This window comes from Bacillus sp. OTU530 (assembly GCF_038440375.1).
Genome location: NZ_JASATP010000048.1, coordinates 1 through 42,264, shown reverse-complemented (window position 1 = coordinate 42,264; position 42,264 = coordinate 1). Strand labels below are relative to the sequence as shown.

General features: G+C 38.1%; 40 protein-coding genes, 3 tRNA genes and 1 pseudogene. 23 read left to right on the top strand and 21 right to left on the bottom strand.

The window, feature by feature from the left end; translation table 11 throughout:
• Window positions 1-44: 44 nt before the first annotated feature.
• From AAHB12_RS24915 to AAHB12_RS24905, 3 genes are all read left to right on the top strand, one after another.
• Window positions 45-120: transfer RNA gene (locus tag AAHB12_RS24915), tRNA-His, on the top strand.
• Window positions 121-148: 28 nt separating this feature from the next.
• Window positions 149-220, top strand: a tRNA-Cys gene (locus tag AAHB12_RS24910).
• Window positions 221-238: 18 nt separating this feature from the next.
• Window positions 239-319, top strand: a tRNA-Leu gene (locus AAHB12_RS24905).
• A gap of 177 nt (window positions 320-496) precedes the next feature.
• On the opposite strand, the gene AAHB12_RS24900 is transcribed toward AAHB12_RS24905, so the two are convergent.
• Both AAHB12_RS24900 and AAHB12_RS24895 read right to left on the bottom strand, forming a co-directional pair.
• The gene (locus tag AAHB12_RS24900; protein WP_129730793.1) at window positions 497-643 is read right to left on the bottom strand and encodes a BH0509 family protein; all 147 of its coding nucleotides are present in this window, start codon (window positions 641-643) and stop codon (window positions 497-499) included.
• 231 nt (window positions 644-874) lie between these two features.
• Window positions 875-1,291: a pyridoxamine 5'-phosphate oxidase family protein gene (locus tag AAHB12_RS24895; protein WP_342047783.1), complete on the bottom strand. Its 417-nt coding sequence runs from the start codon at window positions 1,289-1,291 to the stop codon at window positions 875-877.
• Window positions 1,292-1,438: 147 nt separating this feature from the next.
• Between AAHB12_RS24895 and cax the strand changes: the two genes are divergently transcribed.
• From cax to AAHB12_RS24880, 3 genes are all read left to right on the top strand, one after another.
• Window positions 1,439-2,494, top strand: a complete 1,056-nt coding sequence (gene cax / locus AAHB12_RS24890; protein WP_342047789.1) for a calcium/proton exchanger — start codon at window positions 1,439-1,441, stop codon at window positions 2,492-2,494.
• Window positions 2,495-2,571: 77 nt separating this feature from the next.
• A complete protein-coding gene (locus AAHB12_RS24885) occupies window positions 2,572-3,186 on the top strand; it encodes a YczE/YyaS/YitT family protein (protein WP_129730797.1) in 615 nt (204 codons plus the stop codon).
• Between the two features lie 225 nt (window positions 3,187-3,411).
• Window positions 3,412-4,206 (top strand): YfkD famly protein, encoded by a 795-nt coding sequence (locus tag AAHB12_RS24880; protein WP_129730799.1) that lies wholly within the window; start codon window positions 3,412-3,414, stop codon window positions 4,204-4,206.
• A 63-nt stretch (window positions 4,207-4,269) separates the two neighbouring features.
• Here AAHB12_RS24880 and yfkAB read toward each other — a convergent pair whose 3' ends face one another.
• The gene (yfkAB, locus tag AAHB12_RS24875) at window positions 4,270-5,394 is read right to left on the bottom strand and encodes a radical SAM/CxCxxxxC motif protein YfkAB (protein ID WP_129730801.1); all 1,125 of its coding nucleotides are present in this window, start codon (window positions 5,392-5,394) and stop codon (window positions 4,270-4,272) included.
• Window positions 5,395-5,625: 231 nt separating this feature from the next.
• On the opposite strand from yfkAB, the gene AAHB12_RS24870 reads away from it, so the two are divergent.
• Both AAHB12_RS24870 and AAHB12_RS24865 read left to right on the top strand, forming a co-directional pair.
• Window positions 5,626-5,802, top strand: a complete 177-nt coding sequence (locus AAHB12_RS24870; protein WP_165350883.1) for an SE1561 family protein — start codon at window positions 5,626-5,628, stop codon at window positions 5,800-5,802.
• A 271-nt stretch (window positions 5,803-6,073) separates the two neighbouring features.
• Window positions 6,074-7,603 carry a fumarate hydratase gene (locus AAHB12_RS24865; RefSeq protein WP_342047782.1) on the top strand — a complete coding sequence of 510 codons (1,530 nt, stop codon included), beginning with the start codon at window positions 6,074-6,076 and terminating at the stop codon, window positions 7,601-7,603.
• Between the two features lie 184 nt (window positions 7,604-7,787).
• Here AAHB12_RS24865 and AAHB12_RS24860 read toward each other — a convergent pair whose 3' ends face one another.
• Window positions 7,788-8,225 (bottom strand): Hsp20/alpha crystallin family protein, encoded by a 438-nt coding sequence (locus tag AAHB12_RS24860; protein ID WP_342047780.1) that lies wholly within the window; start codon window positions 8,223-8,225, stop codon window positions 7,788-7,790.
• 195 nt (window positions 8,226-8,420) lie between these two features.
• Here AAHB12_RS24860 and pdaA point away from each other — a divergent pair, with 195 nt between their 5' ends.
• Complete coding sequence (gene pdaA / locus AAHB12_RS24855; RefSeq protein WP_129730807.1) at window positions 8,421-9,215, top strand: delta-lactam-biosynthetic de-N-acetylase; 795 nt, start codon at window positions 8,421-8,423, stop codon at window positions 9,213-9,215.
• On the opposite strand, the gene AAHB12_RS24850 is transcribed toward pdaA, so the two are convergent.
• Together AAHB12_RS24850 and AAHB12_RS24845 are read right to left on the bottom strand one after the other, a co-directional pair.
• Window positions 9,160-9,390 (bottom strand): VanZ family protein, encoded by a 231-nt coding sequence (locus AAHB12_RS24850; RefSeq protein WP_342047787.1) that lies wholly within the window; start codon window positions 9,388-9,390, stop codon window positions 9,160-9,162. The genes pdaA and AAHB12_RS24850 overlap by 56 nt on opposite strands.
• A 44-nt stretch (window positions 9,391-9,434) precedes the next feature.
• Window positions 9,435-9,776, bottom strand: coding sequence for a PadR family transcriptional regulator (locus AAHB12_RS24845; protein WP_342047779.1), 342 nt, complete (start codon window positions 9,774-9,776; stop codon window positions 9,435-9,437).
• Window positions 9,777-9,997: 221 nt separating this feature from the next.
• Here AAHB12_RS24845 and rlmD point away from each other — a divergent pair, with 221 nt between their 5' ends.
• Window positions 9,998-11,386, top strand: coding sequence for a 23S rRNA (uracil(1939)-C(5))-methyltransferase RlmD (gene rlmD / locus AAHB12_RS24840; protein ID WP_342047777.1), 1,389 nt, complete (start codon window positions 9,998-10,000; stop codon window positions 11,384-11,386).
• Window positions 11,387-11,405: 19 nt separating this feature from the next.
• On the opposite strand, the gene AAHB12_RS24835 is transcribed toward rlmD, so the two are convergent.
• The gene (locus tag AAHB12_RS24835) at window positions 11,406-12,056 is read right to left on the bottom strand and encodes a zinc ribbon domain-containing protein (protein ID WP_342047776.1); all 651 of its coding nucleotides are present in this window, start codon (window positions 12,054-12,056) and stop codon (window positions 11,406-11,408) included.
• 466 nt (window positions 12,057-12,522) lie between these two features.
• On the opposite strand from AAHB12_RS24835, the gene AAHB12_RS24830 reads away from it, so the two are divergent.
• Both AAHB12_RS24830 and AAHB12_RS24825 read left to right on the top strand, forming a co-directional pair.
• A complete protein-coding gene (locus AAHB12_RS24830; protein WP_342047775.1) occupies window positions 12,523-12,861 on the top strand; it encodes a DUF5655 domain-containing protein in 339 nt (112 codons plus the stop codon).
• A 370-nt stretch (window positions 12,862-13,231) separates the two neighbouring features.
• Complete coding sequence (locus AAHB12_RS24825) at window positions 13,232-14,329, top strand: L-dopachrome tautomerase-related protein (RefSeq protein ID WP_342047773.1); 1,098 nt, start codon at window positions 13,232-13,234, stop codon at window positions 14,327-14,329.
• Between the two features lie 153 nt (window positions 14,330-14,482).
• Here AAHB12_RS24825 and AAHB12_RS24820 read toward each other — a convergent pair whose 3' ends face one another.
• From AAHB12_RS24820 to AAHB12_RS31935, 6 genes are all read right to left on the bottom strand, one after another.
• The gene (locus AAHB12_RS24820; RefSeq protein ID WP_066400456.1) at window positions 14,483-14,782 is read right to left on the bottom strand and encodes a spore coat protein; all 300 of its coding nucleotides are present in this window, start codon (window positions 14,780-14,782) and stop codon (window positions 14,483-14,485) included.
• Window positions 14,783-14,800: 18 nt separating this feature from the next.
• On the bottom strand, window positions 14,801-14,995 hold the full coding sequence (locus tag AAHB12_RS24815) for a hypothetical protein (RefSeq protein ID WP_342047772.1): 195 nt from the start codon (window positions 14,993-14,995) through the stop codon (window positions 14,801-14,803).
• A gap of 17 nt (window positions 14,996-15,012) precedes the next feature.
• Window positions 15,013-16,149 carry a zinc-dependent alcohol dehydrogenase gene (locus tag AAHB12_RS24810; protein ID WP_342047771.1) on the bottom strand — a complete coding sequence of 379 codons (1,137 nt, stop codon included), beginning with the start codon at window positions 16,147-16,149 and terminating at the stop codon, window positions 15,013-15,015.
• 18 nt (window positions 16,150-16,167) lie between these two features.
• A complete protein-coding gene (locus AAHB12_RS24805; protein ID WP_342047769.1) occupies window positions 16,168-16,536 on the bottom strand; it encodes a spore coat protein in 369 nt (122 codons plus the stop codon).
• A 16-nt stretch (window positions 16,537-16,552) separates the two neighbouring features.
• Window positions 16,553-16,798, bottom strand: a complete 246-nt coding sequence (locus AAHB12_RS24800) for a hypothetical protein (protein WP_024030851.1) — start codon at window positions 16,796-16,798, stop codon at window positions 16,553-16,555.
• 256 nt (window positions 16,799-17,054) lie between these two features.
• Window positions 17,055-17,261 carry a DUF3231 family protein gene (locus AAHB12_RS31935; protein ID WP_446715611.1) on the bottom strand — a complete coding sequence of 69 codons (207 nt, stop codon included), beginning with the start codon at window positions 17,259-17,261 and terminating at the stop codon, window positions 17,055-17,057.
• Between the two features lie 756 nt (window positions 17,262-18,017).
• Here AAHB12_RS31935 and AAHB12_RS24795 point away from each other — a divergent pair.
• On the top strand, window positions 18,018-19,001 hold the full coding sequence (locus AAHB12_RS24795) for a tRNA dihydrouridine synthase (RefSeq protein WP_129730879.1): 984 nt from the start codon (window positions 18,018-18,020) through the stop codon (window positions 18,999-19,001).
• 1,098 nt (window positions 19,002-20,099) lie between these two features.
• On the opposite strand, the gene AAHB12_RS24790 is transcribed toward AAHB12_RS24795, so the two are convergent.
• From AAHB12_RS24790 to garR, 3 genes are all read right to left on the bottom strand, one after another.
• The gene (locus AAHB12_RS24790; RefSeq protein WP_342047765.1) at window positions 20,100-21,419 is read right to left on the bottom strand and encodes a gluconate:H+ symporter; all 1,320 of its coding nucleotides are present in this window, start codon (window positions 21,417-21,419) and stop codon (window positions 20,100-20,102) included.
• Between the two features lie 167 nt (window positions 21,420-21,586).
• Complete coding sequence (locus AAHB12_RS24785; RefSeq protein WP_342047764.1) at window positions 21,587-23,023, bottom strand: four-carbon acid sugar kinase family protein; 1,437 nt, start codon at window positions 23,021-23,023, stop codon at window positions 21,587-21,589.
• Window positions 23,020-24,027, bottom strand: a complete 1,008-nt coding sequence (garR, locus tag AAHB12_RS24780) for a 2-hydroxy-3-oxopropionate reductase (RefSeq protein ID WP_446715609.1) — start codon at window positions 24,025-24,027, stop codon at window positions 23,020-23,022. The genes AAHB12_RS24785 and garR overlap by 4 nt, the downstream gene beginning before the upstream one ends.
• A 295-nt stretch (window positions 24,028-24,322) precedes the next feature.
• Between garR and AAHB12_RS24775 the strand changes: the two genes are divergently transcribed.
• Both AAHB12_RS24775 and AAHB12_RS24770 read left to right on the top strand, forming a co-directional pair.
• Window positions 24,323-24,943, top strand: a complete 621-nt coding sequence (locus AAHB12_RS24775) for a GntR family transcriptional regulator (RefSeq protein WP_446715610.1) — start codon at window positions 24,323-24,325, stop codon at window positions 24,941-24,943.
• A 218-nt stretch (window positions 24,944-25,161) separates the two neighbouring features.
• Window positions 25,162-25,998: a class II fructose-bisphosphate aldolase gene (locus AAHB12_RS24770; RefSeq protein ID WP_342047761.1), complete on the top strand. Its 837-nt coding sequence runs from the start codon at window positions 25,162-25,164 to the stop codon at window positions 25,996-25,998.
• A gap of 189 nt (window positions 25,999-26,187) precedes the next feature.
• Here the strand turns inward: AAHB12_RS24770 and AAHB12_RS24765 are convergent, their stop codons facing one another.
• The 4 genes from AAHB12_RS24765 to AAHB12_RS24750 all read right to left on the bottom strand — a co-directional run bounded on the left by AAHB12_RS24765 (window position 26,188) and on the right by AAHB12_RS24750 (window position 31,220).
• The gene (locus tag AAHB12_RS24765) at window positions 26,188-27,255 is read right to left on the bottom strand and encodes a Ger(x)C family spore germination protein (RefSeq protein WP_342047759.1); all 1,068 of its coding nucleotides are present in this window, start codon (window positions 27,253-27,255) and stop codon (window positions 26,188-26,190) included.
• Entirely contained in the window at window positions 27,252-28,343 is a 1,092-nt protein-coding gene (locus AAHB12_RS24760; protein ID WP_342047758.1) for a GerAB/ArcD/ProY family transporter, read from the bottom strand. Before AAHB12_RS24760 ends, AAHB12_RS24765 begins: the two co-directional genes overlap by 4 nt.
• Before the next feature lie 22 nt (window positions 28,344-28,365).
• Entirely contained in the window at window positions 28,366-29,925 is a 1,560-nt protein-coding gene (locus tag AAHB12_RS24755; RefSeq protein ID WP_342047757.1) for a spore germination protein, read from the bottom strand.
• Window positions 29,926-30,350: 425 nt separating this feature from the next.
• On the bottom strand, window positions 30,351-31,220 hold the full coding sequence (locus tag AAHB12_RS24750; protein ID WP_342047755.1) for a helix-turn-helix transcriptional regulator: 870 nt from the start codon (window positions 31,218-31,220) through the stop codon (window positions 30,351-30,353).
• A 90-nt stretch (window positions 31,221-31,310) separates the two neighbouring features.
• On the opposite strand from AAHB12_RS24750, the gene AAHB12_RS24745 reads away from it, so the two are divergent.
• From AAHB12_RS24745 to AAHB12_RS24730, 4 genes are all read left to right on the top strand, one after another.
• The gene (locus AAHB12_RS24745; RefSeq protein ID WP_342047754.1) at window positions 31,311-32,009 is read left to right on the top strand and encodes a DUF4386 domain-containing protein; all 699 of its coding nucleotides are present in this window, start codon (window positions 31,311-31,313) and stop codon (window positions 32,007-32,009) included.
• Window positions 32,010-32,414: 405 nt separating this feature from the next.
• Window positions 32,415-33,545, top strand: coding sequence for an ATP-binding protein (locus AAHB12_RS24740; protein WP_342047753.1), 1,131 nt, complete (start codon window positions 32,415-32,417; stop codon window positions 33,543-33,545).
• Window positions 33,546-33,786: 241 nt separating this feature from the next.
• The gene (locus tag AAHB12_RS24735) at window positions 33,787-34,479 is read left to right on the top strand and encodes a Na-translocating system protein MpsC family protein (RefSeq protein WP_342047752.1); all 693 of its coding nucleotides are present in this window, start codon (window positions 33,787-33,789) and stop codon (window positions 34,477-34,479) included.
• A gap of 82 nt (window positions 34,480-34,561) precedes the next feature.
• Window positions 34,562-35,254, top strand: coding sequence for a Na-translocating system protein MpsC family protein (locus AAHB12_RS24730; protein ID WP_342047750.1), 693 nt, complete (start codon window positions 34,562-34,564; stop codon window positions 35,252-35,254).
• A gap of 378 nt (window positions 35,255-35,632) precedes the next feature.
• Here the strand turns inward: AAHB12_RS24730 and AAHB12_RS24725 are convergent.
• Window positions 35,633-36,341 (bottom strand): annotated as a pseudogene (locus AAHB12_RS24725) (IS6 family transposase).
• 179 nt (window positions 36,342-36,520) lie between these two features.
• On the opposite strand from AAHB12_RS24725, the gene AAHB12_RS24720 reads away from it, so the two are divergent.
• The 4 genes from AAHB12_RS24720 (at window position 36,521) to AAHB12_RS24705 (ending at window position 42,153) form a co-directional block, all read left to right on the top strand.
• Window positions 36,521-36,892 (top strand): hypothetical protein, encoded by a 372-nt coding sequence (locus AAHB12_RS24720; protein ID WP_342047749.1) that lies wholly within the window; start codon window positions 36,521-36,523, stop codon window positions 36,890-36,892.
• 271 nt (window positions 36,893-37,163) lie between these two features.
• Window positions 37,164-38,891, top strand: a complete 1,728-nt coding sequence (locus AAHB12_RS24715; protein WP_342047747.1) for a sensor histidine kinase — start codon at window positions 37,164-37,166, stop codon at window positions 38,889-38,891.
• A gap of 21 nt (window positions 38,892-38,912) precedes the next feature.
• Window positions 38,913-40,529 (top strand): response regulator transcription factor, encoded by a 1,617-nt coding sequence (locus AAHB12_RS24710; RefSeq protein WP_342047746.1) that lies wholly within the window; start codon window positions 38,913-38,915, stop codon window positions 40,527-40,529.
• Between the two features lie 130 nt (window positions 40,530-40,659).
• Complete coding sequence (locus AAHB12_RS24705; protein WP_342047744.1) at window positions 40,660-42,153, top strand: ABC transporter substrate-binding protein; 1,494 nt, start codon at window positions 40,660-40,662, stop codon at window positions 42,151-42,153.
• The last annotated feature ends 111 nt before the right edge of the window (window positions 42,154-42,264 follow it).

Genomic DNA, 42,264 nt, shown 5'->3' with positions numbered 1-42,264 from the left:
TTACTTTTCATTCATTAAAAAATTTGTTATAAATATGTATTATGGCGGTTGTGGCGAAGTGGTTAACGCATCGGATTGTGGCTCCGACATTCGTGGGTTCGATTCCCATCAATCGCCCCATTTTATGTTCTTTTTATGTTCTTTTTATGGCGGCATAGCCAAGTGGTAAGGCCAAGGTCTGCAAAACCTTTATCCACCGGTTCGAATCCGGTTGCCGCCTTTTTGTATTATGTATCATGCCGATGTGGCGGAATTGGCAGACGCGCACGACTCAAAATCGTGTTCCTCTGGAGTGTCGGTTCGACCCCGACCATCGGTATCTAATAGCTCAGTAATATTAAGACTTCAGCAATTATGTTGAGGTCTTTTTGTATTTCAAGAAAGTATAAATTTCCAGCTGGAAGTTCATTCGACGAGTTTTCTTTATCTAAAGAAATTAAACTTTTTTAGAAGCTAGGGAATCACGAAATAAAAGCAGCTGCGCCGGCAGCTGCTTTTATTCTGCGATTTCCTCTAGATGATAATACGTTACATTATAAATATGCTCCACTTCTTCATCTGTCATATACATTAATTGACTGTATTGAAGCCCTTTTATTTTTTGGATAAACTCAATCATATTTTTGCGTTCTTCTCTTCTCATCCCACATCTTCCTCTCTTTTCTGTTTTAATACAGTATACTTAACTTGATACTATTATATAACACAAAATAAAAAAAGTGCACTCTTTTTTTTGAAAAATTGTCCATTTTTTTAAAAGATAGGTATAAATTTGGGGAGATTGTGTATGCAAATCTATACTTTCCTACAGTGAAACAAAAATGGATCATCCTTACGTCGGATGATCCATTGGATGAACTGATTTTCTGTTATATTACAGCGTTAATACTTCTGGATGAGCAGTACCTGCTTTATCGATGTAGTAAATATGTTTCGGCTCAAGACGCAGCAGGATATAGTTTGGATCTTCTGGTCCATCCAACCATTTGTTTAAGCTATCGTTCCAAAATTCCTGCTTTAATTGTGCACTGTCCTCTAGATAAGCATCTGCTTCTATTTCAATAAATTCTTCACCCCAGTTTTTTCCTTCATTTCCGATGAGAACATGAACATTATTATTCTCCTTAATGTCATCCACCTTACGTGATAGATGGTCTGTTGCGACATATAGTGTTAAGTCTTGGTGAAAAAACATCATAAAGCAGATGTGCGGTTTATGATCGCGTACAGTGGCTAGTACCCCTGTTTGTTGATTTTGGAGAATGTTTAAGATTTTTCCTTTTAGTTCCATGACTTCTGGCCCCCCTTTTTTTACTCTAGTTCTTACTGTTTTCTAGAACAGGCATTTTTAAACGAAAATTAAGATGGATTTTATGAAAACATGCAAATAATAATGGTACAATTAGTTCGTTATATTATTTGGAAGGGTTGGATTATTGTGGTAAATAAACTCTTTTTTCTGCTGGCGCTCGTTGGCGTACCGGTTTCAATAGCAGGAAATATCATGCATTGGTCTCAGACGCTCATGTTTGGTGTATACTGTCTCACAATCATTTCACTGGCGAGCTTTATGGGACGTGCGACGGAAAGTCTAGCTATCATTTCTGGTCCAAGCATCGGTGGTCTTTTAAATGCTACGTTTGGAAATGCGGTTGAGCTGATCATTTCTATCTTTGCTTTACAGGCAGGGTTAACAGAGGTTGTGCTTGCTTCGCTGACGGGTTCTGTACTTGGTAATCTGCTGCTTGTTGGCGGACTCTCTTTCTTTGTCGGCGGTTTAAAATATAAGCGTCAAACCTTTAATGTGTACGATGCTCGTCACAATTCGGCTCTTCTTATTTTTGCTGTTGTTGTCGCGTTTGTTATACCAGAAGTGTTTGCAATGGATATGGATGAGGGGAGAACATTCACTTTAAGCATTGGCACATCCATTATTTTAATTGTGTTGTATCTGGCAGCTCTATTCTTTAAGCTTGTTACGCATCGTGGCGTTTATCAGCATAAAGGAGAGCAAGTAGAGGAGCATGAGGAGCCAGAATGGAGTAAAGGAAGAGCAATAACTGTATTGGCAGTGGCGACTGCTGCAGTAGCATATGTGTCAGAAGCGCTCGTACATACATTTGAGACAGTGGCAGAATCCTTTGGATGGTCAGAGCTGTTCATAGGGGTCATTATTGTTGCGATTGTTGGGAATGCAGCAGAGCATGCTTCTGCTATTATTATGGCTTATAAGAATAAGGTTAGTGTCGCAGTAGAAATTGCGGTAGGCTCTACACTGCAGATTGCCATGTTTGTAGCTCCGTTGCTGGTACTTGTTTCTTTGTTTCTAACGGAGCAACTGCCGCTCATATTCACGATGCCAGAGTTAATTGCTATGATTACGGCAGTATTTTTGACTATCTTTATTTCAAACGATGGCGATACGAATTGGTTTGAAGGTCTTACCCTTTTAGGAGCGTATGCAATTATGGGGATTGGTTTTTATCTGCTTTAAAATTCCTGGCCAAGGCTAGGAATTTTTTTTTATGTACGTAATATGTTCTATTATTAAGAAGAAAAAAGGAGACAGTCATGAAACTGACACGCTTGCTGTTTTTCATCATGGGAATTGCCATTTTAACATTTGGCGCCAGTCTCACCCTAAAGGCGAATTTAGGGGCAGGTCCTTGGGATGCTTTAACGGCAGGGCAAGCAACAGTAACGGGCTTTACTGTCGGATCATGGGTCATTATTGATGGTGTAGTTCTCTTATTTGTAAATGCGTATTTGCTGAGGCAAAAACCACAATTTTTAGCTGCTGTTACATTTGTGTTTATTGGTACGATGATCGACTTTTGGCTGTTAAAGGTGATGAAGGATTGGCATCCTATCGGACTTGCCTATCAGGCAGGGACACTGCTAGTCGGCATTATCATGCTTTCGGTAGGTGTGGCGATGTACCTGCAATCAAGCTACCCGGCCAACCCAATCGACAATTTGATGATTGCACTGCATAAACGATTCGGTGTTAGTTTAATGGTTGCAAAAACACTTGGAGAGATGACTGCTCTTGTATTTGCGATTTTACTAAAAGGACCCATTGGGATTGGAACGCTTGTAATTGCATTTACGATTGGGCCTACCGTCCAATGGTGTTATCATCCAACAGAACGATTTATGCTGAAGGTCAGTTCTATCTTAAGATAGAGTTGATTTTTTTGCACTGTAGGAAAGTATAAATTTCTAACAGGAAGCCAATTCGACGAAGTTAGAAATTTTAGGAATACAGTATAAGTAGGGCTATGCCTCTGTCTTCGCCCAAGGGCAGGGCTCGCCAATCGGCGAGTTTTCTTTATGGAAGAATGTTGGATAACAATAGAACGTACAGAAAACAATAACAATGATGAATCTTCCTTGAAAGGGGCACCAGGAATGAAAGGTGTAAAGCATGTCTTTATGATTTCTATTTTCTTGCTCGTTCTCGCTCATCCAGCGTTTGCTGATGCGAAGCCGATCCATTTCAAAATACCTGCGTCTGTAATAGACATTTCCAAGGAGAATACGTATCCGAACCCAACGCAGGATTTACCGCGTTTACAGCCGAGCGAGTTTGCAAAAAGCTTAGTAAAAACATCTGAAATCCCAATTGAAAATCCAAATTTAATCCGTATGTTCAATGAAACATCGATATCGAATGCACCGCTTGCTGTTGGATATCGAGCAAAAATTTATCTGGGGCAATGGCCTTTGAATTATGAATCAACGGAAACAACGGTGAATTGGGAATATCAGCAGATTAACCGGAATTTTCATGATAACCGCGGCGGCAGAACCTTTTTTCAGCTTCGTTATAATCAAGAAACACAGCGAATTGTGCACGGCGGCTTAACTGCTAATATACGCGGAGCAGAAGATGTGAAAAAAATGATGCTATTAAAGGCGATGGAAAAAACGCAGATGCCGCTCTCTTTCCAAACTGTAATTGGGTATGGAACGAAGCATAGCCGTGTGTATAATGTTGGACCAAAACATCTTGGCTATCTGTATACGTATGCTCCAGCTGTAAATGAAAAGGGAAAGGTAACATTTGGGGAAGTATACTTAGTGTTAAAAGGAAATCAACGTAAATTAATGATTAAAAATGTAACGTCACAGGGAATTGGTGCTTGGATTCCAGTACAGGATCGTGTCTCCTTTGGCTTTATGACATCGCCACATCCACGATAGAAAAAGCGGGCTCAGTGGAGTCCGCTTTTTACAATTACAAGTAAGTATAAATTTTCATTTTCTTCAAAAGCTGAGCTTTGCTTTTTTTACAGTAAAGTCTTCATCCGGATAATAGCTGTTTTTTACAAGCGCATTCGGACCGAGACATTTGATAGCTGGGCAATGACAATTTAATTGCTTTGCCGTCTTTGAGCCCATCCATACATCATAAGCTTCCTGCAAGGTATTTGTCTGAATATTGCCGAGCGGAGGAACGTCACCAAAGTCAGTCACGATAATGCTGCCGTCGAAAATATTTACGTTGAGACGGGAGCGGCCATCTGGATCATTGCGAACTGTTACATTTTTACTGCGATACAATTTTTGCAGCACCTCTAGGTCGCGTTCATCAGAGCTGCATGCATAGAATGGCAATGTACCGAAAAGCATCCAAACATCCTCATTTCGAACATCGAGCAGGTGGGATACTGCTTCACGAATTTCATCCTTCGTAAGAATCTCTAAATTGCTCGCAAAGTCACTTGGATACATTGGATGTACCTCATGCCGCTTACAGCCCATCTCCTCTATAATTTGCTTATGGATATGTTCAATATGCGGAAGTGTACGCCTATTCAGCATTGTTTCTGCTGATACGAGCACACCTGCTTTTGACAGAGCCTTGCTATTTTCAATCATACGCTCAAAGAGCTTGGCGCGCTGCTCTACTGTTGGTTTTCGCTCCATCATGGCAAAGCCGCCCTCTGTAAAGTCCTCCAGCGTACCCCAATTATGAGAAATATGCAGTACATCCAAATACGGTATAATTTGTTCGTAGCGGGATAAATCTAATGTTAGATTTGAATTGATTTGTGTGCGGACACCGCGTTCATGCGCATACTTCAACAGAGGAATGACGTAGGATTGAACGGATGTTTTTGAAAGCATTGGCTCACCGCCGGTAATACTTAAGGAACGAAGTGAAGGAATTTCTTCCAATCGCTTGAGCAGCAATGCAAGCGGCAAGGCATTTGGATCCTTTGGCTGCAGGGTGTAACCAACCGCACAATGCTCGCATCTCATATTACATATCGTTGTGGTTGTAAACTCAACGTTTGTAAGTGTCAGATTGCCGTACTCCTCTATGTCCATATAAGCTTCCCACGGATCATAAGCGGGAGTAATCGGCTTGAGTTGTGATATATTCATACTAGAAACTCCTTTGTGTGTAAAGTAAAGCTTCGTACGTGAGCAATTTTCTCACGTATGATAAGGGAACAAGCCTAGCTTGTATCAGCCAGTGATGACCGATTGTAAGAATAAGCGAAAATGCCCATACTTATCATAGAAGAATAGTGCCAGTTTATAAACAGTTTTGCACAAAAAGTTTTTATCTTCTTGTATAATAGAAACAATGTAAATAAAAAGGAGCGAATACGCATGGGAAATGCTGTACACGATAAAGATTCACAGCTAGTATATTTAAAGGAACGCTTGAATATGTTCGTGGAGGTCATTGATACGATGGATCCAGAGGATATTGAGCTTGAAGATATCGACCGTTTAATTGGCATGCTGGATGATTTAGAGGACAAGTGTGAGCAATTTAAGAAGTGATAAGACAAAGGAAAGGGGATGCGCTCGCATTCTCCTTTTTATTTGTACCAGAAAGTATACATTTCTAGCTAGAAAATGATTCGATGCAGCTGGAAATTTTAGGGGTAAAGTATAAGTACAACTGCGCCTCTGTCTTCGTCTAGGGGACAGGGCTTGCCAATCGTCATGTATATCTTATAAAGGAAAAACTTCTTCTGCTTTCTATGCAAAAAGGAGTATAATCAAATTGTGAAAACTTTTAGATAGCGTTCTCATTCAGGGGGGAAATGAAATGGAAAAGCTTCAAGAAAGTATGTACAAGTTAATCGTTGAGACTTCTACGAACCTGCCAAAGGATGTCCGCCGTGCCATTCAGCGTGCAAGGGAGAAGGAAAGCGCGGGTACTCGTTCGGCAATGGCGCTTCATACCATTACAAATAATATTAAGATGGCGGATGATAATATTTCGCCTATTTGTCAGGATACAGGAATGCCAACATTCAAAATAAAAACACCGGTTGGCGTAAATCAGCTTGTGATTAAAGAAGCAATTTATGCGGCGATTGAGCAAGCGACAAAGGATGGCAAGCTTCGTCCAAATTCTGTTGATTCCCTATTTGGCAATAACAGCGGCAACAACCTTGGTGCTGGTACTCCAGTTGTAAAATTCGAGCAGTGGGAGAAGGATTATATTGATGCCCGTTTAATCCTAAAGGGAGGCGGCTGTGAGAATAAAAACATCCAGTACAGTCTTCCCTGTGAGCTAGAGGGTCTTGGCAAAGCTGGCCGTGACCTAGACGGCATTCGGAAATGCTTACTGCACGCGGTATACCAAGCACAAGGACAAGGCTGCAGTGCGGGGGTAATTGGTGTTGGGATCGGCGGCGACCGTACATCCGGCTATGAGCTTGCTAAAGAGCAGCTATTCCGTTCATTAGACGATGAAAATCAAATTCCAGAGCTGCGCCAATTAGAAGAATACGTGATGGAAAATGCGAATAAGCTAGGCATCGGAACAATGGGCTTTGGCGGCGAAACAACATTGCTTGGCTGTAAAATTGGCGTTTACAACCGTCTTCCTGCCAGCTTCTACGTATCTGTTGCGTATAACTGCTGGGCATACCGCCGCCTAGGTGTTACCCTTAGCCCAGCAACAGGCGAAATCGCCCAGTGGTTATATCAGGAAGGTGATGACACACTTCAGCCAGCGGAGGCAGAAGCAGCAGACGTACAGGAGCAACGTGAAATCGTACTGCAGGCACCAATCACAGAAGAACAAATTCGGGAGCTTCGCGTTGGTGATGTTGTTACGATTAACGGCATGATGTACACAGGACGTGATGCAATTCATAAGCATTTAACAGATAATGATTGTCCGGTTGACCTGAATGGACAAGTGATTTACCATTGCGGTCCGGTTGTGATGAAGGATAGCGAGGGCAAATATCACATTAAAGCCGCTGGTCCGACGACAAGTATTCGCGAGGAGCCATATCAAGGCGACATTATGAAGAAATTTGGCATCCGCGCTGTTATCGGAAAAGGCGGTATGGGAGCGAAAACCCTTGCTGCACTTCAGGAGCATGGCGGCGTATATTTAAATGCAATCGGCGGTGCAGCGCAATATTATGCAGAATGTATCAAGGAAGTAGAAGGGGTAGACTTCCTTCAGTTTGGTATTCCTGAGGCAATGTGGCATTTGCGTGTAGAAGGCTTTAAAGCAGTTGTAACAATGGATTCTCACGGTAACAGCCTTCATGCAGATGTCGACAAAACATCGTTAGAAAGATTGGCACAATTTAAAGAGCCGGTATTTAAATAAAGAAAACTCGCCGACTGGTGAGCCCTGCTTTTGGGCGAAGATAGAGGCGTAGTGGCACTTATACTGTATTCCTAAAATTTCCGACTAGGTCGAATTGGCTTCTAGCTGGAAATTTATACTTTCCTACAGTGTAAAAAGGGAAAAATGACTGGGCGGGTGTTGCTCAGTCATTTTTCGTGGGATTTTAATGGAATTCTACGTGAACTCTTCTTCTTTGATTTTTCATAGACTTCGGCATGCGAATTTCTAGCACACCATTCTTATAAGAAGCTCTCACACCTACATTTGATACAGGACATGGAAGCGAAACTACGCGTTGGAAACGGCCGACATACCGTTCTCTCCGATGTGTATTCTCTTCCTTCATCTCTTGGGATTTATGAATTGAGCCGCTAATCATCAGCATGTCATTTTCAACCTCAATGTCAACATCCTCTTTCTTTTGGAGCCCGGGAATATCACATGTGGCAATAATCTCATTTTCTGTTTCATGTACATCAACCCGGATACCGCCTATATTATGCTGATTCCCAAAATGAGAAGGGAAGTCCGTAAAGAAATGATCAAATTCCTTTTGCATATTAGCTAATTGTCTAAATGGATCGTATGGTATCAATCCCATTTGTAACAGCTCCTTTTTTAATAAGATGAAGTGCGCTCTTATTATTTGCGATGTTGAAAAAAGTACTGTAGAAATGTACTAGCAATTTTCCCTATAAATGGAGCTCAGGAGCGATATGGAAGAAACTGTGCAGAATGAAGCGAAAGCAGGTAACAAAACCTACGAGTACGAACCATTTCGGAAAGGAGACTCGGCATGAAAAAAAGCCTTTGCATCATGACCGTACTCGCATTGTTTTTAGCCTTACTGCCGTCTTTTACTTACGCTTACTCGAACGAGGCGAAGCATTGGGGCATTCCGCGCAACCAGGATGAAACGCCGCCTGATGCAGGAAAAGAGTTTACTTCAATTATTGAAAAATACGATGGCTTTTATCTTGGTGATACGAAGAAAAAGGACATTTACTTAACGTTTGATAATGGATATGAAAATGGCTATACAGCAAAGATTTTGGATGTGTTAAAGGAGAAAAAGGTACCGGCGACCTTTTTTATTACCGGTCATTATATTAAAGACCAGCCTGAGCTTGTCAAACGAATGGCGAAGGAAGGGCATATTATTGGAAATCATTCATGGCACCATCCGGATTTAACGACTACCGGTGACGAGAAATTCCGCGAAGAGCTTATTATGATTGAAAAGGCTGTAAAGGACCTAACTGGTCAAAAGGAAATGAAATATCTTCGTCCGCCGCGCGGAATATTTAGTGAACGTACATTGGCAATTTCACGTGAAATGGGCTATCATAACGTTTTCTGGTCGCTTGCGTTCATCGATTGGAAAACCGAACAACAACGAGGCTGGCGATATGCATATGATAACGTAATGAACCTGATTCATCCAGGATCAATTCTTCTTTTACATTCTGTGTCCAGTGACAATGCGGAAGCACTCAGTAAAATTATCGATGATTTACGGAAGCGGGGCTATCAATTTAAGAGCCTGGATGATTTAGTGAGAGAGAAATTTGGTCCAGAGGTGAACTACTAAAAAACCGCAGGCAAGATGCCTGCGGTTTTTTAGTATGAATCGGACTTTTTGTTTGCTTTGCAATTCGAAATTTCCGAAATACCTTCCAAATACTATAGCCAAGCAATGCGCCAGCGACATTCAGAATAATATCATCAATATCAAACACACCTGCAAGCGTAATGAGTTGAAGCAGCTCTATATATGTGATTAACCGTATGAACAGCAGAGCGGCTGCTTTTAGGCTCCGTGTGCTGCAGATGCTCCTTTCCTACAGATTTGAATCAGCTCTGTAATTTGATCCCAAGCGGTTAATTTCTCCTGCAGCTCTAATCGTCCCGCTGCTGTAATACGATAAAATTTCCTTTTCATCCCCGTGTCTGATTCACCCCAATAGGACTCAATTAATGCCCGTTGCTCTATGCATTTTAGAGCGGGATATAAGGTCCCTTGGCTCATGCTGTAGGATTGATTGCTATGCAGCTTCAGCTTCTGCACAATTTCATAGCCATATGTATCATGCTGCGCGATGATTGAAAGTAATAAAATGTCAATACTTCCTTTTAGAATCTCTTTATCCATATTTTATCACCCGATAAAATTGTAACACGACATATATGGGCTGGTTTTACGAAATCCAGCTTGTAACGTATAATAAGAGCTGCATGTTTAAAAGGATGAAAATTATTTAGCTTAGAGCTAAAACAAGATAATTCATTTTTGGAAATAATAAAGGAAGAATATACGCCGTATGGCAGCTATGCTTCACTAAATGTGTAGAGGAGCATTGAGTAGGAGGAACCATGGAAACAACGCAAGAAAGTAAATTACAAATGGGACAAACCTTCCCAGTAACCATTAAACGTCTCGGTATTAACGGAGAAGGAGTCGGCTATTTCAAACGACAGGTTGTCTTCATTCCGGGCGCACTGCCAGGGGAGGAGGTTGTCGCTGAGGTTACTGCAATCAAAAAAGGATTTGCCGAAGCGAAAGTCAAGCGAATCCGCAAGCAATCTCCGCAGCGCGTGGCACCGCCTTGTCCGGTGCATGAGCAGTGCGGCGGTTGTCAGCTGCAGCATATCTCATATGAAGGACAGCTCGAACAAAAGCGTGACATTGTTGTTCAGGCTTTTGAACGATATACAAAACAAATTGCTCATAAGCTCGACATCCGCCCGACAATCGGAATGGAGGACCCATGGCATTATCGAAATAAAAGCCAGCTTCAGGTTGGTATTGATAACCGCAGAGTCATTGCCGGCTTGTATGGCTTAAATTCGCATGAGCTTGTAGATATTTCTGATTGTATGATTCAGCACAAGGCAACAAACGAAGTAACGCAAAAGGTAAAACAAATTTTAGAGAACCTTGGTATCTCTATTTACAATGAGAAAAAGCATAAGGGCGCAGTTCGCACGATTGTGACGCGCATTGCTGTTCGAACAGGAGAAATTCAGCTTGTGCTCGTAACAGCAAGAGAGGATTTCCCGCGCAAGGACCAATTTGTAAAGCAGGTACAAACTGCTCTGCCGCAGGTCAAATCGATTATGCAAAACATCAACGGTGAGCGTACCTCTATCATTTTTGGAGACGAAACATTCCGCCTTGCTGGAAAGGAATTTATTCAGGAGGCTTTAGGAGATTTAAAATTTGAGCTATCAGCTCGTGCCTTTTTCCAGCTCAACCCCACGCAAACAGTGAAGCTATATGATGAAGTAAAGCAGGCAGCAAAGCTAACAGGTAAGGAAAAGGTAGTTGATGCATACTGTGGCGTCGGAACGATTGGATTATGGCTGGCGAACGAAGCGGCTGAGGTTCGCGGCATGGATATCATTGAAGAAGCAATTGAGGATGCAAAAAAGAACGCCAAGCAGCATGGCTTCCTCAATACGATGTATGTGACAGGAAAAGCAGAACAGGTTCTTCCGAAATGGGTGAAGGAAGGATGGAAGCCAGATATCATTGTGGTAGACCCACCGAGAACAGGCTGTGATGATATGTTGCTAAATACAATTTTGAAGGTGAAGCCGAAGCAGGTTGTGTATGTATCCTGTAATCCATCTACCCTTGCGAAGGATGTGGCGAAGCTGCTAGGGGATTATGAGGTTTCGTATGTGCAGCCGGTGGATATGTTTCCGCATACGGCGCATGTGGAATGTGTCTTGCAACTCATTTTAAAGAAAGGCAACTAACCCTTTGGGCGTTGCCTTCTTACGTTTCTTGTAGCGGATTAACAAAGCTGTATTGAATATGGACAGTTCCGTCGTTCTTACAGGTGATCTTCTCAACCAGGGAATGAAAAACCTGCGGTGTCAATTCCTTTAGGTTGAGGACATCTTTTAGCTTTTTGCCGATATTAATGGCGTAATCCTCGTTGTCGCATTCCTGTAGTTTCTCATTAAGTTCGGCCTTTTTGGTTTGAAGGTCCTTAATCTTGCTGTCCGTTAATTCTCGATACTCAACCAAATCTTCTTTTGAAATGACATTTTCAGTATAGAGGTCTACATATTCCAGCTTTTTGTTTCTTAAATTTTCTATTTCGGATTGGACCTTTTCAAGCTCTTTTAAAATGTTCCGCTTTTTTACATTAAGCTTATTTAATAGGGAGTTTAAGAAGGTCTCTTCCTTTAGAGAGTTAAACAGTGCTTTTAAGTCCTCCATAATCACATGCATAAGCTCTTTTTCCCGAAAGGCCACCTTGTTAAGACAAAAAGTATCACCATGTCTAATGTTTCCTCCACAGCGGTAGCCCTTTTGATTGGCTTTAAACCACATGCCTTTTTGACATTCTTCGCAATAAAGAATGTTGGGAAAAAGGTGTTTCTTCGGGGCGGTAGCTGTTCTTGTACGGTTTTCTATCATTACCTGTACGGGGTATTAAAGGTTTCCTTTGGAATGATCGCCTCGTGGGTATTTTCGATAATCACGACACTTTCATCGCTTAACTCTCTCCGTTTTGAAGAGGTCAATGAGGAATTTGTGAATATATCCATAAAATGGATATAATAAAATAACATAAAGTGCAGTGGCTTATATAAGCTACCAAGTAAGAAACCCTTCAAACTGGTTGGTGTGAAGGGCTTCTTTTTTGTTTGAGATAATTAGCTATGGTTGCTTTGAGGTTGAGGATAAATCCGATTCGGCCGCAATTGTTAAAAAATAACAACTCATATTATTCATATGTATGCATAGATATTGGCCGTTATTGTGGGCCACTTATTAAAGTACTGGCAGGTTAGTGAATAAAGAAATGGTAAAATGATGTAAAAAGAGGAAAAATAAAGGTAATAAAGTTTAATATGTTAAAGTGAAAGTAGGAGATGGTGATATGTCAGAAGATGAATTATTCTCAAATAAGGCATCTAATGTTTATGAAATATATTCAAAAATACTCGATTTATTGAAAGAAATTGGACCTTTTGAAATTGAGTTTAAAAAGACTTCTATACATCTTTTGAATAAATCTTCCTTCGGAGGAGTTCATCCAAAAAAGAAATGGTTAGATTTTAATTTAGTAACAAACCATCAAATTGAACACGAGAAGATTACTAAAATTGAACAAGTTTCAAAAAACAGATTTCACAATAACTTTAGATTTCATAGTGAAGACGAACTAAATCAAGAGTTTTTAGTTCTTTTAAAAGAATCATATCAATTAATGAGTTAGTTAGAGAAAGGATATTTATTACCAATGAACAGCATTTTCTTGGGAATTATATCTGGTATAACATTTGGTTTATCCTCTGTACTACTAATGCTCCCGATGAAATTTGAAGATAAACGTATTGCTATTATTGGTTCATTTATTAATCGTTTTACGATTGGTTTCTTAATATCAGTAACTGTTCTTCCTATGTATGGTTGGACAGAAGACCTTTAAATTAAAATGTTTTCTTTCTTCTGACAGACTTGTTAAATTTCGAAAACAATCAATTCAATCATCTTTTCGTATAGAAAAACTTATTAAGAAACATGCACTAGAAAAAATATAAATCATATATAGGAGATATCCCGTTTGAATGCTTGAGGAGGATATTATGAAACCTATGTTACCTAGTGAAAAATATTTCGGTAATTTAGAACTAGTTTATGCATTTTATGGGGCTATGCCTACAGGTGTTACTGTTTCAGAAACCGGTCGTATTTTCATTTGCTTTCCGAAATGGGGAGACGATGTTAAATTTACGGTGGCGGAAATTGTTGAGGATAAATTGCAGCCTTATCCTAATTTACACACCAATTTGGTTAACCCCGAGAATATCACAATGACTTTCATCAGTGTCCAAAGTGTAGTTGCTGATGGAAGGGGAACGCTTTGGATATTAGATACAGCGGCACCCAATTTTTCTGAACCTATTAAAGGGGGGGCAAAATTAGTCGCTGTTGATTTAGAAACCAATACAATAAGAAAAGTATATACCTTTACAGAAGATGTTGTCCTGCCTACAACTTATCTGAATGATGTCCGTTTTGATTTTCGTGTTGGAAAAGCAGGTTATGCCTATATAACGGATTCTTCTTCAAGAGGACCAGGAGCTATTATCGTAGTAGATTTATCAAATGGAAACGCGTTTAGACGGTTAAATGGGGCAAATTCAACTTCACCCGATTCCTATTTTTTACCGAAAGTAGAAGGTCAAATTTTAATGAATCGAAACAAAGACGGTTCAACTTCTCCATTTAGATTGGCGTCTGATAGTCTTGCGATTTCTCCCGATGGAAAGATATTATTTTTTGCTCCACTAACCAGTCGTCATTTGTTCTCGATCTCAACAGAAGCCCTGAGAGACAGAACGATACCGGACATGGATTTACCTTATCATGTGGAGTATTGGGGAGAAAAAGGTGCGTCTGATGGAATGATCACCGATGCAAACGGAACTGTTTATGCTGGAGATTATGAAAACAACAGTATCCGTAAGACATTGCCAAATGGCATAATGGAAACTATCGCACATGATCCGAGAATTTTGTGGCCGGATACTTTTTCAATTGGTCCGGATCAATATTTGTATGTCATTGTGAACCAATTACATCGACAGCCTAGATTTCATTATGGAAAAGACTTACGACAGAAACCTTATAGTTTACTTCGTATCAAAATTGATGAATTTCCTGCTCCGACCTTTTCATAATAAAAATAGTCAATTAATTGTTTTCATTATATAGTGTAAAACAAACACGAGTAAGCAAGAAGTATTAACTTTATTTACTTCTGCCAAATAAACTCAAAATGGTTTAATAGGAACAGTTTATTTGGTGAGTGTTAAACTGTTCCAGGAAATTTTTTATAATGTCGGTAAGTTCAATGCTGTATTGATATTATTTAAATCCAAACTGATCTGTTCGTTTGTATCCCAAGCATGGTACCAGCCTTTTTCTACCATATATGCGGATATTTGTTCATGCATATCAAGAGCTTCCACTAAATGGCGAGTGAGCATTTCTTTAATTTCCGGTGTTCCTGCCTCCGTAACTGCCATGGCATAATTTCTAATTCCACTTTTAGCTGAAATGAGTAGATCCATTGCAACGACTTGATCCGATAGTGCGTCCATGCCAGTTAAAGTTTCAATGATTGGATTCACGTTCATTCATCTCCTAATTTACTGCTTAGCGTTGGAAAGGATAGTAGCATATTCTTGTAATTGTCTCGTAGATACATCAATGTCTTGCTGCATAATATCTTTTAATAGCTGATCTGTAACTAACGCTTTCATCGTTTTGGATTTAGTTAAACAAGTGGTCTTAAATGCAGCCATCTCATGGACCTCAAGAACTTCATGTAAGGCATAGTTCATTTTTTATACCTCCTTCCTCAAGGTTTCAACACGACTTTTATACAATCATCCAATTTTGTGTCAAAAATCTCATAGCCACGCTTTGCTTCACTAAGTGGAAGTACATGACTTACGACATCTCCTGGATCAATTTTTCCGGTCGAAACTAATTCAAACATATATGGCATATAATGAATCACAGGTGCTTGTCCAGTGCGTATATTGACGTTTCGGTTCATAATATCACCCATTGGGAATCCATTATATCTTCCACCATAAACGCCTGTGACCTGGATGTTTCCACCTTTTCGAACTGCCTGTGAAGCGATGATAAACGCGCTAAACGCTCCCCCTTGAAGTTTCATTCCGCTAGCAAGGAACTCTATATCAGTCATTTTACCGTCCATACCAACTGCATCAATGACAACATCAGCGCCGCCATTCGTCATTTCTTTTAAATGCATTCCCACATTTTCAAAGTGTTCGAAATTTACAATTTCAACTTTGTTGGTACGTTTGGCGTGTTGCAAACGATAGTCTACATAATCTACAGCAATGACACGGTTTGCTCCTTTTAGCCAACAGAATTTTTGAGCAAAAAGACCAACCGGACCACAGCCAAGAACAATAACGGTATCTCCATCCTTTACGCCTGCATTGTCAACACTCCAAAAACCAGTAGTCATCGCATCGGCAATAACTGCTAACTTTTCATCTGGTTCTTCACAAGTCTCTGGAATTTTAAAATGAGTAAAGTTGGCAAATGGCACTCTTAAATATTCAGCTTGCCCACCTGGATAGCCCCCCGTCGTACCGGAATATCCGAAATAGGCACCCATATCACCATTATCATTAGAATTATCACATTGGCTTTCCAAATGGTTTTTACAGTAATAGCATTCACCGCATGCTATATTAAAGGGAATAATTACTCGATCTCCCTTTTTTAGTTTAATCACACCTGGACCAACTTCTTCGACGATTCCCATTGGTTCATGGCCAATAACATAGTTTTCTTGCAGGTTAGGAATCATGCCATGAATTAAATGTAAATCAGAACCACATATAGCTGTACTCGTTACTTTAATAATCATGTCATCTGGTTTTTCAATCTTTGGATCTGGAACTTCTTTGACTACAACATTTTTAATACCTTGATACGTTACCGCCTTCATTGGTTACAGCCTCCAGTGTTAGTGTTCATCAGGTGTCCGGTCAAACATACCTTTTCTATTGGTCTCAACAGGAAATAGATTCATTTTGCCAATCATCAAAGTATTGTTGGCAGAGAGTTGGTCTAATTGATATTGTTCACTTAATTCGTATGGATGGAACCATTTTTTACTAATCATTAATTCTGTAATTTCTTGGTGCATGGCAATCCCTTGCATTAAGTGGTTTCGTAAGAGGGTTCTAACATCAGGTGATGCGGACTCCGTTAATGCAACCGCAATATTGCGCACACCTTCTTTGGCACGAAGAAGTAAATCCATCGCAAATGTGGTATCTGCTAACTCTGGTACGTGTAGCGAGTTTATAGGGTCTAAATAGTCATTGTTCAATGAATTTGCCTTCCTTTCAATTTATTATTGGTGTTGGCCGGTTTTGAGGAACAGGTGCTTCAAAAGGTGCACGTTGATAAATTGCCTGTAATTCTCCAAGTGCTTGCATGGATTGTTCAACATCTTTTTGCATTAATGCTCTCAAATCATGATCAAATACCAGTCCTTGCATTAGTTTTGATTTCGCTAAGCAAAGGGTTTTAAAATTAATAACTTCATGTAGATCCAATGACTCATGATCGGCTAATTTTTGAATATCCATTTCTAATTACCCTCCTTTTTACTACAATGGTATTGTTCCAAGTATAGGAGGAAACATTCTAAAGTTTTTTTAAAGGATAGGCAAAGTATTTTGAATGTTTGGAATATTTGTGAGGTGGAGAAAATTCATTCAGCACTAAAACACTAATTCAGCAATATGTACTTGCTTGGATAGTTGATAAGAACGCGAGTTAAAACCCCTTGGTGCTCAAGGGGTTTTGTCTACTTCGTAAAATCACAGTTATGGTGAAGTTTCACTAAGATAATTCTCGTCGATCAACGGAACTTGGCGGTTCTTCAAACCATCCATTGGAAATCATGATGTTTGCGCAGTCTTCCGCAAGCTTCACATCCCTTGCGATGGCAGATGAATATTTGAGCCCGAGGTCGCGCCTCATTGAGCCGGACAAGGCGGTTCCATAATATGCCATGGCTGCTTGAATCAAAAATGCGCAATGGAATATCTATCAATTTATCCGAAAATGGCGCAATCTGAGAATCTGTAACAATGTTAGGCTTCTATTTTTTATTGGTTTTTATGTATTTTAGTCACAAAATTTGTCATCCAACCAAAGTCAGTCGGCATGGTGTTTCTCCGCTGGCACATCAATTTTATCCGGACGCAACATCTTAGGTAACAGAACTAAATCAAGGAAATAAATTTGTAAGAAGGTAATTCAACTTTTTTCAAATGAAAAAAAGATAGTGAAGAAATGTACTTAAGCCATTTTACTTTGGTAAGCACTACAGAAACTATCAGGGCTATAGTGCAAAATACATCAATCATAAATAAGCAGATTATATACAATAGTTTTATTATTAATTAAACCCACCAACATCTCATGTGTTGCCACATACACTCCGCATATGTGGAGTGTGTCTTGCAACTCATTTTAAAGAAAGGCAACTAATCCTTTGTAAAATGTACCCTTTGTAAAGGACACTTTAAAAAAGGTCATGCAGCTCGAAGCAGATGATCTCTGTATTGCACAGGGGTCATCTTTTTTAGCAAAACTTTATTTTAACTCGAACAGAGGAATGCTAGTTGATAGGGTGGATTTTAGCAAACCCTGATTTCATGAAAATGAACATGTCCGATCAGTTTGATAAAAAGTGATGAAGCATGGTATAAGTGTATAGGAAGTAGGGAACATCTTGCTTTTAAATTTTGGGTAAGGGGTTGGCCTGGTATCCCATAATGAGAGGGTTTGAGTTTGAATATGATAGATAATTTTTGGCGTGATTTACCACGGCCTTTTTTTATACTGGCACCAATGGAAGATGTTACGGATGTTGTTTTTCGCCATGTAGTGAGTGAAGCAGCCAGACCTGATGTGTTTTTTACAGAGTTTACAAACACGGAGAGCTATTGTCACCCAGAGGGGATCCATAGTGTGCGTGGGCGTTTGACTTTTACAGAGGATGAACAACCAATTGTAGCCCATATCTGGGGGGATAAGCCTGAATACTTTCGGCAAATGAGTTTTGGTATGGCAAAACTAGGGTTTAAGGGTATAGATATCAATATGGGCTGTCCTGTACCTAATGTGGCACAGTACGGGAAGGGGAGCGGTCTTATCCGTCGTCCAGAAGTTGCAGCAGATTTAATACAAGCAGCAAAAGCAGGAGGATTGCCTGTAAGTGTAAAGACAAGGCTTGGTTACACTGAGATAGACGAATGGCACGACTGGCTGACACACATATTGAAACAAGACATTGTCAACCTTTCCATTCATCTGCGTACAAGGGAGGAAATGAGCAAAGTAGATGCTCATTGGGAACTAATCCCGGAGATTAAGAAACTTCGTGATCAGGTGGCACCAGATACACTCTTGACGATCAATGGGGATATCCCTGACCGTCAAACTGGCTTAAAGCTCGCTCATCAATACGGTATTGATGGGATTATGATTGGGCGTGGTATTTTCAATAATCCATTTGCCTTTGAAAAGCAGCCGAAAGATCACAGTAGTGAGGAATTGCTTAGTCTCTTAAGATTGCATCTGGATCTCCATGATAAATATTCAAAATTGGAGCTGCGTCCGTTCAAGGCTTTTCAGCGATTCTTTAAGATATATGTCCGTGGGTTCCGAGGCGCAAGTGAATTAAGAAATCAATTAATGAGTACAGCGTCAACAGATGAAGTGCGTGCATTGCTCGATAACTTTGGGTCAAAGAATCTTGATGGAATGGGGGAACAGTAGAAGGGCCCAATTCAAGGTGAAAGCGAAGTAGGACGTTAAACTGGTGTGTCTCCAAAAAGTTAGTGTTTATACTTAGCAGTTAATTGGCTGGTGTGAAGGTGGTCCTGAACCGGACCCATTCCCGCCAATTTTTACTTTATATGTGTTACTACAAGTGAAAAACACAGCTAAATGGCGCCTTAAATGAAATATTGCTAAAGGAATCAGGTGTTACTGGTTCCTTTATTTTTTTGTAAAATCACCAGCATTTCTTGTGTTGTCAATTACAGTCCACGCATGTGGAGGCAGTGACAGTGTTAACCTTAAAATAAAAGGATTTTTAAGGCAATGGATAAAATGTGGTTAACCCCATTTTATCCATTGCCTTTTCAAATTGCTTCCCCGAATTTTTATGCTGTTTCTTGTTGCCTCCCGGGGTTATATATGAATAGATATCACGAGCTGTTCTTATACTTGAGTCACCAAGCCTAATTGCAACAATCCTTGAGTTTTCTGCAAAAATATGCCTTATTAGCTATCCTGAATATTCCTTGTAATTTTGTTACATGTAAGTGGCTAAAGAAGGTATATATTCAGCATCAAGTACAGACTTTGGTGTAGAGCCTTTAAAGGAATAATATCGTTTGTCCAAGCTTTAAAGACTAATAGTAATTATTTTGAGACTTTTATACCATAACTGAACAGGATTGGTGGAAAAGAGCAATTTTCTTAAAGAAAACGGAAAAGTGGCAATATTCTTAATTTTGACAGCAATATTCTTAAAAAACATAGCAATGCTTTTTAGTGACTCCTTTTTTAATAGTTTAATCAAATGAAATTATGATAGCAATAATTTTATAAAGGTGCTATATATTCCAAGGATTTGGCTGGTATGGCTTTATTATTTGGTTACTGCATTCGTTTGTCTTCAACTAGGGGAGCTTGGTTAGGAGTTTTGGCCTTAGCGAGAATACCGTAATAGGAGTTTCCTAAAAGACTTATCCTAACATAGAAGTAGGAGTATGTGGGAAGAGGTAATGTCAAATCAGCTTATTCAATCAAAAGCTCGGGGATAAATAAAAAAGGCATTGTTCCGAAAAACAATGCCTTTTTTATAGGTTATATAAACATATCCAAGATTAGGACACCAGCAAGTCCGACTAAAGAAATAATCGTTACCATGACAGACCATGTTTTAATGGTTTTTCCGATGGATAGGTTAAAGTATTCTTTGTAAATCCAGAAGCCTGCGTCATTCACGTGTGAGAAGGTAACACTTCCTGCACCAGCAGCTAATACCATCAATTCTGGACTTGCACCAGCTGAAGCGACAAGTGGTGCAGCAATACCTGCTGCTGTCATACCTGCTACAGTTGCAGATCCTACTGCTATCCTTAGGATTGCTGCAATCAGCCAAGTTAAAAGCAGCGGTGAAAGGGTAGAGCCAGCCATAAGACCAGAAATATATTTATCAATATGGCTGTCAACCAGTACTTGTTTGAATGCGCCGCCAGCAGCAATGATTAATAGAATCATCCCGATACCGCTTACAGCTTCACTAAGAGATTGCATAATTTCTGGCATTTTTTTACCAAGATTTAAACCAAATGTAAAGATGGCAACAATGATTGAAATTAACAGGGCTATATTCGCATTACCGATAAAATCAGTGAACGGTGCAATGGCTGATTTAGGTGCAAAAATTTCTACAATCGCTTGTAACGCAATTAGAATAACTGGTAAAAGAGCAGTGAGAAGACTGATTCCGAATTTAGGAAGTTCCTCTTCTTTAAATTGCTTAGGATTAAATAGGCCTTTTGGAATTTCAATTTCTAACGATTCTTTTTTAAATAATTTTGTATAAACTGGACCTGCAAGAAGAAATGCAGGAATGGCAATGATGATTCCATAAATCATAGTTAAACCGATATTTGCCCCAAAAACATTTGCAACCGCAGTTGGACCAGGGTGCGGAGGCACAAATCCATGCATGGTAATCAGGGCAGCAATTACTGGCATACCAAGATATAGTACCGGTACTCTAGCAGCTGTAGCAATGGTAAATACTAATGGAATTAAAACAACAACCCCAGTTTCAAAGAATAAAGCGATTCCAACAATAGCAGCTGTAACAACAGCAGCCAATTGAACTCTTTTTTCTCCGAAAGCATTAATCAATGTCGTCGCAATCCGCTGCGCACCGCCTGAATCAGTCATTAACTTACCAAGTACGGCACCAAAGATAATAATCATCGTAAGATGCCCAAGTGTTCCGCCTAGCCCTGCTTCAATGGACCCGATTGCCTCAATCGGTGTCATTCCTTCTAGGATTCCTACCACTAGCGAAACAATAATTAATGATACGAAAGCGTTTAACTTTGTGCCCATCATTAATACTAATAATAGGGCAACCCCAATAGTAACTGAAATAATTGGCATTTTTTCTTCCTCTTCTCTTATTTAGCTTCATAAAAAGAGGCCCTCTTCCGTAAGGAGTTTACTCAAATTCCATAATCTAATTCTTGATGATTACAATTTCTTGCTGAAAGACTATATGATGAGTATTTACTCCTTACTTCAGGGCCAAACTTAAAAGGACATTTAGATTATTTTTGGCTTAGCATTTCAACAACTTCTCTTAAATCCGTCTTTGTCCCAACGTTTCCTGGGAAGATAACATAGGAAATTCCCGGGAATTTGCTTTCGCTGCCTGTTGTCCAGACTGGAATTCCAGGTCGAATTTGACCTGCTACTGTTGCTCTTTTAACTTCAAGACCGTTTGTCCCAACATCACTAGATGTAATACCGCCCTTAGCAATAATATAGGAAGGTCTTACTTCTAACCGTTTTACAATACTGGTAACTGCATCGGAAATCTTTACTGATAGCTTTAATTCTTCTTCTTTTTTGCCTTCTCCGAGATCCAATCTTTCTCTTCTTGTATAAACGGCAACATTTTTTCCTTCAATAATAAGCTTATTTGTCGTCGCTATTACTCGAGCAAGCTCTTCTTCGAATTTTTCAGGCTCTAGTACAAGATGAACATTGAACTCAATAAATTCAACAGTATCTGACTTTTTCAGCTCTTCAAACTGTTCTGTAGTCTTTTTAACATGTGAACCGATAATGACCAATCCGCCATTGTTTGTGTCTTCACTCATGATTTCCTCACGAGTGAGCAGGTTTTTATCGCTTACGCCCCCGATAACCTTCGTAAGTGCAGCTGCACTTCTGAACATAAAGTTCTTTCCTTTATTCATCGCTCTAATCAAAGCAATGGTAAAGATTTTAACATCCGCATAGTCAACGGCATTCACAATGACTTTATTAAAGTTCTCAACCTTCAGTAATTGCTGTTCAATTGTTTCAACATCTAGTGCACGCAGGCTATCAAGTGAAATATACGTCATATTGTCCGCTTTATATTCACCGTTAGATTTTTCTTCAGCCCACTCGCCTAAATGCGATTTGGTATAGCCGAAGGTACGATCTTTCGCAAATTCTGTTTCTCCTGCAGGGACGAGATACTCGTCATATTGAACATAATGGATATTGTCAATTGTGAAGCGTCCGCCTTCCTTAAAGAATGGAAGGATTACCTCACCATCAAATTTCATATCAGAGTTGGTTTCAACTGTTTCTTTTAATACTTGAGTTTCCAGCGGGTAATGGCCTCTTAATGTTGAATCACCACGGCTGATAATGGTAAATTCGCGATTGCTTCTCTTCGCTGCTTCCACGATATTTGCGGCAATTTCTTGATGCGCTTTTGTTGTTTCAGCAGCTGTAAATCCACGTGAATTTGTTAAGATAAAGAACATGGAGTTCTCTTCTTGGAAGCCTTTTTCGATACTGTCCAAAGACCAATCTGTATAAACAGAAATTCCATGAACTGTTTGAACACCAGTTGGGTCATCATCCAGTACGATGATTTTTTTATTTAAATTTTTAAGTTCTTTCTCAATCATTTCATTCACAAGGCTTGTATCGACAGAAGGTATTTTGCTAAAAACTTCTTCCACTAATCTTTTATTTGAACTCATTGATTAGAACCCCTTACTTCAACATTTGCTAGTTTTTCGTAATACTGTACGATGCCGCCATGATCATCCATTAATTTTCCATCTACTTTTAGCGCATGGAAGATTTCTAATAGGTGGCTTGATAATGGAAGCGGTACGCCAATTTCATGAGCTGTATCCATTACGTTAGTAATATCTTTCATATTGATAGCAATGGTTCCGCCTGGAGCAAAGTTTCTTTCAAGAATTAATGGAACCTTTGCATCCAGTACCGCACTTCCTGCTAATCCGCCTCTGATTGCCTGATACATTTTTTCGATATCGATTCCAGCTTTAGCTGCTAAGATAAGTGCTTCTGACATTGCAGCAATGTTAAGGTTTACAATGATCTGATTCGCTAATTTTGCTGTAACCCCGCAGCCGCTATTTCCAACTAATGTAACCGCACTTCCCATATCGAATAAAACTGATTTTGCCGCTTCGAACACATCTTCTTTACCGCCTACCATGATGGCTAATGTACCGTCGATTGCTTTAGGTTCTCCGCCGCTGACAGGTGCATCTAGGAAGCCGACGCCTTTTTTGGCAGCTTCTTCTGCAAGTTCAATTGAAATAGCAGGAGTAATGGAGCTCATGTCGATAATAATGGAGCCTTCTTTTGCTCCTGCTAAAACTCCATTGTCGCCTAAAACAACAGCTTGTACATGTTTCGATGCCGGAAGCATTGTGATAATGATTTCGCTGTTTTCTGCTACTTCTCTTGGCGAACGAGCTGCTGTTGCACCCGCTTCCAATAATGTTTGTACCGCCTCTTGATTTAGATCAGTAACTGTTAATGTATGTCCTGCTTTAATAAGGTTTAAAGCCATAGGTTTTCCCATTATGCCCAATCCGATAAAGCCAACCTTTTTTGTCATGCTATTTTCCTCCCAATACATTTTTTTGAAAGGCTCAGTTAATTTGTCTTTTGATTTCCGCCTCAAGCGCTCGCTTTCATGTTGCAAATCAACAATGAGTCTTAACATCGTCCTATGAAAAGCAGATAACCCCTTGAAAAAATAGGTTTTCCCATTTTCATTATCTTTAATTAGGTTTTCCGCCTTGGAATTGAAAGCTTGTAAGCAATCGCTTACATCGTTGTTTACGTTTTCATTGTATACTAAAAAATAATTTTTGTATACATTTTTTGTCGTATTAGTGTACATTTTTTGTTTTCCGTATACTGAATGTTGTTTTTACTTTTTTCTCCAGCATGATTTTATTAAAATAATTTGGTACTATGGATATAATTAGAAATGAAAAACTGGGGTGAAATTTGTGATTGAAAGTAACAGCTCACGGCTGGCGTATCACCATTGTTATGAAATTCTTCGCGATAAAATTTTAAATGGTGAGCTTCCTGGCGGTACTAAGATTGTCGAAGAAAAAATCGCTGCTGAGCTTGGCGTCAGCAGAACACCGATAAGGGATTCGATACGAAAATTAGAATATGAAGGACTAATTGTTAAAAAGAGAGTGGTAAATCCAACGGAGAAGGACTTACGGAATATGTTTAATGTCCGGATCCTGCTAGAAGGGTACTCAGCTCGATGTGCGGCAAACTTTTTAAGAGAAAATGAAATTGAAAAACTGCACGAGTATGTTGAGATTGGCAGAAAGGGCACTAAAGAGGAAATCATGTCTGCCAATGAAAGCTTTCATAATGATATTGTGAAAGCAAGTAATAATCCTGTCATGATTGATATTATTGATCGAATGCAGGCGATTATTTATTTGTTTAGAAAAACTGTTGTTATCTATAATCGTCCACATCTTATTGATGAGCATGAAGAAATTTATGAGGCAATCAAGGCAAGAGATGCTGAAAAGGCTGAAATTTTGATGAAAAAACACTTAGAAACTGACTTGAATTTTTATCTGCACATAATGAGTAATGGATAGTATCTTCTGCAAATAGTCGATTAATAAGCAAAAGTGCCCTCATTGAATTCTGAGGGCACTTTTGTTGTGTTCCCCAAATAATACAAGTGTCTTACTTATGGCACGCTTCACCTTAATTCATTCAAATAGTATCTAGAAATGAAATAAATTGTATACAAAAAATATAAAAACGTATACAATGTTCTCAACTTAATCTATCAAGTAAGGAGTAAACGATCATGTTAATGAATACAAAAGAAATTTTAACACAGGCACAACAAGGCAAATATGCTGTGGCGGCTTTTAACGTGTATAACTTAGAAACAGCCCAAGCTGCTATCCAAGTGAGCGAGCGGGAAGGTACATCTGTGATTATCGCTCTAGGAGAACGTTATTTTCCTACAGTGGATGTTGAAGGTTTTTCAGCCATGGTCAAAGCAATGGCTGAAAAAGTAAAGGTTCCGGTTGCACTGCATCTTGATCATGCCTATGAAAAAGAATCAATTATTCGAGCAATTCGAGCTGGTTTCACCTCTGTTATGTACGACGGATCTAAATATGATCTTGAACAAAATATCCGTTTTACCAAAGAGATTGTGGAAATTGCCCATATGGCAGGAGTCTCTGTTGAAGCAGAAATCGGCTCTGTGGCAAGGGGGGCATTCTCAGACGAAGAAGAAGGGGATGGAACTTTAACAGATCCGCAATCAGCCAAGGCATTCGTTGTTGAAACAAACGTTGACTTTTTAGCCGCTGCAATTGGCACTGTTCATGGAATGTACAAGGGCGAACCGAAAATTGACTTAGCTCTTCTAGAGAGGATTCGTGAAGCAGTGGGTATCCCGCTCGTTCTGCATGGCGGTTCTGGAACACCTGAAAATGTTCTAAAGAAAGCAATCGAATTAGGCATTTGTAAAGTAAACGTCAATACAGAAGTTTCCATGGCGGCTGTCTCTTATCTTGAAAAATATGCTAAAGAGAAACAAACGGCTCATCTATCTACCATCATGGCAGAAATGCAGCAAGCAATGGAGCCAGTAATGACGAAATTTGTGCGCTTGTTATCAAAAAAATAAAAGAGCAGCAGATCCTTAATTTTGTTAAGGGTTAATTACGGTAACCATACCATAAGTAAATGAGATTTTTGGGACTAAAAGGAAGGAACCTGACCTTAAATAGAGGCGGTTTTTTAGCTATAGTCATTGGGAGATGGTTGTCAAAGGGTCACTAAATAAAGTTTGGTGACCCTTTTTTAATAGCGTTCTTTACTCAACAACTCCAACCTCAATTATACTTACGTCTGCGGTAACCTTAAATCGAGCATTTTTATAGTGCTCATTCCATTTGTTAAAATCAAAATCTCGTGTTTTGCTTTTAGCAACATGACCAAAGCCGGCCGGGTCAATTTCTTTTTTTTGAAAGCTCTCAATTATTTTCTTACATTCTACAACAACTTGTTTTTCTAAATGTTTCTCAATTTTATGTATCTCGCCCTTTTTAAGGGTCTTTTCTTTATGTTCCGTAAGAAGCCCTTTTATTTTCATATGAACCGAAAATTCATAGGGATTCCTGCTTGTTAGTCTGATTTTATTCTTTGAAGTGATACTTTGGACAGTGGATTCTTCATTCTTGTCTTTTACCTTTACTGAACCCCTGGTATGTTTGTCGACAAGGAGCTTGAAATAAAACATTTTATTTTCTGGAAGAATAGCGACAACTTTGTCATTCCTGAAGAGGGCTATTCCAATTATATTTACCAAATTAGATTGACTCTTTTTAAGCAGAGGCAAATAAGCATCCTTCCCTTTTTGGGATAAAGCAGCCAAAAATTGATGAAGATTGGTCAGCGGCAAGTTTTCTCCTTCTATATTATGTTCAAGTAACTGTGTAAGGTATGCGGCGTTCCCGCGGTCTCCATATCTACCTTTAAAAATATCAATTGCTTTTCCATCTACTACAGCTAAATGGATCCTTGCGCCAACGCTTGGATCCCGAAGGAAGACTTCAACTATTTGATTGATGCCCTCACGCGCGACATCTTCTCCAAAAAAAGCAAGATCTAGGCTTCCGCTGACAATTGGCTGGGAAGCTTTTTTCTGTATTTCGGTCATCAAATCCCTCATGATAGTTCCTTTGGCGGAAAAGGTAAAATTCCCAAATGACTTGTCAGGCTTAAAAACGGGAATCATGACACTTCCAAGCAATTGATTACCACTTTTATCGATACCGATACCTGTCGCAATATTTACATCATCAATAACATTTGTCTGGACACACCCGGTTAAAAGCATAGTGCAAAAAAGTAGGGACATGGCGAAGTGAATATTCTTCACTTTGTTTTCACCTTCTTTTTAATGAGTAGTAATAAATAGAGAATGGGAATATAAATATAAACTAAAGAGAAGCCAACTTTTGAGTCTATGTCTAAGAAAAGATCCATCCTTTCGCGTGTAGGTATTAATACTGCGATAATCAGACATAACAAGGCAATGAGAATGACTGCTTTTTTTTGTTGGATGCGATAAACCCGTTTGGCGCACCGACTGGCGGCCCATAATGTAATCGCAACATTTGGGATAAGGATTAAGGCCCAATTCGCAATTCCTAAATACTCGAACCTTTCAATAAAAGGGAGGCTGACGATTTTCCACATTTCCAATGTTGCCCAAATTGATCGTTCGAGCAAGCTAGGCGGAAAATAGGAAAAGCTGATAACTGCCAAACCAGTATAAAAAAGGGTGGTTGCCAAAAGTCCGATATGAACCCATTTTTTTGATTGCTCAGGCTTCTTAATAAAAGGATAAAAAACTAATAAAGTTTCAAAGCCAAGATAACTAAGTGACATATTGTACCCGCTTTTTATCATTTCGCTAAAGGAGTGATCGAAAACAGGAAGCAAATTGGTAAAGTCCCCATACTTTAATGCAAACCCGAAGGTAAACACTAAATAAGAGGGAATGACTACTCCGAGAAAGGAAATTCCCACCACAGTCCTGAACCCGCCATAGACAATATAAATCCCTAAAAGTAAATAAACGATTGCAAACGAAAAAGGGTTTAAATCAAGAAACATCCATGTACGGATGATTTCAATTAGACCGCCGAGTACTCCAGCACAAGTAATGATAAAATAGACAATAAAAAAGGTATTTATGCTGTTACCAATGATTTTTCCAAACACATAAACATTGGCATACATCACGTCCCCTTCAACAGCTTCGCATACTTTATAGATCAGCCATATGGAGAGGTTAGTAATTAATCCTGCCACTAAAACAGAGATCCAAGCATCATATCCGGCATCTTTGGCAATGCTTCGCTGAAAACCGAGGACACCAATTCCGATCTGCATTGAAACGACGACATACGCGGCCATAAATGGTGAAATTTGTAGTCTCTCCGGGACGGATCCCTGCATCATGTTTCCTTACCTGCCTTTTTCGTTATTCATCAATGTCCTTCTTTTTAGAAGCCTTTTCCTTACTAAAACGAACCGGATTGCTGGTTCTTAAAAACTGCGGGCGAAGTGCTTGGCTTTTAAATGGGAACCGAAATAAGGCATCTTTGAAATCCTTCATTCTGAGCGGGAAAATAGGTTCCATAAATGGAAAGCCAAGCGATGTAAGCCGAAGCAAATGAACAAGTAGAAAACAAAATGCGATTGTTATCCCGAGTAAACCCCATATTTCGGCCATGAAAAGAAACGGAAAACGCATAATCCTAATCGTATTGCTCATTTGGTACACAGGTGTTGTGAAGGAGGCAAGAGCAGACAGGGCAATAAAAATCAAAAGAACATTGCTCGTAAGACCAGCTTCAACAGATGCTGTCCCGATAACAATACCTCCCACGATGCCGATTGTCTGGCCGACCTTAGTCGGAAGCCTGGCTCCTGCTTCTCTTAATAGTTCAATCGTTACTTCCAGAAACAATACTTCAAGAACTGGCGGGAAAGGAACAACCCGCCTGGAGGTAACTAACGTAATTAATAAGTCCTTTGGAATTAATTCATAGTGGTACGTAACCACCGCAACATAAAGAGGTGTAATCAAAATCGAAAAAGTAACTGCAAATAAACGTATTAATCTGATAAAAGAAGCAAGAATCCAGTTAAGAAAGTAATCTTCAAATGAGTTAAAAAACTCTGTCAAAGAGGTTGGCCCGATTAGTGCATGTGGTGAGCCGTCCACTAAAATAACAACTTTCCCTTCTGCCAGGCTGGATGCAACCCGATCTGGTCTTTCTGTATCGAGCAGCTGCGGAAAAGGAGAATGCCCGTTATCTGAGATCATCTGCGTAAAATACGAACTGTCAGCGATTTCGTCCTTTTCAATATCACCAATCCGCTGCTTAACCGTATTGACGATTTCTTTATTTATGATTCCGTCGATATAGAGAACAACAACTTTCGTTTTTGATAATTTTCCGACGCAGAATTCTTCCGCTATTAGCTCCTGAATAGGTAAACGTTTTCGAATCAAGTTCAAGTTTTGCCCAATGGCCTCGACAAATGCTTCTTTAGGGCCAACGACGCTGAATTCAATTTCTGGAGCCGTAACCGACCGAACAACTTGTTTGGACGCGGAGATAAAGGCAAATTCACTTGTATCTCCTTCAATTGTTAGCATTACATACCCATTAAGCAGTCTTTGGGGGATATCAGCTGTGTTGCTTGATAGCTCTACATCCGCAATCGGAAGCAGCTTTTTAACATCGGCTATTTTCCAAAACTCTCCATTAAGTAAAGAGGGGAGGACATTATTGTCCAGCACTTCTTCTTCAACAAGTGAGGATAGAAAGGTAAAGTGAAATTTTTTTCCTGACTCTTGATTAAGATAGAAAGTTTTTGTGTAATCTCTTGATTTAGTGAGATCTTTTTCCCAGTCTTCGATATAATCGCTTTTTTGTATATTTTGTTCTGGTTCACTTTGTTCATCTTTTAGGTCATCTGCTAGGTATTTTTGGTTAGGTCTGCGTTTTTTAAGTCTGAATAAATTAAGCATTAGCCACACCATTTCGAATGTTTGCCTTTATTTTTACCATAATTGGTAAGATTATCCCGTATAAATGGGATAGTAATCTTTATTTTTCATTTCAGTTAATGAAAAAGATTATGTGAAAAATATGTGATTTATCGGGAATTTCCATAAACAGGTAATAAGAGGTGAATAAGATAACAATGAGTAAAGGAGCTTTTCTATAAAGAAAGGCTCCTTTGCTTTTGGAGATATATGTATATAAAGCGCAGGACTTGCCAATCGGCGAGTTTTCTTTAGGTACAAAACCATTCCCATAATCAGCTTCTAACTAATTACAGCAAGATTTGGAAAGTCTAACCTAACCCCATTTTGCTATCCTATTATTATTCAAAATAACTTTACGAACGAGAAAGGGGCATAAACGAGAGTATGATCACTTTAAAGTGAAATTAAAAATCTGAATCAATCGGTAGTTTTTTGATAGGTGTATATATGTGGTAGGCGGAATCAAGATTGTGAATGTTATCAAAGGCTTGAATGAGTTCGATATGTGAATTCTCAGTTTCCTGCTTTGAGATTTTTAAAAATCTTGCAAAATCAGTGATGAGGACATTTCCTATATCAAGCAAATCACCAAAATATTTAAATTTAGCACAAAAGAGCTGTGGTATATCAACGGTAAAGTAATAGGGCTTGCCTATTTGTATATCATATGGAATCCCGAAAAGAACCTTGAAGCGGGTTGAATTTGGCTGGCAGTCTGAATAAATAACATAACATGGACCATTTATTGTCTCATCAATGTTATCTAATAGCATTTTTGAATGAGAGCGGATCTTTGTCCTGTAATCATCAGTTGCAAGATCAACTTCAAAGGCTATGCCACTGACCCTGATTGTTTTGAACTCCGTTAGGGTGAAATCGGTGACAATATCACCATTGATGTTTTTAATGGGTCTTTTAACTACTGAAGGTATGGGCATTTGAGATATGGTCGTATCCTTAACTCTAAGAGAGCTTGGTGCTATACCATATTGGCGTTTGAAGGCACGGGTGAAGGATGCTTGGGTTCCAAAGTTTAGCTGATAAGCAATATCCGTTAGAGATAAGGTGTCGTTTTGAATGAATTGTAGTGATGCATTCAATCTTCTGGACAGTATGTAATTGTTTAATGAACAACCCATCATGGCAGAAAAAAGCCTATGAAAATAGTATTTTGACATGTTGAAGGTATTCGCAACAGAATCTAATGATAAAGGTTGTTGAATATTGTTTTCAATATATAGCAAGGTATCCTCAATTACATCATAATGGTCCATAATAGCTCCTTATATCAATGTTTTATGATACTCATAACCAGTATAACATAGGAAATTCAATTGGTAGTTATTTCAAGGGGGGTAAAGATCATGACAAGAGACAGAATGAATGGAATTATCATCGGTGTTTTATATATAGCAGCTGCAGTTACTTCAGTCATAGCTGTTGTCTTTTATCAGCCGATATTGTCAGAGCAATGGTATATGTCTGTAGCAAATGGATTTCAAACGAAGATTTTGCTCGGTGTAATGAATGATTTTTTACTTGTAGTGACAGCTATTGGGACAGCAGTCATGCTGTTTCCTTATCTTCGCCGCTGGAATGAGCATATTGCATTAGGGTATCTTTGTTTTCGATTTATGGAAGCTGTTTTTATTTCAATAGGCTTAGTAAGTATATTAGGTTTATTACATCTTAGTACACATTATGAAGCAGACAGTTTAACAAGGGAAGAAAATCTTCTTACCATAGGTTTAATGTTGCAGGCCTTTTATCGATGGACTTCTATGTTAGGTCCAAATCTCATGTTAGGTTTAAATACGCTTATGTATAGTTATTTACTTTTTAGAACAGGCTTAGTGCCCAAACCGTTAGCGCTATTTGGGATGATTACAGCTACCCTTGTATTTATAGCCGGTTTATTAGAAATGTTTGGTGCAGTAGAGCCTTTCTCTACGATAAAGGGACTCATTGCTCTGCCTGTGGGCGTTTATGAGATGAGCTTGGCAGTCTGGTTGATTGTGAAGGGATTTCATAAACAACAGCTTGAAAAACTAAAAGTGAATTAGTGTTTTCAAACCTATTAATGATGATGTAAATTTTTACACTGTAAAAAAGTATAAATTTCTAGCCGGAAGCCAATTCGACGTAGCGAGAAATTTTAGGAATACAGTATAAGTGCAACTACGCCTCTGTCTTCGCCCAAGGGCAGGGCTTGCCAATCGACGAGTTTTCTTTAACAAGAGAAATTATTTACAGATTATTGCCAAAAATCGAAAAATATAATATATTTATTATGGATATAGAGTTGATGCTCTGTTCTAATTGGAAAATTGAAGTAAGTAGTGAAATCTAAAATGGTAACGAATTCTAGAAATGTACGCTAGATTTTAAAGCCACAGTAAGAAGCAGGGAATCACCTGATCTTATTGTGGCTTTTTTATGTCATTAAATTAGGAAAGGAGATCTGCCTTATGGTTATGCATGGAACTAATCAGAAAAGTGCCCTTTTAAAAGTATATAGAGATACGAACATGGATCAGGACTTCTCAATTCTATCCCAAAATCATGATGCGTTTCTATTAATTGACTTGCAAGGGAAGGTTGAATATGCCAGCCATGCTTGTGAACCACTATTAGGTTATTCAGGAGATCCCCTACAGCAATTAACATTACATAAACTATTTATCTCGGACTTTTTAAATCAAGCGCATACCTTCTTTAAAGGCAGAGAACAGGAGAAACTTGATAATTTTGATGCTCAGGTACAAGTGAACGACGAAGGTATCTTAGATGTTAATGTTACCTCCATTCCCATTTTCTTTGAAAAAGCTTTTCTTGGCTCGTATCTAGTCTTAAAGGATATTACATCCATCAAACAAAATAGGCTTACGATGGAACATGAAAAAGAGTATCATACTTTAATTAGTAGTTTGTTCCGCGTATCGGAGAAACAAGCTACTGCTGCGCAGCTGGCAGCCGGGATTGCCCATGAGATCCGCAATCCAATTACAGCCATCAAAGGCTTTCTACAATTATTAACGGGAGAAAACGTTGGTAATAAAATTTATTTCGAAATTATGCATTCTGAGATTGACCGAATTGAAGCAATTCTAAAGGAGTTAATGGTGCTCGCCAAACCATCCAAGCAAAAATATGAAAGAATAAATCTTCAAGTTTTATTAGAGCAGGTTGTTACCTTAATGACATCGCAGGCCCTTTTAAATACTATTCAAATAGAAAAACAATTCGATTTTACTAATCGATGGATTTTAGGTGATAGTGACCGATTGAAGCAAGTTTTTATTAATTATATAAAAAATGCAATTGAAGCTATGCCTAATGGAGGAGTGCTACGAATACATGGGAGTTCCCTTGCTGATGGGCAGATTCGAATCAGCGTCATCGATCAGGGGTCCGGGATCCCGTCCGAGATTCTTAAGCAAATTGGCAAGCCTTTTTTTACAACAAAAGAAAATGGAACAGGGCTTGGCATGCTAGTCAGCCAGCAAATTATCAAGGAGCATAGAGGAGATATATACATAGAGAGTGATTCAAAAGGAACCTCCATTCAGGTGAAATTACCTTTATTATCACAAGAGTGAAGCTTCATTTACTAATTTTTATCTGAATGTATTGTCATCCTTTGGAAATGATGTTAGAATTAATTTTGTCTAATGTCTTGCAGTCATTAGTTATATTATTCTGTTCAAAAGTATCATTTTAAATAAATACTATCTTATTGTGATGGTAAATGGTAGAAGCTATTTTTATAGTCGTCTTAACCGTGGCCTAACTTCCTATTTGTGAAGTTAGGCCTTTTTATTTTTTATAAGGGGGATTTGAATGGTTGCAACTCAAGAAGATTTGCTGTCTGTTAGTAGTTCTTTCAGTAGAATAATCAAGCGGGGAATCGGAAAAGGACCTGAAGCCTGTTATACAGTGCTAAAAGCAAACCGATTATACGTTTATATCCGTAACTTTATGACACCTGCTGAAGAAATCTTAACTAACAAAAAGGAATATAATTTAGTGATGAGATATCGGTCCTCTGTTATAGCAGCTTTGTCCGATGAGTTATTACAAGAAGCATCGCAACTTTTAGGAATTCCCTTCGAATCCTTTTACCAAGATTGGAACTATAATACTAACTCTGGTATTTTACTGCTAGTGAATAATGACTTCAATCCTGATGTGAAGATAGATGAAAGTTTTGAGAGAAAGTTATTTCCATTAGTTCGAATGGTAGGTTCACAGTTGCATAAGATCCCGAGTGAGCTCAAGGTTGTCAAGTATACCCAAAATATCTGTGTAATTGAATCTAAAGGGATTATGCTTCCACTGGAACACTTGCTTTTGGAACAAGGGAATATAGATTTACTATTAACCCATGCTGCGGAAATTAAAAAGGGATACGTTCGGCAGAGAGAATTATTTGAAGAAGCATTTAATGGATTGATTGAGGACTTATTCATGATGTGGGATTATAAACAAAATAAAAGCTATTTGATTTTTAGCTTTAACAAGGTTTATACCTGAATAGTAAAAATTTTACTGTCTGGACATAATAATGTAAGGCAGTATTTTTTTTGCCTTTGTCGAAAGAGAGGTTGAACCACTTATGTCATCGCCACTGCAGCAAAAGTTAATGGATATAAGCAGCCTAACCAGCAAATTGTTAAGAAAAAATTTTGGCCGTGGTCCGGAAGCTTGCTATGCTTATGCAAATGAGCAATTTTTAGTTTTTTACATACGGGGATTCATGTCTCCATTGGAGTCTATTTTGCTGGAGAACGGTAATCCCGATAACATCGATATTTCTCGGAATATAGTTATGAAAACGGTCCTTAATCAATTGAAGGGTATTATTGAACTGGAATTTGAACAGGATGTCGAATGTTTTTACCATGATTGGAACTATCCGCAAAATACAGGGATGATAACAGTTCAATTTGAAGGTGATATCACTAAACAAGTCCATCAGGATAATGGTTCTATTGATTTGAAACCATTAATTGCTGAGGTTGAAAGAATTAGTATTTTGGTGCAAAAAAAACCTGAGAAAACCGAGGCATTCTTTATCTCTCCAAAGATGTATTTGGTAAAACGGGATGGAATTTTAGTTCAAATTGAAAAGCAGTTAATCATAAAGGGATATGAACAGACACTCATGGTTACCAAGGATGAGCTAGAAAAGTCATATTTACATCGTGATAGCCGCTTTGAAGAAATCTTTAAGAATCCTGTCGCAGATATTTTTGTGGATTGGGACTTTAGTGAAGATAGGAGCATTATGTGTTTTGTCCTCAAGTAAGCACTGAGAGGAGTAGAAGGATGAGCGGTTTGGGAGAACATTGGAAAAGATATTCCTGCACAATAGCAGCTCGATGGAGTCTTACCTGAAAATGAGAATTATTGATATTTTTGTTGACTGGGATCTCGAGCTTGATAAAAGCTTGATTGTTTTGATCACCAATCCGAAAGAATTGATGGATAAAGACAATTTAGATAAAGTGAATTTTGTATAGTAAGCCATTTGAGTGGATGAGTAAAGAAGACCCTCTCAAAGGTCATTTAAATACATTGGAGAGGATCTTCTTTACTTTTGAAAATCTATCTATTGATAATTTGGTTCTGGTGCAAATATGATTTTTTAGAAACATAGAGACTCAATATCCTTTCCATCTGTGAATTATGATACTACTCCAAATAATTTATATATGAATTCAATCTCACTTTGGACAGACTTCACCCCTTGTTGAAGTTGTCTTTTTTTTCAGCATATGCATCACTTCCATTCCACAGATAATCTGTTTCGCTGTTCGAAACGTTTTCAATCCTAGCATAGAACGGACTCGCTTCTTGATAAAACGATGATCTTGCTCCACTATATTATTCAAGTATTTTTGTTGTCTAAGTTGCATACCTTCAGGTATGCTCTTGTCTTTTTTCAACTCTTCGATTGCTATAGGATAAGCCGGATTCTTATCGACTGTCATGACACGAGGCTCAGAAACATGAACAGACCGCAAAGCTTTCTTGAAGAAGTGCTTTGCAGCCTGTTTATCTCTTGTTTTACTGAGATAAAAATCAATCGTGCTTCCTTTGGAATCCACTGCACGATACAGATACATCCATTGACCTTTTACTTTGATATATGTTTCATCGACTCTCCACGAGTCATTTGTTGGTTTAAGATGAGACCTTACTCTTTCATCTAATTCAGGGCCATATTGATGTACCCAACGCATAATCGTTGTGTGAACTATCGATAGGCCACGTTCTTCCATCATTTCCACCAGATTACGAAAACTAAGATTGTACCGTAGGTACCATCTCACCGTTAACAAAATAATGTCAGGCTGATAATGTTTCCACTTAAACAAATCTTGCTTTTCCATACTAATCACGTCCTTTTAGAGTACTAGTATCAGTATGTCCAAGCTTTAGAGATTAATTGCAATTGTTTTGAGATTGTTGCACCAGAACCGTTCTTATGAAGGGCGAGCTATCCGATAAATGGTCAATGTCGTTAGAATTCCTTGTCGGGGTGATGCTCGTATCTCTTGGAATGAGGAGCATGCTTTTTCATAAAAATAAAAATGCAAAGCAGGTTGGTCATTCACCAGAGAGGGCATCTTTAATCAAGGTAACCTTTATCGGATTTATTCACAGTCTTGCAGGAAGTGCAGCAATGGTTGTCTTAACGATGTCAACTGTATCTACAGTTTGGGAATGTATTCTTTATATTATGATATTTGGCGTTGGAACAATTTTAGGAATGTTAACATTTACAACAATTATTGGAATTCCCTTTGTGTATAGTAAGAAAAATCTAAATCTTAATCGTTCTTTAACACAGCTTGCTGGAACCGTTAGCTTTATATTTGGCATTTACTATATGTACAATCTTGGGATTACAGAGGGGTTATTTCAAATGTGGGCTCGATGAAGGGTACTTTTACAGATCTTATTTTTGACATTATGTATTACCTCAAACTAAGACTTAGTTATTTTATGAAGTAATTTAGTCTATGCGTAAAATTTATTTGGACTTTAAAATTAGATAGTAAATGGGCTTTGAGTGATAAAAGGTAGCTTAAGGCTCTTTGTTTAGGGAAAAGTGAAGCAGTTATATAAGTAGTCTAAATTCTAAAACTATTTTTAATTATTGTTGTATAATAAAAGTATACTTAGGTAAAAGTTCATCAGGAGGATCACGAATGCGACCAACTAGGCCAATTTTTAATTCGTTGATGTTTAAGCTTTTTCTATGTGTTTTTTTGATAATCGGTCCATTAATAGTTGTTCATATTGTTAGCAACTATTATGGAGTTGAAGTTATCAGAAACCAGGTGGCCCAGTCAAACAAAAATATGCTCAATATTTATATGAATCAAATTGATCAGGCATTAGAAGGTGTTGGAAAATATACTTTTGAAATTGCGCAAAACAATACAGATTTATATTTTCTCCAATACAATGAAAACCTTGATTATAATGAGTATGAAAAAGCAAAAATACGGTTAGTGAATTTTATCACCAATCAGACTTATCTCTATACGACAATTGATTCGATTTTTATTTATTCAACTGCATACAAAGATTTTATCAATACTGAGAAGTTCGCTGCTGACACTTATCTAGAACGTTATGCTGCAAAGGAAGAGATTCGTCAGTTTCTCGAGGAAAAACCGAAGCAGTTAATAGAAGGGAGATGGAATATAAGGAAAGGAGCAAATAATTACTACCTGCTTCAATATTTTGAAGTAAACGGAGTATATGTTGGTGCATGGGTAAATGTGGAAAATATTATTAAACCCTTTAAATATATTGATTTTGGTGAAACTGGAAAAGCATTATTAACTACTTCCGACTTAAAACCAATTACTAATAAGAAATTTATTGAAGAAGAAAAAATAGATTTAAACTTCAATGCAGAGAATTATTACATTTCCGGGAAGAAAAATCGATTTATTTTAATGCAAGAAAAATCTCAAATAGGTGATTTTTATCTTGTTGCCTTAATCCCTGAAAGTGAAATCTTAGAAAAACTTCCTTATTTACAGCGAATCTCATCCATTATTACGTTTCTGGCCATTTTGTTTTTAGCATTTTTTATTTTGATAATGAGAAAGATATTTCTTAAGCCGATCAATCGAATTGTTTTTGCAATGAAAAAACTGCGGAAGGGAGACTTAGATATTCGCCTTCCAATTGAACGGAATTCTACCGAGTTTGAGGTGATGAATGAAACCTTTAATCATATGATTTCAGAGATAAAAGATTTAAAAATTAATGTATATGAAGAAAAATTAAATCTTCAAAGAGCGGAACTAAAGCATTTACAGTTGCAAATTAATCCGCATTTTTTCCTTAATTCATTAAATATTATTTATAATTTGGCTACAGTTAAGGACTTCAGTCTCATCCAAGAGATGGCAAAATGTTTAGCAAACTACTTCCGCTTCATGTTCCGTAGTAACTCCTATTTTGTTAGTTTAGCGGATGAAGTTAAGCATACAGAGAATTATTTAAGGATTCAACAACTTCGATTTCCAGAAACCCTTAACTATTATGTTGAATTACCGGCTGAGTTGATGAAATGTAAAATTCCACCTCTCATCATCCAAACAATTACTGAAAACTCAATTAAACACGCATTTGATTTAGATGAATGTTTGGATGTTTTTATAGAAATAAAGCAAGATGAGGATCCTAACTTTATCTATATAAAAATTCAGGATACAGGAGAAGGATTCCCGGAAGATGTGTTAGAGGCTTTTGAAAAGGACGAATCCCTTACAAGCAGTGAAGGCGAGAGAATAGGAATATGGAATGTTAAACAAAGATTACTTCTGTTGTACGGCGACAGCTCAAAAATATATCTTTCAAATGAACCAGGCAAAGGTGCCACAGTGCAAATTTGGATTCCTAAAGAATTGTTTTAAGACATAGAGAGGGGATTGGCAATGAAGCAATTTAATATTCTAATTGTTGATGATGAAGTTCATGCTATTAGAGGGGTTCAAGCTGGAGTGAATTGGGAAAAATACAATATCTTATCTGTATATACAGCTCGTAATGTAGCACAAGCACAGGAAGTATTTTTAAAAAATAAGGTTGACCTGTTACTATGTGATATTGAAATGCCTAAAGGGTCTGGATTTGACTTATTAAAGTGGGTTAGGGAGCATTACCCTGAAACAGAAGCTATTTTTTTAACCTGCCATTCCGATTTCTCCTATGCGAAACAAGCGCTGCAGTTAAAAAGCTTTAACTATCTACTAAAACCAGTTGATTATCGGGAACTTGAAGAGGCCATTGGAGAGGCTCTGGAAAAAATAGAAAAGGATCAAGAGATAAAAAAGGTAGAGGAATCTTACTTGCAACTGAAAAAAAGCCATCATGAAGTTCTGAAGGAACGGTTCTGGTTGGATTTAATCCAACAAGTCATTCCATCAACTATAGATAAAATTGAAGAACATATGAAGAATCATCATTTATCATTTTCAATATCTACAATGTTTCTTCCTATGTTATTTCATGTTCAACGCTGGAAAAAGGAGTTATCGGCCTATGAAGAAAAGCTAAAGGAGAATGCTCTTCAAAAAGCGGTGCGTGAGGTAATCTCGAAGTTTGACACTGGTGCTCATGTGGTTAATTTAGAGACTGGATATGTTGTAGTCATTATGCCTTCAAGAAGTTCTATAAACCTGGAGGAACTTACAAATAATATTAATCAATTCATTTCTCAATTCTCTCAATACTTTTCATGTGATCTATGTTGCTACATTGGCAATCAAGTTCAGATTCAAGAAGTGATGAGTATGGTGCAAAACTTGCAGGAACTGGACCGTAACAATGTAACTTTAAATAACCAGACAATTTTTTATAAAAATGATACAAAGGGGGTAAGCTCCTTATCACCCAAGCTTCCTTCCACCGAATGGACAAGTCTTATGAAAAATGGCCTAAAGGACAAGTTTTTGGATGAAATCAATAAATATTTTGCGGATTGGAAAAAAGCCAATGATATAACAGCACAATCACTTCATTTATTTTACCAAGATTTTTTACAACTTGTTTTTTACGTGCTTCAGGTAAAAGGGATTCAGGCAAATCAAATCTATTCACAAAACTTACTAACGGAAAAGCCAAAAGAAGTGTTGAAATCGTTGTATGCTCTTCAGGAATGGGTCATTTACATTGCGGATGTGGCAATGAACCAGATCCATCCTCCTCAAGAAAAAGAATCAGTAGTCGACTTAGTGAGGAAGTTTATTCATGATCATCTTGGTGAGCAGCGTCTAACACGAGAAGACATTGCCAATTACGTTTATCTAAATCCAGACTATTTAACAAGGGTTTTCAAAAAACAAACAGGGTTATCGCTATCAGACTACTTGCAGCAGCAAAGGATTGAATATGCTAAAAAACTGTTAGTAGAAACAAGTTTACCAGTAAGTGAAGTAGCTTTATCAGCGGGGTATTCGAATTTTTCCTATTTTTCCACAATTTTTAAAAAGGCAACTAAATTAAATCCGATGGAGTATCGAAAATCGACAATTAGTTCGGAAAAGTCGTAATAATGAAAGTGGAATGTCGTATTTTTAGTAAGTGTTTTTTCACCCATCCTTTATACTAAAAACAGATAGTTGATAGCGTTTTCATTAAGCGCTATCAGCACATCAAAAGAGAATGAGGGGGAAAGAAAAAGTGAAGAGTTTTAAGGCTTTTATAAGGTTTTTAATGATCATCATGTCAGTCTTTTTAGTTTTGGCTGGCTGTAGTTCAAAGGAAAGTAGTACAAGTAAAAAGGATGGTACCAGTTCTAAGGATAAGCCATATGAAATTACGATGGCATATCTAAGTTTTACAAAAATAGATGACCTTCCTTTAGTTCAGGAAGAAATCAATAAAATTGTTAAAGAGAAAATTAATGCTACGGTTAAATTAGTGCCAATTAGTGGTTCTGCATGGGCACAGCAACAAAATTTAATGCTGACAAGCAATGAAAAGTTAGATTTGATTGTGTCTTCATCAAACTATGGGTACAGTACACAAGCAGCAAAAGGCCAATACCTTCCATTAGATGATTTACTTAAATCACATGGAAAAGGTATTTTAGAAGTAATGCCTAAACATCTTTTAGAAGGTAATAAAGTTAACGGTAAAATATATGGTGTTCCAAGTATGAGAGACTGGGGTTCCTATTATGGATATATTATGAGAAAGGATATAGTAGATAAATATAATATTGATCTTTCTCAAATTAAAACGTTTGCTGATTTGGAAAATGTATTTAAAACTGTCAAAGAAAAAGAACCGAATTTAACTCCAGTAGTGAACACATCAATGGGAACAGCGGTTGCTACTGCCATTGCAGCTGGAAAATTTGATGTGCTAGGGGACAATCTTGGAGTAGTATCATTTAAAGACGAGAAAGTTGTCAATATGTTTGAAGAACCTGAATATGTAGAAGCAGTTAAATTAGCAAGAAAATGGTTCCAATCAGGCTATATCATCAAGGATTCAGCAACATCAAAAGAAACTGCCGCTAGTATTGTAAAAGCAAATAAAGGATTTGGATATTTCGCTAAAATGAAGCCTGGTTTTGATGTGCAAGAGAAGGGAATAACAGGGCATGAAATGGTGTCAGTAAAATTGACAGATGTGTATTCATATACAGATGCGGCCACAGGCTTTAATATGTCTATTGCCAGAAACAGTGAAAACCCAGAAAAAGCAATGGAATTCATTAATTTACTTTACACTAATAAAGACATTATGAATTTATTAGATAATGGTATTGAAGGGAAACATTATGTAGTTAAGCCAGAAGGTGTGATTGCTCTGCCAGAAGGGGTAAAAGAATCTAAATATGTATTTGGGCAGTGGCAAATTGGTAATAACTTCTTAACTTATCCATGGGAAGGAAACCCTGCTAATTATTGGGATGTTATGAAAAAACATAACGATTCAGCTATTTTTTCTCCAGCATTTGGTTTTACATTCAACCCAGATCCTGTAAAAACGGAAATTGCAGCATCCACGAATGTACTAAATCAGTATAAGTTAGGTCTTGAATCAGGTACATTGGACCCAGATAAGAGTTTAGCTGAATTTAATAAGAAGCTTAAAGAATCCGGCTTAGGTAAAATTATTGCGGAAAAACAAAAGCAATATGATGAGTGGAAAAAGAAGCAATAAGGAACCGAGAACAGGAGAGCTAGTTGGATTGAAATGAACCTAAAAGTTAGACATGAATACTAGATAGCTTTCTTGGCATGAATCCGGTATTGAACCGGGATCATGCCTTTT

Coding starts and splice junctions, on each gene's coding strand:
- AAHB12_RS24900 (WP_129730793.1), bottom strand. CDS start 643: ATGAGAAGAGAAGAACGCAAAAATATGATTGAGTTTATCCAAAAAATA.
- AAHB12_RS24895 (WP_342047783.1), bottom strand. CDS start 1,291: ATGGAACTAAAAGGAAAAATCTTAAACATTCTCCAAAATCAACAAACA.
- AAHB12_RS24885 (WP_129730797.1), top strand. CDS start 2,572: ATGAAACTGACACGCTTGCTGTTTTTCATCATGGGAATTGCCATTTTA.
- AAHB12_RS24880 (WP_129730799.1), top strand. CDS start 3,412: ATGAAAGGTGTAAAGCATGTCTTTATGATTTCTATTTTCTTGCTCGTT.
- yfkAB (WP_129730801.1), bottom strand. CDS start 5,394: ATGAATATATCACAACTCAAGCCGATTACTCCCGCTTATGATCCGTGG.
- AAHB12_RS24870 (WP_165350883.1), top strand. CDS start 5,626: ATGGGAAATGCTGTACACGATAAAGATTCACAGCTAGTATATTTAAAG.
- AAHB12_RS24865 (WP_342047782.1), top strand. CDS start 6,074: ATGGAAAAGCTTCAAGAAAGTATGTACAAGTTAATCGTTGAGACTTCT.
- AAHB12_RS24860 (WP_342047780.1), bottom strand. CDS start 8,225: ATGGGATTGATACCATACGATCCATTTAGACAATTAGCTAATATGCAA.
- pdaA (WP_129730807.1), top strand. CDS start 8,421: ATGAAAAAAAGCCTTTGCATCATGACCGTACTCGCATTGTTTTTAGCC.
- AAHB12_RS24845 (WP_342047779.1), bottom strand. CDS start 9,776: ATGGATAAAGAGATTCTAAAAGGAAGTATTGACATTTTATTACTTTCA.
- rlmD (WP_342047777.1), top strand. CDS start 9,998: ATGGAAACAACGCAAGAAAGTAAATTACAAATGGGACAAACCTTCCCA.
- AAHB12_RS24835 (WP_342047776.1), bottom strand. CDS start 12,056: ATGATAGAAAACCGTACAAGAACAGCTACCGCCCCGAAGAAACACCTT.
- AAHB12_RS24830 (WP_342047775.1), top strand. CDS start 12,523: ATGTCAGAAGATGAATTATTCTCAAATAAGGCATCTAATGTTTATGAA.
- AAHB12_RS24825 (WP_342047773.1), top strand. CDS start 13,232: ATGAAACCTATGTTACCTAGTGAAAAATATTTCGGTAATTTAGAACTA.
- AAHB12_RS24815 (WP_342047772.1), bottom strand. CDS start 14,995: ATGAACTATGCCTTACATGAAGTTCTTGAGGTCCATGAGATGGCTGCA.
- AAHB12_RS24810 (WP_342047771.1), bottom strand. CDS start 16,149: ATGAAGGCGGTAACGTATCAAGGTATTAAAAATGTTGTAGTCAAAGAA.
- AAHB12_RS24800 (WP_024030851.1), bottom strand. CDS start 16,798: ATGGATATTCAAAAATTAGCCGATCATGAGTCATTGGATCTACATGAA.
- AAHB12_RS24795 (WP_129730879.1), top strand. CDS start 18,018: ATGATAGATAATTTTTGGCGTGATTTACCACGGCCTTTTTTTATACTG.
- AAHB12_RS24790 (WP_342047765.1), bottom strand. CDS start 21,419: ATGCCAATTATTTCAGTTACTATTGGGGTTGCCCTATTATTAGTATTA.
- AAHB12_RS24785 (WP_342047764.1), bottom strand. CDS start 23,023: ATGAGTTCAAATAAAAGATTAGTGGAAGAAGTTTTTAGCAAAATACCT.
- garR (WP_446715609.1), bottom strand. CDS start 24,027: ATGTTAAGACTCATTGTTGATTTGCAACATGAAAGCGAGCGCTTGAGG.
- AAHB12_RS24770 (WP_342047761.1), top strand. CDS start 25,162: ATGTTAATGAATACAAAAGAAATTTTAACACAGGCACAACAAGGCAAA.
- AAHB12_RS24760 (WP_342047758.1), bottom strand. CDS start 28,343: ATGATGCAGGGATCCGTCCCGGAGAGACTACAAATTTCACCATTTATG.
- AAHB12_RS24755 (WP_342047757.1), bottom strand. CDS start 29,925: ATGCTTAATTTATTCAGACTTAAAAAACGCAGACCTAACCAAAAATAC.
- AAHB12_RS24750 (WP_342047755.1), bottom strand. CDS start 31,220: ATGGACCATTATGATGTAATTGAGGATACCTTGCTATATATTGAAAAC.
- AAHB12_RS24745 (WP_342047754.1), top strand. CDS start 31,311: ATGACAAGAGACAGAATGAATGGAATTATCATCGGTGTTTTATATATA.
- AAHB12_RS24740 (WP_342047753.1), top strand. CDS start 32,415: ATGGTTATGCATGGAACTAATCAGAAAAGTGCCCTTTTAAAAGTATAT.
- AAHB12_RS24735 (WP_342047752.1), top strand. CDS start 33,787: ATGGTTGCAACTCAAGAAGATTTGCTGTCTGTTAGTAGTTCTTTCAGT.
- AAHB12_RS24730 (WP_342047750.1), top strand. CDS start 34,562: ATGTCATCGCCACTGCAGCAAAAGTTAATGGATATAAGCAGCCTAACC.
- AAHB12_RS24720 (WP_342047749.1), top strand. CDS start 36,521: ATGCTTTTTCATAAAAATAAAAATGCAAAGCAGGTTGGTCATTCACCA.
- AAHB12_RS24715 (WP_342047747.1), top strand. CDS start 37,164: ATGCGACCAACTAGGCCAATTTTTAATTCGTTGATGTTTAAGCTTTTT.
- AAHB12_RS24710 (WP_342047746.1), top strand. CDS start 38,913: ATGAAGCAATTTAATATTCTAATTGTTGATGATGAAGTTCATGCTATT.